58 protein-coding genes (1 of these 58 cut by a window edge) are annotated in these 55,444 nt (G+C 67.2%); 22 read left to right on the top strand and 36 right to left on the bottom strand.

What is annotated here, in order from left to right; all coding sequences use genetic code 11:
• Nucleotides 1–497: 497 nt before the first annotated feature.
• Complete coding sequence (locus ACFWCK_RS11760) at nt 498–1,298, bottom strand: DUF4184 family protein (protein WP_378805983.1); 801 nt, start codon at nt 1,296–1,298, stop codon at nt 498–500.
• A gap of 122 nt (nt 1,299–1,420) precedes the next feature.
• The gene (gene tyrS / locus ACFWCK_RS11765) at nt 1,421–2,722 is read right to left on the bottom strand and encodes a tyrosine--tRNA ligase (protein ID WP_378805984.1); all 1,302 of its coding nucleotides are present in this window, start codon (nt 2,720–2,722) and stop codon (nt 1,421–1,423) included.
• 58 nt (nt 2,723–2,780) lie between these two features.
• Here tyrS and ACFWCK_RS11770 point away from each other — a divergent pair, with 58 nt between their 5' ends.
• The 3 genes from ACFWCK_RS11770 to ACFWCK_RS11780 all read left to right on the top strand — a co-directional run bounded on the left by ACFWCK_RS11770 (nt 2,781) and on the right by ACFWCK_RS11780 (nt 4,757).
• Entirely contained in the window at nt 2,781–3,386 is a 606-nt protein-coding gene (locus tag ACFWCK_RS11770) for a hypothetical protein (RefSeq protein ID WP_378805985.1), read from the top strand.
• Nucleotides 3,387–3,468: 82 nt separating this feature from the next.
• Entirely contained in the window at nt 3,469–4,191 is a 723-nt protein-coding gene (locus ACFWCK_RS11775; protein WP_378805986.1) for a YcnI family protein, read from the top strand.
• Nucleotides 4,188–4,757: a copper resistance CopC family protein gene (locus ACFWCK_RS11780; RefSeq protein WP_233311054.1), complete on the top strand. Its 570-nt coding sequence runs from the start codon at nt 4,188–4,190 to the stop codon at nt 4,755–4,757. Before ACFWCK_RS11775 ends, ACFWCK_RS11780 begins: the two co-directional genes overlap by 4 nt.
• 258 nt (nt 4,758–5,015) lie before the next feature.
• On the opposite strand, the gene ACFWCK_RS11785 is transcribed toward ACFWCK_RS11780, so the two are convergent.
• Nucleotides 5,016–6,083, bottom strand: a complete 1,068-nt coding sequence (locus ACFWCK_RS11785; protein ID WP_378805987.1) for a hypothetical protein — start codon at nt 6,081–6,083, stop codon at nt 5,016–5,018.
• A 46-nt stretch (nt 6,084–6,129) separates the two neighbouring features.
• Nucleotides 6,130–6,351: a hypothetical protein gene (locus ACFWCK_RS11790; RefSeq protein ID WP_233311056.1), complete on the bottom strand. Its 222-nt coding sequence runs from the start codon at nt 6,349–6,351 to the stop codon at nt 6,130–6,132.
• Between the two features lie 174 nt (nt 6,352–6,525).
• Here ACFWCK_RS11790 and ACFWCK_RS11795 point away from each other — a divergent pair, with 174 nt between their 5' ends.
• Nucleotides 6,526–7,623, top strand: a complete 1,098-nt coding sequence (locus ACFWCK_RS11795; RefSeq protein WP_233311057.1) for an ATP-binding protein — start codon at nt 6,526–6,528, stop codon at nt 7,621–7,623.
• Nucleotides 7,624–7,737: 114 nt separating this feature from the next.
• On the opposite strand, the gene ACFWCK_RS11800 is transcribed toward ACFWCK_RS11795, so the two are convergent.
• Nucleotides 7,738–9,204: an APC family permease gene (locus tag ACFWCK_RS11800; protein WP_233311058.1), complete on the bottom strand. Its 1,467-nt coding sequence runs from the start codon at nt 9,202–9,204 to the stop codon at nt 7,738–7,740.
• A gap of 275 nt (nt 9,205–9,479) precedes the next feature.
• On the opposite strand from ACFWCK_RS11800, the gene ACFWCK_RS11805 reads away from it, so the two are divergent.
• Entirely contained in the window at nt 9,480–10,322 is an 843-nt protein-coding gene (locus tag ACFWCK_RS11805) for a nuclease-related domain-containing protein (protein WP_378805988.1), read from the top strand.
• Nucleotides 10,323–10,397: 75 nt separating this feature from the next.
• On the opposite strand, the gene mmsB is transcribed toward ACFWCK_RS11805, so the two are convergent.
• The 4 genes from mmsB to ACFWCK_RS11825 form a co-directional block, all read right to left on the bottom strand.
• Complete coding sequence (gene mmsB, locus ACFWCK_RS11810) at nt 10,398–11,603, bottom strand: multiple monosaccharide ABC transporter permease (protein WP_233311060.1); 1,206 nt, start codon at nt 11,601–11,603, stop codon at nt 10,398–10,400.
• Nucleotides 11,600–13,141 (bottom strand): multiple monosaccharide ABC transporter ATP-binding protein, encoded by a 1,542-nt coding sequence (gene mmsA / locus ACFWCK_RS11815; RefSeq protein ID WP_378805989.1) that lies wholly within the window; start codon nt 13,139–13,141, stop codon nt 11,600–11,602. Before mmsA ends, mmsB begins: the two co-directional genes overlap by 4 nt.
• Before the next feature lie 68 nt (nt 13,142–13,209).
• Nucleotides 13,210–14,334, bottom strand: coding sequence for a multiple monosaccharide ABC transporter substrate-binding protein (gene chvE, locus ACFWCK_RS11820; RefSeq protein ID WP_233311062.1), 1,125 nt, complete (start codon nt 14,332–14,334; stop codon nt 13,210–13,212).
• Between the two features lie 364 nt (nt 14,335–14,698).
• Entirely contained in the window at nt 14,699–15,712 is a 1,014-nt protein-coding gene (locus ACFWCK_RS11825) for a LacI family DNA-binding transcriptional regulator (protein WP_233311063.1), read from the bottom strand.
• A gap of 157 nt (nt 15,713–15,869) precedes the next feature.
• Between ACFWCK_RS11825 and ACFWCK_RS11830 the strand changes: the two genes are divergently transcribed.
• A complete protein-coding gene (locus tag ACFWCK_RS11830; RefSeq protein WP_378805990.1) occupies nt 15,870–17,504 on the top strand; it encodes a beta-N-acetylhexosaminidase in 1,635 nt (544 codons plus the stop codon).
• A gap of 70 nt (nt 17,505–17,574) precedes the next feature.
• On the opposite strand, the gene ACFWCK_RS11835 is transcribed toward ACFWCK_RS11830, so the two are convergent.
• Genes ACFWCK_RS11835 through ACFWCK_RS11845 form a run of 3 tightly spaced genes read right to left on the bottom strand, consistent with a single transcriptional unit; the run spans nt 17,575 to nt 21,157 of the window.
• Nucleotides 17,575–18,231, bottom strand: coding sequence for a bifunctional 4-hydroxy-2-oxoglutarate aldolase/2-dehydro-3-deoxy-phosphogluconate aldolase (locus ACFWCK_RS11835; protein WP_378805991.1), 657 nt, complete (start codon nt 18,229–18,231; stop codon nt 17,575–17,577).
• A complete protein-coding gene (locus tag ACFWCK_RS11840; protein ID WP_378805992.1) occupies nt 18,228–19,850 on the bottom strand; it encodes an amidohydrolase family protein in 1,623 nt (540 codons plus the stop codon). The genes ACFWCK_RS11835 and ACFWCK_RS11840 overlap by 4 nt, the downstream gene beginning before the upstream one ends.
• Nucleotides 19,851–19,852: 2 nt before the next feature.
• Entirely contained in the window at nt 19,853–21,157 is a 1,305-nt protein-coding gene (locus ACFWCK_RS11845) for an amino acid deaminase (protein ID WP_378805993.1), read from the bottom strand.
• 76 nt (nt 21,158–21,233) lie between these two features.
• Here ACFWCK_RS11845 and ACFWCK_RS11850 point away from each other — a divergent pair, with 76 nt between their 5' ends.
• The 3 genes from ACFWCK_RS11850 to ACFWCK_RS11860 are packed head-to-tail and all read left to right on the top strand — an operon-like array spanning nt 21,234 to nt 23,460.
• Nucleotides 21,234–22,292: a sugar kinase gene (locus ACFWCK_RS11850; protein WP_378805994.1), complete on the top strand. Its 1,059-nt coding sequence runs from the start codon at nt 21,234–21,236 to the stop codon at nt 22,290–22,292.
• Nucleotides 22,289–23,062, top strand: coding sequence for an IclR family transcriptional regulator (locus tag ACFWCK_RS11855; protein ID WP_233311069.1), 774 nt, complete (start codon nt 22,289–22,291; stop codon nt 23,060–23,062). The genes ACFWCK_RS11850 and ACFWCK_RS11855 overlap by 4 nt, the downstream gene beginning before the upstream one ends.
• Nucleotides 23,059–23,460, top strand: coding sequence for a RidA family protein (locus tag ACFWCK_RS11860; protein ID WP_233311070.1), 402 nt, complete (start codon nt 23,059–23,061; stop codon nt 23,458–23,460). The genes ACFWCK_RS11855 and ACFWCK_RS11860 overlap by 4 nt, the downstream gene beginning before the upstream one ends.
• A gap of 197 nt (nt 23,461–23,657) precedes the next feature.
• On the opposite strand, the gene ACFWCK_RS11865 is transcribed toward ACFWCK_RS11860, so the two are convergent.
• The 5 genes from ACFWCK_RS11865 to ACFWCK_RS11885 form a co-directional block, all read right to left on the bottom strand.
• The gene (locus tag ACFWCK_RS11865; protein ID WP_378805995.1) at nt 23,658–25,598 is read right to left on the bottom strand and encodes a potassium transporter Kup; all 1,941 of its coding nucleotides are present in this window, start codon (nt 25,596–25,598) and stop codon (nt 23,658–23,660) included.
• Between the two features lie 246 nt (nt 25,599–25,844).
• Nucleotides 25,845–28,700 (bottom strand): immune inhibitor A domain-containing protein, encoded by a 2,856-nt coding sequence (locus tag ACFWCK_RS11870; protein WP_378805996.1) that lies wholly within the window; start codon nt 28,698–28,700, stop codon nt 25,845–25,847.
• Nucleotides 28,701–29,010: 310 nt separating this feature from the next.
• Nucleotides 29,011–29,511, bottom strand: coding sequence for a hypothetical protein (locus tag ACFWCK_RS11875; protein WP_378805997.1), 501 nt, complete (start codon nt 29,509–29,511; stop codon nt 29,011–29,013).
• Between the two features lie 195 nt (nt 29,512–29,706).
• Nucleotides 29,707–30,405: an alpha/beta hydrolase gene (locus tag ACFWCK_RS11880; protein WP_378805998.1), complete on the bottom strand. Its 699-nt coding sequence runs from the start codon at nt 30,403–30,405 to the stop codon at nt 29,707–29,709.
• Nucleotides 30,406–30,432: 27 nt separating this feature from the next.
• Entirely contained in the window at nt 30,433–30,792 is a 360-nt protein-coding gene (locus ACFWCK_RS11885) for an Lsr2 family protein (RefSeq protein ID WP_378805999.1), read from the bottom strand.
• Nucleotides 30,793–30,878: 86 nt separating this feature from the next.
• Here ACFWCK_RS11885 and ACFWCK_RS11890 point away from each other — a divergent pair, with 86 nt between their 5' ends.
• From ACFWCK_RS11890 to ACFWCK_RS11910, 5 genes are all read left to right on the top strand, one after another.
• Nucleotides 30,879–31,289, top strand: coding sequence for a hypothetical protein (locus tag ACFWCK_RS11890; RefSeq protein WP_378806000.1), 411 nt, complete (start codon nt 30,879–30,881; stop codon nt 31,287–31,289).
• A gap of 122 nt (nt 31,290–31,411) precedes the next feature.
• Entirely contained in the window at nt 31,412–32,020 is a 609-nt protein-coding gene (locus ACFWCK_RS11895) for a GIY-YIG nuclease family protein (protein WP_378806001.1), read from the top strand.
• Complete coding sequence (locus tag ACFWCK_RS11900) at nt 32,002–33,102, top strand: hypothetical protein (RefSeq protein ID WP_378806002.1); 1,101 nt, start codon at nt 32,002–32,004, stop codon at nt 33,100–33,102. The genes ACFWCK_RS11895 and ACFWCK_RS11900 overlap by 19 nt, the downstream gene beginning before the upstream one ends.
• A complete protein-coding gene (locus ACFWCK_RS11905; protein WP_378806003.1) occupies nt 33,099–33,356 on the top strand; it encodes a hypothetical protein in 258 nt (85 codons plus the stop codon). Before ACFWCK_RS11900 ends, ACFWCK_RS11905 begins: the two co-directional genes overlap by 4 nt.
• A 22-nt stretch (nt 33,357–33,378) precedes the next feature.
• Nucleotides 33,379–34,068 carry an HNH endonuclease gene (locus tag ACFWCK_RS11910; protein WP_378806004.1) on the top strand — a complete coding sequence of 230 codons (690 nt, stop codon included), beginning with the start codon at nt 33,379–33,381 and terminating at the stop codon, nt 34,066–34,068.
• A gap of 22 nt (nt 34,069–34,090) precedes the next feature.
• On the opposite strand, the gene ACFWCK_RS11915 is transcribed toward ACFWCK_RS11910, so the two are convergent.
• On the bottom strand, nt 34,091–34,315 hold the full coding sequence (locus ACFWCK_RS11915) for a DUF2283 domain-containing protein (RefSeq protein ID WP_378806005.1): 225 nt from the start codon (nt 34,313–34,315) through the stop codon (nt 34,091–34,093).
• Nucleotides 34,316–34,324: 9 nt separating this feature from the next.
• Nucleotides 34,325–35,521: a sensor histidine kinase gene (locus tag ACFWCK_RS11920; protein ID WP_378806006.1), complete on the bottom strand. Its 1,197-nt coding sequence runs from the start codon at nt 35,519–35,521 to the stop codon at nt 34,325–34,327.
• Nucleotides 35,522–35,829: 308 nt separating this feature from the next.
• On the opposite strand from ACFWCK_RS11920, the gene ACFWCK_RS11925 reads away from it, so the two are divergent.
• The 3 genes from ACFWCK_RS11925 (at nt 35,830) to ACFWCK_RS11935 (ending at nt 37,746) form a co-directional block, all read left to right on the top strand.
• Nucleotides 35,830–36,480 carry a response regulator gene (locus ACFWCK_RS11925; RefSeq protein WP_378806008.1) on the top strand — a complete coding sequence of 217 codons (651 nt, stop codon included), beginning with the start codon at nt 35,830–35,832 and terminating at the stop codon, nt 36,478–36,480.
• A gap of 218 nt (nt 36,481–36,698) precedes the next feature.
• Nucleotides 36,699–37,382 carry a hypothetical protein gene (locus ACFWCK_RS11930; RefSeq protein ID WP_378806009.1) on the top strand — a complete coding sequence of 228 codons (684 nt, stop codon included), beginning with the start codon at nt 36,699–36,701 and terminating at the stop codon, nt 37,380–37,382.
• Between the two features lie 109 nt (nt 37,383–37,491).
• Nucleotides 37,492–37,746 (top strand): hypothetical protein, encoded by a 255-nt coding sequence (locus ACFWCK_RS11935; protein ID WP_378806010.1) that lies wholly within the window; start codon nt 37,492–37,494, stop codon nt 37,744–37,746.
• A 1,226-nt stretch (nt 37,747–38,972) separates the two neighbouring features.
• On the opposite strand, the gene ACFWCK_RS11940 is transcribed toward ACFWCK_RS11935, so the two are convergent.
• Nucleotides 38,973–39,830: a GIY-YIG nuclease family protein gene (locus ACFWCK_RS11940; RefSeq protein WP_378806011.1), complete on the bottom strand. Its 858-nt coding sequence runs from the start codon at nt 39,828–39,830 to the stop codon at nt 38,973–38,975.
• 44 nt (nt 39,831–39,874) lie between these two features.
• On the bottom strand, nt 39,875–40,582 hold the full coding sequence (locus ACFWCK_RS11945; RefSeq protein WP_378806012.1) for a hypothetical protein: 708 nt from the start codon (nt 40,580–40,582) through the stop codon (nt 39,875–39,877).
• A gap of 128 nt (nt 40,583–40,710) precedes the next feature.
• Here ACFWCK_RS11945 and ACFWCK_RS11950 point away from each other — a divergent pair, with 128 nt between their 5' ends.
• Entirely contained in the window at nt 40,711–41,061 is a 351-nt protein-coding gene (locus ACFWCK_RS11950) for a VapC toxin family PIN domain ribonuclease (protein WP_378806013.1), read from the top strand.
• A 54-nt stretch (nt 41,062–41,115) separates the two neighbouring features.
• Here ACFWCK_RS11950 and ACFWCK_RS11955 read toward each other — a convergent pair whose 3' ends face one another.
• A complete protein-coding gene (locus ACFWCK_RS11955) occupies nt 41,116–41,724 on the bottom strand; it encodes a hypothetical protein (RefSeq protein WP_378806014.1) in 609 nt (202 codons plus the stop codon).
• Nucleotides 41,725–42,206: 482 nt separating this feature from the next.
• On the opposite strand from ACFWCK_RS11955, the gene ACFWCK_RS11960 reads away from it, so the two are divergent.
• The gene (locus ACFWCK_RS11960) at nt 42,207–42,536 is read left to right on the top strand and encodes a hypothetical protein (RefSeq protein WP_378806015.1); all 330 of its coding nucleotides are present in this window, start codon (nt 42,207–42,209) and stop codon (nt 42,534–42,536) included.
• Nucleotides 42,537–42,853: 317 nt separating this feature from the next.
• Here ACFWCK_RS11960 and ACFWCK_RS11965 read toward each other — a convergent pair whose 3' ends face one another.
• The 4 genes from ACFWCK_RS11965 to ACFWCK_RS11980 form a co-directional block, all read right to left on the bottom strand.
• The gene (locus tag ACFWCK_RS11965; protein WP_378806016.1) at nt 42,854–43,144 is read right to left on the bottom strand and encodes a helix-turn-helix domain-containing protein; all 291 of its coding nucleotides are present in this window, start codon (nt 43,142–43,144) and stop codon (nt 42,854–42,856) included.
• A 25-nt stretch (nt 43,145–43,169) separates the two neighbouring features.
• Complete coding sequence (locus ACFWCK_RS11970) at nt 43,170–43,748, bottom strand: hypothetical protein (protein WP_378806018.1); 579 nt, start codon at nt 43,746–43,748, stop codon at nt 43,170–43,172.
• On the bottom strand, nt 43,745–46,372 hold the full coding sequence (locus tag ACFWCK_RS11975; RefSeq protein ID WP_378806019.1) for a phage tail tape measure protein: 2,628 nt from the start codon (nt 46,370–46,372) through the stop codon (nt 43,745–43,747). The genes ACFWCK_RS11970 and ACFWCK_RS11975 overlap by 4 nt, the downstream gene beginning before the upstream one ends.
• Before the next feature lie 320 nt (nt 46,373–46,692).
• Complete coding sequence (locus ACFWCK_RS11980; protein WP_378806020.1) at nt 46,693–47,013, bottom strand: hypothetical protein; 321 nt, start codon at nt 47,011–47,013, stop codon at nt 46,693–46,695.
• 268 nt (nt 47,014–47,281) lie between these two features.
• On the opposite strand from ACFWCK_RS11980, the gene ACFWCK_RS11985 reads away from it, so the two are divergent.
• Entirely contained in the window at nt 47,282–47,812 is a 531-nt protein-coding gene (locus ACFWCK_RS11985; protein WP_378806022.1) for a hypothetical protein, read from the top strand.
• A 19-nt stretch (nt 47,813–47,831) separates the two neighbouring features.
• On the opposite strand, the gene ACFWCK_RS11990 is transcribed toward ACFWCK_RS11985, so the two are convergent.
• The 10 genes from ACFWCK_RS11990 to ACFWCK_RS12035 all read right to left on the bottom strand — a co-directional run bounded on the left by ACFWCK_RS11990 (nt 47,832) and on the right by ACFWCK_RS12035 (nt 53,814).
• Nucleotides 47,832–48,386 (bottom strand): hypothetical protein, encoded by a 555-nt coding sequence (locus ACFWCK_RS11990; protein WP_378806023.1) that lies wholly within the window; start codon nt 48,384–48,386, stop codon nt 47,832–47,834.
• Between the two features lie 225 nt (nt 48,387–48,611).
• The gene (locus ACFWCK_RS11995; RefSeq protein WP_378806024.1) at nt 48,612–49,496 is read right to left on the bottom strand and encodes a DNA-processing protein DprA; all 885 of its coding nucleotides are present in this window, start codon (nt 49,494–49,496) and stop codon (nt 48,612–48,614) included.
• A gap of 213 nt (nt 49,497–49,709) precedes the next feature.
• The gene (locus ACFWCK_RS12000; RefSeq protein WP_378806025.1) at nt 49,710–50,546 is read right to left on the bottom strand and encodes a hypothetical protein; all 837 of its coding nucleotides are present in this window, start codon (nt 50,544–50,546) and stop codon (nt 49,710–49,712) included.
• Between the two features lie 396 nt (nt 50,547–50,942).
• Complete coding sequence (locus ACFWCK_RS12005; RefSeq protein ID WP_378806026.1) at nt 50,943–51,302, bottom strand: helix-turn-helix domain-containing protein; 360 nt, start codon at nt 51,300–51,302, stop codon at nt 50,943–50,945.
• 193 nt (nt 51,303–51,495) lie between these two features.
• A complete protein-coding gene (locus ACFWCK_RS12010; RefSeq protein ID WP_378806027.1) occupies nt 51,496–51,633 on the bottom strand; it encodes a hypothetical protein in 138 nt (45 codons plus the stop codon).
• Nucleotides 51,634–52,090: 457 nt separating this feature from the next.
• Nucleotides 52,091–52,762: a hypothetical protein gene (locus ACFWCK_RS12015; RefSeq protein ID WP_378806028.1), complete on the bottom strand. Its 672-nt coding sequence runs from the start codon at nt 52,760–52,762 to the stop codon at nt 52,091–52,093.
• Nucleotides 52,759–52,953, bottom strand: coding sequence for a hypothetical protein (locus ACFWCK_RS12020; RefSeq protein WP_378806029.1), 195 nt, complete (start codon nt 52,951–52,953; stop codon nt 52,759–52,761). Before ACFWCK_RS12020 ends, ACFWCK_RS12015 begins: the two co-directional genes overlap by 4 nt.
• The gene (locus ACFWCK_RS12025; protein WP_378806030.1) at nt 52,944–53,417 is read right to left on the bottom strand and encodes an ImmA/IrrE family metallo-endopeptidase; all 474 of its coding nucleotides are present in this window, start codon (nt 53,415–53,417) and stop codon (nt 52,944–52,946) included. The genes ACFWCK_RS12020 and ACFWCK_RS12025 overlap by 10 nt, the downstream gene beginning before the upstream one ends.
• Nucleotides 53,414–53,602, bottom strand: coding sequence for a hypothetical protein (locus ACFWCK_RS12030; protein WP_378806031.1), 189 nt, complete (start codon nt 53,600–53,602; stop codon nt 53,414–53,416). Before ACFWCK_RS12030 ends, ACFWCK_RS12025 begins: the two co-directional genes overlap by 4 nt.
• On the bottom strand, nt 53,599–53,814 hold the full coding sequence (locus ACFWCK_RS12035) for a helix-turn-helix transcriptional regulator (RefSeq protein WP_378806032.1): 216 nt from the start codon (nt 53,812–53,814) through the stop codon (nt 53,599–53,601). The genes ACFWCK_RS12030 and ACFWCK_RS12035 overlap by 4 nt, the downstream gene beginning before the upstream one ends.
• 277 nt (nt 53,815–54,091) lie before the next feature.
• On the opposite strand from ACFWCK_RS12035, the gene ACFWCK_RS12040 reads away from it, so the two are divergent.
• Nucleotides 54,092–54,718 carry a helix-turn-helix domain-containing protein gene (locus ACFWCK_RS12040; RefSeq protein ID WP_378806033.1) on the top strand — a complete coding sequence of 209 codons (627 nt, stop codon included), beginning with the start codon at nt 54,092–54,094 and terminating at the stop codon, nt 54,716–54,718.
• Nucleotides 54,711–55,444, top strand: partial view of a tyrosine-type recombinase/integrase gene (locus ACFWCK_RS12045; RefSeq protein ID WP_378806034.1) — the 5' portion only. The gene runs 439 nt beyond the window's last position; only the first 734 of its 1,173 coding nucleotides appear in the window; its start codon is at nt 54,711–54,713; the stop codon falls past the right edge of the window. The genes ACFWCK_RS12040 and ACFWCK_RS12045 overlap by 8 nt, the downstream gene beginning before the upstream one ends.

Here is a 55,444-nt window from a genome sequence, read left to right on the forward strand (position 1 = left end):
AAGGAATTTCTCAAACCAGCCCAAAGACTGGAACGAGGAATAAATTGGCATTTGACAAGTGCACGCTGTTGAGTTCTCAAGGATCGGATGCTCCTGCGTTCCGGCCTCTCGGCCTTCCCTTCAGGGCAACTTCTCTATCTTATCCGTGTCGCTCAGGCTGTCAAATCGACACGCCGTGAGGTTCAGAACCGGATCCGTTATCTCGTTTCCGAGGCAACTTCTCTAGCCTAGCCCTCCCGGCCAGCTTGTCAAATCGACGATCCTGGCGGACGGTCACCCTCCCGAACGCACGCGCTCGAGCCCCGCCACAGGGAGAACCTGCGAAGAGGAACCGACTTCCGAAGAAGAAGGTGGGTGGTGTTCGTCGCTTGGGGAGTCAGGCCTTCCGGCCCTTCGCTCTACCGCTTGGGGCGAACAAGTAATAAGTTACGCGGATCCCGGGGTTCCGGCAAATCGAGGCGCCTTCTCGGGCGTGTCGCGCGCCGTTCCCCGCCTGTTCACCGGGATTCCACGCCGTCGACAGCCTCCGTGTCCCGTGCGCGCACCAGCCTCATCAGCAGGATGAGCGCGAGAGTGAGCGCGCCCCAGATTCCGCAGGCGAGCGGAAGGGTGCGGTAGGCGAGATGCTGCACGGTGAACTCCTCCGTGAGAGGCCCGTACACCGCGAGTCCGAGGACGACGGCGACGGCCAGCATGGCGGGGAGCGACATCCACCAGCCCAGCCGGATGGCGAAGGGTGCCGGATCCACCGGTCCCGGCGTGCGGCCTCGCAGCCAGAGCGCTCCGGCGATCGCGAGCACGATCACACCCCCGACGCCGGATCCGTACTGCAGCCACTTGTACCCGAGGAGCGGGCCCCACTGCTCGTCGAGCACCGGAAGCAGTCCGACGCCTGCCCTCCCCTCATGCGTGAACGCGTCCCAGAGGATGTGCGTCACCACGCCCAGCGCGAGCGCGAGCACCAGCAGGGTCACCCGTGCGAAGGATCCGAAGGTCTCGCCGAGCGCGGCGCGGGCTCCCCTGTCCCACTCCCCCGGGAGGCGTGCTCCGAGGAACCGCGGCGCGAGCAGACGGCAGGCCGGCCGCAGCACCAGTCGCCACACGAGGAGCAGCACCAGCGACAGCAGCACGGTGACCGGCAGCCAGCGCAGGTCGTGCGTCACCGCGTAGTCGACGACCAGTCCGCGGGTGAACAGCGGCAGGTCCGGCGCCATCGCGCCGATCGCGATCGCCGCGGGGACGAGCGGCGTGCGGACGAACGGCAGCGCCGCGATCGCGTGACTCGGCGTGAACGGCATGCCGCCACGCTATCGGGCGAGGGATCGAGACCGATGGTGCTGGTGGGAGGAGCGGATCCGCCCTCACGACGAAGCCCCTCGCACCGCGGGGGTGCGAGGGGCTTCGTCGTGAGGGTCGATGGTCAGGCCGGGAGCAGACCCGCGAGCGTCTTCTTGCCGCGGCGCAGCACCGAGACTGCGCCGGGCAGCCCGAGCGGAACGGTCGCGTCGTCGGACTCCACCCGCTCACCGTCGATGGAGACGCCGCCCTGCGCGATGGCGCGCCGCGCCTCGGAGGCGCTGGAGACCAGTCCGGTCGCGACGAGCGCGTCGACGACGGATGATCCGGCGGCCACCCGTGCGTTGGGGAGCTCCTCGAGCGCCGTGCGCAGCGTCGCCGCGTCGAGCGCGGACAGGTCTCCCTGTCCGAACAGTGCCTCCGACGCGGCGATGACCGCAGCGGTCGCATCGATGCCGTGCACGGTGGCGACGACTTCGAGGGCGAGGCGCTTCTGCGCGGCGCGGCGGAACGGCTCCGCCTCCACCAGCGCCGCGTACTCCTCGATCTCCGCCCGGGAGAGGAACGTGAAGACCTTGAGCCGGTCGATCACGTCCGCGTCCGCGGTGCTGAGCCAGAACTGGTACATCCGGTAAGGGCTGCACATCTCGGCGTCGAGCCAGATCGCATTGCCCTCGCTCTTGCCGAACTTGGTGCCGTCGCTGTTCGTGATCAGCGGGGTGCCGATCGCGTGCACCGAAGCGCCTTCGACGCGGTGGATGAGATCCGTGCCGCTGGTGAGGTTGCCCCACTGGTCGGATCCGCCCGTCTGCAGCACGCAGTCGTACTGGCGGTGCAGCTCGAGGTAGTCCAGGCCCTGCAGGATCTGGTAGCTGAACTCCGTGTAGCTGATGCCGGCGTCCGAGTTCAGGCGCGCGGCGACCGCGTCCTTCTTCAGCATGGTGCCGACGCGGTAGTGCTTGCCGATCTCGCGCAGGAAGTCGATCGCGCTCAACGGCGCGGTCCAGTCCAGGTTGTTCACGATGCGGGCTGCGCTGTCGCCCTCGAAGCTGAGGAAGCGCTCGACCTGCGCGCGCAGACGGCCCACCCACTCCTCGACGGTCTCCCGGGTGTTGAGCGTGCGCTCGGCCGTGGGGCGCGGGTCGCCGACGAGGCCGGTGGATCCGCCGACGAGCCCGAGCGGCTTGTGGCCGGCCAGCTGCAGCCGGCGCATGGTGAGCAGCTGCACGAGGTTCCCGAGGTGCAGACTCGGCGCGGTCGGGTCGAAGCCGCAGTAATACGTGATCGCGGGTCCTGCGAGGAGGGCGCGCAGCGCCTCGGGATCCGTGGACACGTGGACGAGGCCGCGCCAGACCAGCTCATCCCACACGTTCTCGAACGTGGGGTCGATGGCCGGTGCCGCGGTCGTCAGGGATGGGTTCGACACCGGATCAGGGTATCAGCGCGGATCGAGGGCGCCTTCCGCGCCCCATTAGGGTGGAGGGGTGTTGGGAACGCGCGCGGGTCGCACGGTCCGGGGCCTCATCGCCGCCCTGGTCGCGACGTTCGTGGCTTCCGTCTCCCACTCCACGGCCGACGGCATGCCCGCCCCGATGATCGGGATCGTGCTCGCGCTGCTGTTCGCGGCTCCCGTCTGCATCGCGCTGGCCGGGCGCACCCTGAGCTGGATCCGCCTGTCCGTCGCCGTCGGGGTGAGCCAGATCGCGTTCCACGGGCTGCTGCTGATCGGCGTCGGATCCGGCTCGGGATCGATCGCGGCCGGATCCGTCGGCCATCTGCACGGCTCCGCGATGGCCGATGCCCTGGGCGCCACGGCCGTCGACGCCGGACACGCCCTGCACCTGCAGCCCGCGATGTGGGTCGCGCACGCGATCGCCGCCGTGCTCACCGTGCTGGCGCTGGGCCGCGGAGAGCAGGCGCTGCGGGCGCTGCTCGAGCTCACCGGCTGGAACCTCGTCGCGCGGCTGCTCACGGCACCGCCCGCCCCGGCGCACCGTGTCCGGATCGCACCGCGCTCCGTCACGCGTGCGCTCCGCTCTGGATTCGTCCTGACCGTCGTGTCGAGGAGGGGTCCGCCGCTCGCGGCCTGACCTCCCTTCATCGCACCTCTGCCCGGGCCGCTCTCCTGGTGCGCCCGGGGTGCACTCACACGACCCCAGAAAGAACGAATCCATGCGAAACACCACTGCTTCCCGCGTCCTCGTCGGCCTCGCCGCCGGCGCTGCACTCGCCCTGGCCGCCCCGCTTGCCGCCTCGGCGCATGTGACCGCCGCCCCGAACCAGGCCGAGGCCGGATCCTGGACCTACGTCACGTTCCGGGTTCCGAACGAGTCCGCGACGGCCAGCACGGTCAAGCTCCAGATCCACCTGCCCGCCGAAACCCCGTTCACGAGCGTCAGCTACCAGCCCACCGCAGGGTGGACCGGCGCCACAGCCAAGACCACGCTGCCCAAGCCGGTCAAGGTCGAGGGCAACACCATCAGCGAGGCCACCACCGAGGTCACGTTCACGGCCGACGCCGGCGGGATCGCGCCCGGGCAGTTCCAGACGTTCACACTGTCGCTCGGTCCTGTGCCCGACACCGGCCACATCGTGATCCCCGCGACCCAGACCTATTCCGACGGCAAGGTCGTGGAGTGGTCGGCCACACCAGAACAGGTCAAGAAGGACGACACCCTCGAGCCCGCCCCCGTGGTGTGGGTCAACGACGCGCCCCCGGCCGACCACCACGGCGGCGCGACCGCGACGACCGCGCCGGCGGCATCGGCCGAGACGCCTGCGGACGGCCAGGGCGGTCTCGCCCTCGGCCTCAGCATCGCCGCGCTCGTGGTCGCCGCGGGCGGCGCGCTGCTCGGCGGCTTCGCCGTGGGCCGACGGAAGAAGGCCGACGCGTGAGTCTGCGGCACCGGCTCACCGCGCTCGCGGCCTCGATCGGCGTGGGCCTGGCCCTCGCCACCGCCGGCGCCACGGCGGCGAGTGCGCATGACACGCTCGAGAACACGGATCCGGCCCAGGGGGCGACCGTGAAGAGCCTGTCGTCCGTCGCCCTCACCTTCAGCGCGGATCCGCTCGGCACCGAGGGGGCCACGATCATCCAGGTGATCGGGCCCGACAAGAAGTACTACGAGACGGCGTGCCCGGACCTCAACGGCCCCGTGGTGTCGTCGCCCGTCGCGCTCGGCGCCGCCGGCACCTACGAGGTGCTGTGGCGGGTGGTGTCCTCCGACGGCCATCCGATCTCGGGCAGCTACACGTTCGCGTACGCGCCGGACGGCACGGCCTCGCCCGCGGCGGCGGGATCCGTCACGCCGGTCTGCGGTCCCGCCGCGTCGACGACCGAGGCTCCCGCAGCCGGGGCGACAACCGACACGGGTCTGTGGATCGGGCTCGGCATCGGCGCGGTCGTGCTGGTCGGCGTCGGTGTCGGCGCCTGGGCTCTGGCCCGCGGCCGCAAGAGCTGAGCCGGTCGCAGAGACCGAAACGGAGCGCGGCGTCCCCCAAAGGGCGCCGCGTTTCGTCTTTCCGCCCGGTCAGCGGCCGAAGCGAGGCGAGGTGCGATGCGTCACGTCGAGAGAGGGCACCGCGTTTCGTCTCGGTCGCCTTCGGCGTCCTCGCTCAACGACCCCGAGCGGAGGACCTCGACGACGGGAGGACCTCGGCCTCAGGGCGTCCTCGCTCGACGACTCCGTGGAAGCCGGGTCGACCATCGGGGGCGACGGTCAGCGCCCCTGCACCACCGCACCCGGCGCGCGCTCGAAGATCAGCGCCCGCCCTCCGCGCAACGTGCGCGACGTGAGGCCAGCCTCCTCCATGAGTCGTACGGCGCGGCGCGACAGGCCGGGCAGCACGGCGGACGTCCCGCCGGGTCTGCGGGCGATCCCGGCGATGAGCGTCAGGTCGACGCCGGAACCACGGGCCTCGATCCGGGCGAAGTCCCCTTCCGTGCGCCAGACCAGCCGGTCGAGCTCGCGGTACCGGATCCCGTCCTCGGATCCGTCGACCTCGATGCGCAGACGATCCGCGTCGAAGCGGGCGGCGCAGTCCACCGCGCGACGGCGCAGGAGCCATGACGTGAACAGGTAGGCGGGGAGCCCGGGGATCGCCACGTACAGAAGGAGGAACAGCTTCGGCCCGACGTACGGCACCCTGCCCTCGGTCGCGATCAGCACCACCGCGAGTACGGCGATCGCGATGGCGGCGGCGAGGGAGCACCACCACACGAGCGCCCGTGTGGACAGAAGCACGGCGCGGAAGCGCACGAGCGATCCGCGGGCGGTGGGCTCCCACTGCGGAGCGGGGCGCGCTTTCGCCACGTCCCTGGCGCCGATCATCGCCGTGGTCCGGCTGATCAGCGCGAGCCATACCCAGCCGGCGGCCGGCACGGCGGCCATCTGCAGCACGGCGAGGAACGCGCGCGCAGGGTTCGGCTTGGGCGCCAGCAGCGAGGGGACGGCCTCGGCCAGGAGCCACAGCAGCAGCCCCGCGCCCACGGCGCCCGCGATGTGCATGATCAGACCTCGGCGGGCCGGCATCCGCAGAGTCGCATTCACGAAGGAGAGACCGCAGAGCCAGCCGCCGATCAGCGTGAACAGGAACGGCAGGAAGCCCGGGTCGCCGGCGAGGTAGCCCGGCAGTGCCAGCGCCCCGCAGACCAGCGCCCAGAGCAGCGGCATGCGAGGGATCCGTCCCCAGATCGAGCCCGGTTCGGGCCGTACCGGCTCGGGATCCGCCGGCGCCACGGCGTGCACCGTGTGGTGCGTCGAGCGCTGGACGTGGTGATCGGACATCCCGGTCAGTCTAGGGAGCGCGCGGTCTCGGCCGCCTCCCGGGCTCTCACTCCAGGGCGCGCAACCGCGCGTCGAGCTCGGCGAGACGCTCCGGCTCGATCGAGCCGAGACGCGCCGCACCATCGACCAAGGTGATCCCGCGGGCGAGGAACACCAGCGAATGCGTCGAGACGCCGGGCACGATCTCATCCAGCACGGCCCGCGCCTGGGGGTCGTCGAGGATCTCGCCGAGCGTGCTGTCCAGTGTGAACCGGGGCTTCTCGGTCATGGCTCCTCCTGAGCGAGCGTTCGTGCAGTTCGATGGAGGCTGCGAATGCGCCCTCAGGACAAGGATCGCGGTGCCGACCGCGCTCGGCAACCGCGGAAGGCTTGCGAACTCCCGGGAAGGCGGCGAAGATTAACCAAATTAACTGGATTAACCGAGATCTACCGAGGTGTCGAGATGCAGAACCCGTTCCGTCCCACCGCTGGCGCCACCCCGCCGATCATCGTCAGCCGCGAAGGTCTCCTCAAGGAATTCGAGTACGGCCTGCGTGTGGGATCGGGCGCGCCGGGGTTGCTGACCATCTTCACCGGTGCCCGCGGTGTCGGCAAGACAGTGATGCTCGGCGCCGCAGAGGATCTCGCGCGAACTCGCGGGTGGGTGGTGATCTCGGAGACGGCCACACCGGGATTCATGGCGCGCATCGGTGAGACCATGCGCACTGCCGAGGCCGAGTTGGGCGATGGACCGACCGGCCGGCGGATCACCGGTGTCACCGTCGCGGGCTTCGGAGTAACGACGCAGCTGGCTCCGCAGCAGCAGATCGGCTGGAGGGAACTCGGGCAACGGCTGCTGACGCTGCTCGCGCAGCAGCGCACCGGCCTGCTCATCACGGTCGATGAGATCCATGCCGCCGAGCGGACCGAAATCGCGACACTCGCCGCGAGCATCCAGCACTTCATCCGCGACGGACTTCCCATCGCCCTGATCTTCGCGGGTCTCCCGGCCGCGGTCTCCGACCTCCTCAACGAGGGCGTCGCGACGTTCCTGCGCCGCGCAGATCGGATCGATCTGCATTCGGCCTCGATCGAGGAGACCGCCCAGTCCTTTGCGGACCTCTTCGCCCAGGGCGGCCATCCGATCACCCCGGAGCTGGCGCGGACCGCCGCCGAGGGCACCGGCGGCTACCCGTTCCTCATCCAGCTCGTGGGCTACAGCCTGTGGCAGGAAGCGGAGTCGCGAGAGGCGCCGATCGATGCGGACGCCGTGCGAGAGGCCGTCGCCGCCGCTCGCCGTCGCAACGAACAGACGGTGATCGGCGCCGCGCTCTCCACCGTCTCCGCCCGGGACATGGATTTCCTTCTCGCCATGACCGTCGACGATGCGATCTCGGATGTCGGCGACATCGGCCGCCGGATGGCGGCCACTCCCAGCCTCGTCGGCAAGTACCGCGCGCGTCTCATCGACGCCGGTCTCATCGAATCCGTCGGCTACGGCCGCGTCGCGTTCGCGATCCCGGGACTTCGGGAGTATCTGCGCGCGCAGACCGGTCGGTGACGCGTGCCGGCCCGTGCAGGCCGGCGCAGGACCGGACGCGGAGACATGCGGAGAAGCAACACCACGAAGGGCGGGGCGAGCGCGAACGCCCGCCCCGTCCTTCGTGAGGACCCGCTACGCGTCGAAGTCCTCCGGAACCTCGAGCGGGCGCCGCGAGAAGTAGGCGTCCTTCGCCCTGCGGTAGAACAGCAGCATCGGTACGATGCCGATCACGATCAGACCGAGGCCCAGGTAGTTCACGACGGGCTCGTTGTTCGGGATCGCGGCGAAGAAGATGTACAGCATGAAGATCGCGCCGACCGCCGGCCACAGGCCGATCAACAGGAAGTTCTTCACCGATCGGAAAAGCACCTTGCGGAAGCCGATCACCACGGCGAAACCCGCCAGCGAGTAGTAGAACGCGATCTGCAGGCCGATCGACGAGATCGCCCAGCCCAGGATCTGGCCGACGCTGTCGCCGAAGACGTTCGCGAGCACGAAGAGCAGCAGCGAGACACCCACGACGACGAGCGTCGCGAACACCGGCGTCTTCCACTTGCGGTTGATCCGTCCGAACGCGAACGGGATCGTGCGGTCGCGCCCCATCGCGAACAGCGTGCGACTCACCTGCACGAGCGTGGTCTCCAGGGTCGCGATCGTGGAAAGCGCCACGGCGACGATCATGATCTTTCCGCCGATGCCGGGCATGATCGCGTCACCGAGGACGCCCAGCACGTTCGCCGCGTTGTCCTCGATGGTCTTGCCCGGCAGCATCACCAGGGTCGTGGTGGTGTAGATCTCGAAGAGGATGAACACGATGACGATGCCGAGGATGCCGGCCGCACCGGTGGTCTTGTGCGCGTCCTTCGTCTCTTCGCCGAGGTTGGCCGTGACATCCCAGCCCCAGTAGTAGAACGCCGCGATGAGAGCCGCCGCGACGAACACTCCGGCACCGGTCAGGTGCCCGAAGCCGAACCAGTCCCAGGAGAAGGTCTGTCCGTGGTGATACGTGGTGATCGCGCGCGGGATCGCGATGGCCGCGAACACCACCAGGATCCCCACCTCGATGATCGACATGATCCATTGCGCGCGCTCCGTCGTGTGCACGCCGAAGATCACCGCCGCGGCCATGACCAGGAACCAGACGGCACCGACCAGCGTCACCAGCAGAGTGTTGTTGGCCTGGTCCGGCGCGAACAGCGACACCGTCATCGCGCCGGCCGGCAGGGCACCGGCCACCATGAAGATCGTCGCCGAGATCACGACCGCCCACCCGGCGAAGAAGCCGAGGTAGGGCGTGAGCCCGCGGGCGACCCAGGAGAACGACGCGCCGGCGTGACTGTCGACACGGGCGAGATAGCTGAATGCGAACGCGATGCCGAGCATCGGGATGCCGCACCACAGCAGTGCGGCAGGCGCACCGACGCCGGCGGCGCCGATCAACAGCGCCGTGCTGGCCGCGATGGAGTAGGCAGGCGCACTGCCCGCCACGGCCATCAGCGTGGATCCGGCCTTGGTCACGCCGCCGGTCTGCAGCGAGTGCTCCTGATAGTCGATCGCGCGCTGCAGAGACGTGTCCGTCTCGAGTGGATTGCGGGTCACTCTGTTCCCCTGTCTCATCGTCGGGTATGGGGGATGACAGAGGGACGCTAGCACCGCGGATCCCCTCGCGCATAGAGCCTCGTTCCGATCCGTTCCGCGACGGTTTCCGAAGCGGAGGGAAAAGGTGCGGAATGACGCGGATTCGCGCGCGATCTATCGGCTGATGCATAGGTATTCGTTGCGGAAATCGGGCTGCGGGTTCGAGATGCGCAGGCCTGGGCGACAGCATCTCGGACGGGTTCCTCGGGGGCGCCCGCACTGATACCGTCGGCGCCATGACAGCGGATCCGGGGCCGCAGGACACGCGCATGCGTCTGCGTTACGCAGGCACCTGCCGTCTGTGCGGGCGGGCACTGCCCGTTTCGGTGGAGGCGGTGTACGAGCGCGACTGGAGGACGGTGCGATGCCTCGACTGCACGGCCGATGCAGGCCTGCCTTCCGCGCCTTCCGCGCCCTCCGCACCCTCCGCGGCACTCGAGCCCGGTACGGCGGGAGCCTCCGCGCGCCGGGAGTACGAGCGGCGCCACCGACGGCGAGAGGAGCGCATCCGCGCTGCGCACCCGAAGCTCGGCGGCGTGATCCTCGCCCTCTCCGAGGATCCGCAGAGCACTCAGGCGTGGGCGCGCGGCGCGGTCGGCGAGGAACTCCTCGCGAAGCGCCTGGAGGATCTTCCGCCGTCCGCGCACGCGCTCCATGACCGTCGGATCCCGCGCTCGCGGGCCAACATCGACCACATCGTCGTCTCCCCCGGTGGCGTCTGGGTGATCGATGCGAAGCGGTACAAGGGGAGTCGCCCTTCGCGGGAGGGCATCGGCGGGGTCTTCGGGCCGCGGGTGCACACGCTGCGGATCGGCGGACGTGACGGCACGAAGCTGGTCGACGGTGTGCGGAAGCAGGTGGCTCTGGTGGCGGACGCGCTCGACGCCGGCGTACCGGTCGCCGGCGTGCTGTGCTTCCTCGAGGCGGACTGGGGCCTGTTCGGCAGTCCGTTCGCGGTATCCGACGTCCTCGTCACGTGGCCCGTGCGGCTGGTGAAGCACATCGCCGAGACCGCGGATCGCGAGGTCGATGTCGGCGCCGTGACGGCTCGGCTCGCGGCCGCTTTCCCACCGGCGTGACCGCGCCCGGGGCGACGTCGAGCGCGGCGGGCTCCGGCCACGCGAGGGCGGCCGGAGCCCGGAGACGGATCCGTGTCAGCGCCCCGAGCGGCGCTTGTTGAACACGTCGAACGCGACGGCGGCGAGCAGCACGAGGCCCTTGATCAGCGCCTGGTATTCCGTCCCGACCCCGAGGATCGACATGCCGTTGTTCAGGATGCCGATGATCAGACCGCCGATGATCGCGCCCGTGATCTTGCCGATGCCGCCGGTGACCGCCGCCCCGCCGATGAAGACGGCCGCGATCGCGTCGAGCTCGAACCCGTCTCCGTTGCGGGGGCTGGCGAGGTTCAGCTGAGAAGTGAACACGAGCCCCGCGAGCGCCGACAGCACGCCCATGTTGATGAACAGGGTGAACGTGACCCGCGGCGTCTTCACGCCCGACAGACTGGCGGCGAGCGGGTTGCCGCCGATCGCGTAGATGTGCCGCCCCCAGACGCTGCGGGCCATGATCGCGGAGTAGACCACGGTCAGCACACCGAGGATCACCAGGGCGATCGGGGTGCCGTTGTAGCTCGCGAGCAGATAGGCGACGAGCGCGATCAGCAGGCTGGTGAAGGCGAGCTTGGCGATGAACCACCACAGCGGCTCGTCCTCGACCGCGAACTTGCGCCGCGTCATGCGGCCGCGGATCCCGAAGCCGATCATCCCGAGCACGACGAGCACCGCGAGGATGATCGTGAGCGGCTCGACGACGGTCTGGCCGCCGCCGAGGTCGGGCAGGAAGCCGGCCCCGATCGCGCGGAAGCCGTCCGGGAACGGCGAGATCGCCGTGTTCTGCAGGGTGATCTCGGTGAGGCCGCGGAACGTGAGCATGCCGGCCAGCGTCACGATGAATGCCGGGATCTTGAAGTACGCGATCCAGAAGCCCTGCCAGGCGCCGATCAGCGCACCCAGCACCAGGCACAGCACGACGGCGACCGGCCACGGCACGCCCATCTTGGTGATCAGCACACCGGCGGCGGCGCCGATGAAGGCGACGACGGATCCCACCGACAGGTCGATGTGCCCGGCGATGATCACCATCACCATCCCGATCGCGAGGATCAGGATGTAGCTGTTCTGGATGATCAGGTTCGACACGTTGATCGGCGCGAGCGTGATGCCGCCCGTGGTGATCTGGAAGAACAGCACGATCACGATCAGCGCGATGAACAGGCCGATCTGCCGCAGCTGGCCGGTGAGGAACTCGAACGCGCTGCGCAGCGAGCTCGTCTGGCCGGTGTTGGATGAGCCGCTCATGCGGAGCCCACCTCCTTCTCCTGGGTCATGAATCGCATGAGGTTCTCCGCCGTAGCCTCCGACCGCGGCACGTCCGCGGTGATGCGCCCCTCGGAGAGGGTGTAGATGCGGTCGCAGAGACCGATCAGCTCGGGCAGCTCGCTGGAGATGACGATGACGCCCTTGCCCTCGCTCGCGAGCTTGTTGATGATGCCGTAGATCTCGTACTTCGCTCCGACGTCGATGCCCCGGGTGGGCTCGTCGAGGATCAGCACGTCGGGCGACGTGTTCATCCATTTGGAGAGCACGACCTTCTGCTGGTTCCCGCCGGAGAGCTTGCCGACCACCGCCTCGACGGAGCTGGTCTTGATGTTCATGCTCTTGCGGTACGACTCCGCGACGATCCGCTCGCGGCTCTCGTTCACCCAGCCGATCTTCGCGATCCGGTCGAGGGCGGCGATCGTGATGTTCCGCTCGACGTCGTCGATGAGGTTCAGCCCGAACCGCTTCCGGTCCTCGGTCGCGTACGCGAGTCCGTGCCCGATCGCGTCCGACACCGTCCTGGTGGAGATCTCGGATCCGCGCTTGTAGACCCGGCCGGAGATGTTCACGCCGTAGCTGCGGCCGAACACGCTCATCGCGAGCTCGGTGCGGCCGGCGCCCATGATCCCGGCGATGCCGACGATCTCGCCCTCGCGCACGAACAGGTTCGCGCCGTCGACGACCTTGCGCTCGTGATCAAGGGGGTGATGCACCGTCCAGTCCTCGATCCGCAGCAACTCGTCGCCGATCTTCGGGATGCGATCGGGGAAGCGGCTCGCGAGATCCCGGCCGACCATGCCGCGGATGATCCGATCCTCGCTGACGTCGTCGGTGCGCATCTCGAGGGTCTCGATGTTGCGCCCGTCGCGGATGACGGTGACCTCGTCGGCGATCGCCCGGATCTCGTTGAGCTTGTGACTGATGATGATCGAGGTGATGCCCTCGTCGCGCAAGTGCGTGATGAGCTCGAGCATGTGCGCCGAGTCGTCGTCGTTGAGCGCGGCGGTGGGCTCGTCGAGGATCAGCAGTCGCACGCTCTTCGAGAGCGCCTTCGCGATCTCGACGAGCTGCTGCTTGCCGACGCCGATGTCGGCGATCTTCGTCGCCGGGTTCTCCTTCAGGCCCACGCTCGCCAGCAGCTTCGCCGCCTCCTGGTTCGTCGTGTTCCAGTCGATCCAGCCGCCGGCCTGGCGCTCGTTGCCGAGGAAGATGTTCTCCGCGATCGACAGGTACGGGCTCAGCGCCAGCTCCTGGTGGATGATCACGACGCCGGCGTGCTCGGACTCGTTGATGCTCTTGAACGCGACCGGCTCGCCGTCCAGGAGGATCTCACCGTCATAGGATCCGTGCGGATAGACGCCCGAGAGGACCTTCATCAGGGTGGACTTGCCGGCGCCGTTCTCGCCGCAGATCGCATGCACATGGCCGCGCTGCACGGTGATCGACACGTCCTGCAGAGCCTTCACGCCCGGGAACGTCTTCGTGATCCCGCGCATCTCGAGGATGTTGTCGCTCATCTCGCTCTCCTTTCGTCAGAGGAGGGTGGCTGCGGGAGCGTCCGCAGCCACCCTGCCGAGGGAGTGCCTTACTTGAGCTGGTCCTCGGTGTAGTACCCGGTGTCGATGACGGCTTCCTTGTAGTTGTCCTTCGTCACCACGATCGGCTCGAACAGGAACGTCGGCACGACCTTGGTCTTGTTGTCGTAGGACTTCGTGTCGTTGACCTCGGGGGTCTTGCCGTTCAGCACGTCGTCGGCCATCTTCACGGCCTCGCCCGCGAGCTTGCGGGTGTCCTTGTAGATCGTCGAGTACTGCTGCCCCGCGATGATCGACTTCACCGACGGGATCTCCGCATCCTGCCCGGTGATGATCGGGAGCTTGTCGGTCGCGTAACCGGCGCCGGTGAGGGCCGAGATGATGCCGATGGAGAGGCCGTCGTAGGGCGAGAGCACGCCGTTCACGGTCTGCCCGTTCGAGTAGGTCGAGGCGATGAGGTCCTGCATGCGCTTCTTCGCGACATCCGCCTGCCAGCCCTGCGTGGCGACCTGCGTGAAGCCGGTCTGCCCGCTGCCGACCTTGACGACGCCCTTGTCGAGGTACGGCTTGAGCGTGTCCATCGCGCCGTTGAAGAAGAAGGTCGCGTTGTTGTCGTCGGGGCTTCCGGCGAACAGCTCGATGTTGAACGGTCCGGCGGCGCCGGTGTCCTTGCCGCTCTTGTCGAGCACGCCGAGGCCTTCGAGGAGGCTGGTGGCCTGCTGGACGCCGACCTTGTAGTTGTCGAACGTCGTGTAGAAGTCGACGTTCTTGTTGCCGTTGATGAGGCGGTCGTAGGCGATGACCTTCACGCCCTTGGACGCGGCCTGGTCGAGCTGGCTGGAGAGCGCGGTGCCGTCGACCGATGCGATGATGAGCACCTTTGCGCCCTTGGTGAGCATGTTCGAGATCTGCTGCACCTGAGTGGGGATGTCGTCGTCCGCGTACTCGAGGTCGACCTTGTAGCCGAGCTTCTCCAGGCCGGCCTTGACGGCGTCGCCGTCGTGGATCCATCGGGTCGACGTCTTCGTCGGCATCGCGACGCCGACGAGCGCGCCCTTGTTGGCGCCGGGCTCCTCGGTCGAGGATCCGCCGCCGCGGGTTCCCGCGCACGCGGTCAGGCTGAGGGCGAGGGTCGCGGCGGCTGCGATGCCGACGACCAGTCTCTTGAACTTCATGTGATTCCTTTCGTCGAGCGGCCGCCGTGGCACGCTCAGGACAGCGGAGAGCGCGCCGATGGAGCGATCGGACCGCCAGGGTCGGGACCGGCGCCTCGAGGGCGAGGGCGTGGGTCGGGCTGACGACCGCATCACTGCGGGCGTCGGTTCGTGGTGCTGTTCGCACGGGGCCGGTGGCCGCCGACCTCATGCGCTCGGGACGGCGAGGAGGTTCGGAATCCGACCCCGTCGTCGCCGCGGCTGTGACCGATCACACCCGCACGAGTGATCTTCTGGCGAACCGGTCACATTTGTCAAGCACTTGATCGAAGTCGAGCGGCTCGCCGCGTGATCCCGAGGAGTGCGACCCGACCCTCGATCGCCCTCAGAAGGGGCGAGGAGCCGCCGTGGACGCCCGCACGATCAGCCCCGGGACCAGGGGTTCCTGCACCAGGTCGTCGCCACCCAGCTGCGCCAGCAGCATCCGTATCGTCCGCCGGCCGAGTTCGCCGAAGTCCTGTCGCACCGTGGTCAGCGGAGGGAAGAAGTGCGCCGCCTCGGGGATGTCGTCGAACCCGACGACGCTGACGTCCTCCGGCACCCTGACGCCGCGCTCGCGGCAGGCGTGCAGGAAGCCGAGCGCCATCGAGTCGTTCCCGGCGAAGACCGCGGTGAAGTCCGGCATGCGCAGCAGGCTCAGGCCCGCCTCGTAGCCGAACTGCGCGGTCCAATCCCCCAGCAGCGGGGCGCGCACGCGCAGATCGCGGTCGTCGAGCTCGCGCAGATAGCCCGCCATGCGCGCCTCCGCCTCCGTCCAGTTCTGCGGTCCGGCGAGGTGGACGATGTACTCGTGGCCGAGGTCCGCGAGATGCGCGACGGCGGCCCTGGCGCCGGCGATCTGGTCCATCGCCATCGAGTGGCGCTCTCCGCTCGGGCCGAGGGCCATGATCGGCACGTCCACACTCATCTCGCCGACCTCGCTCAGCACCTCCTGCTGCGGGGCGATGACGATGATCGCCTCGACGGCATGGCTGAGCAGATCGTCGATGCTGGCGCGCACCACCCCCGGCTCGCTGGAACGCAGATTCGCGATGGAGAGCCGGTAGCCGGCGTCGCGCGCCGCGAACTCGATCGCGGTGATCGCCGTGGCCGGCCCGTACAGCGCGCTGTGCGCCGTGAGCACGCCGATCGTGCGGGAGCGGTTCGTCGACAGCGCCCTCGCGACGGGGTTCGGCCGGTAGCCGAGTCGGTCGATCACCGACTGCACATGCTGGCGCGTCGTCTCGCGGATCCGGTCGCTGCCGTTCAGCACCCGCGACACGGTCTGGTACGAGACGCCGGCTTCGCGCGCCACGTCGCGGATGTTCAGGGCGCGAGGCGGGTCGCTCTCCACAGCCACGCGCACCTCCGTTCAGATCGGTCAGACTCATTATGCGCGAGGCGCGAGAGGCGCCGGCTCCGTCGCCCGCTTCCCCGTCGGCAGAGCATCGGGAATAGGCTGGTTCCACATCATGCAAGCCCCGTTGCGTCTTGTGCAATCGAATGGAGAAGCCCTCATGCCGAACCTTCTTCCCCAGCCGTCCCTCGTCGAGGTCGGATCCGGCGCGTTCCTGCTGGCCGAGACCGTCCGGATCCGCGTCGCGGAGCCGGTGCGCGCAGCTGCGGAGCGGCTTCAGGAGGCGCTGCGCGCAGGACTCGGCCTGCCCCTCGGCCTGGACGCCCCCACGGACGATCAGGGCTCCCCGAGCATCGATCTGGTCCTCGATCCGCTCCTCGCGGAGGAGGCCTACACGCTGGCCGTGGACGAGAGCGGGATCAGGATCGCCGCGGGAGGTGTCCGAGGCGCCCATCACGCGACGCAGTCGCTCCTGCAGCTGCTGCCCCCGCGCGTACACCGCCGCGCGCCCATCGTCCCCGGCGCGCCGGTCACCGTGCCCGCGGTGCGCATCGAGGACGCCCCGCGATACCGCTGGCGAGGGCTCATGCTCGACGTCGCACGGCACTTCGCGCCGACGGCCGAGGTGCTCCGCGTCATCGACCAGCTCGCGATGCACCGGCTCAACGTCCTGCACCTGCACCTCACCGATGACCAGGGGTGGCGCGCGGAGATCCGCAGGTATCCCCTGCTCACGGAGGTCGGCGGATGGCGCCCGTCGTCGCAGCGCGGATCCGGCCCCGGATCCACGCAGGACGGCATGCCGCACGGCGGCTTCTACACGCAGGACGACCTGCGCGAGATCGTCGCCTACGCGGCGGCGCGCGGGATCACCGTGGTGCCCGAGATCGAGCTGCCCGGCCATGTGCAGGCGGCGATCGCCGCGTACCCGCAGCTCGGTCTCGTCGCGGAGCCGCTCGCCCCCTGGACAGGATGGGGGATCAACCCGCACGCGCTGAACGTCGAGGAGTCGACCGTCGCGTTCTTCTGCGACGTGCTCGACGAGATCATCGAGATCTTCCCGTCCGAGGTGATCGGCATCGGCGGGGACGAGTGCCGCAAGGACGAATGGCGCGCCGATGCGCGCACCCAGGAGCTCATGCGCGAACGCGGGCTCGCCACGGAGGATGAGCTGCAGAGTTGGTTCATCGCCCGCATCGACGAGCACGTCCGTTCGCGAGGCCGGCGCCTGTACGGCTGGGATGAGATCCTCGAAGGCGGCCGGGTCGCCGGCGCGACGGTCGCCTCCTGGCGCGGAACGGCCGGAGCGATGATCGCGGCGCGGCGCGGATCCGACGTCGTCATGTGTCCGGAGGACACCGTGTACCTCGACTACCGGCAGTCCGACTCCCCGGACGAGCCGATCCCGACCGGCCTCGTGACCACGGTCGCGCATGTGCGCGCCTTCGATCCGATCCCCGCCGGACTCGAGCCCGAGCATCGAGACAGGATCCTCGGCGGGCAGGCGAACCTGTGGGCCGAGCACGTCGACTCGGCTCGCCGCCGCGACTATCAGCTGTTCCCGCGGCTGTGCGCTCTCGCGGAGGCGCTGTGGAGCGGTCAGGATCCGGCCGTCGTCGGGTCGTTCCCGGAGCGGCTCGAGGCGCATCTCGCACGTCTGGATGCAGCCGGTATCGAGTATCGCCCGGAGGACGGGCCCCGCCCGTGGCAGCGGGTCCCCGGAGTGCCGGGCAAGACCTTCGACCGCGCCGAGCGCGCGGCGGAGATCGCCCGGCTCACCGCGAACCTGGCTTAGCCGCGGGGCGCCGCGCGTGGTGCGCGGGCGCCGCGCGTGGTGCGCGGGCGCCGTGCGTCAGGCGCGGGCGTCAGGCGCGGGCGGCGGCGAGGAACGCCCGCGCCTTGGCGGTGACCGCGGCCCAGTTCCCCGCGGACGCGTCCGTCGCCGAGACCACGCTCGATCCGGCGGTCACGGCGATCGCGCCGGCACGCAGGTAGTCGGCGGCGTTGCCCTCGTGCAGTCCACCGGAGGCGACCAGAGGCAGCTGCGGGAAGGGCCCCGCGAGGTGGCGGAAGAAGCCGGGGCCCACGGTCTCCGCCGGGAAGATCTTCACCGCCGCGGCCCCGAGCCGTGCGGCCGTGAGCGCCTCGGTCGGGGTGAACGCGCCCATGATCACCGGCACGTCGTGCCCACGCGCGACCTCGGTCACCTCGGCGATGACCGCGGGGGTCACCAGGAACGCGGCACCGGCGGCGATGGCATCCCGCGCCTCGGCCGCGGTCGTGACGGTACCCGCGCCGACGCGCACGCCGGGGGCGCCGGCGCCGGCGGCGATGACGTCGGTGACACCGGGGGTGGTGAACGCGAACTCGACGACATGGATCCCGCCGGCGGCGAGCGCCGCCAGCAGCGGCAGCGGATCCGGGATGCGCGCCAGGCGCGGCAGCGCGAGCGCCGCGTCCCTGCGCAGCAGAGCCATCACATCGTGCGTCGTGGTGACGTCCTTCTCGGTATCGGCGCTCATCGCGTCCCCTCCTTCGTCGCGCGCAGGCTCCGGCCCGACACGCTCTCCGTCCGCTCGCCGTCCCGGACCGCGAGCTCGCCGTTCACCCACACGCCCGCGATGCCGGTCGCCGTCCGGCGCGGCTGCTCGAACGTGGCGCGGTCCTGGATCCGCTCCGGGTCGAACAGCACCAGATCCGCGGCGAACCCCTCGCGCACGAAGCCGCGGTCGGGCAGGCGCAGCCGCCGCGCCGGGGTCGCGCTGAGGTGGCGGATCGCCTCCTCGAGCGTCAGCACCCCGAGCTCGCGCACGTAGCGCGCGAGGTAGCGCGGGAAGGTCCCCCACGAGCGCGGGTGAGGGCGGTCGCCCACGAGGATCCCGTCGCTGCCGCCGGTGTGCCGCGGATGGCGCATGATCGCCTGCACGTTGTCCTCGTGCCCGATGTGCATGAGCACGCCGGTCGCGAACTCGTCGGCGAGGAGGATGCGGATGACCGCGTCCACCGGCTCCTCGCCGGCCTCCTCGGCGATCTCGGCGACGGTGCGACCGACCAGGTCCGCGAGCTCGGGATGCCCGACGCCGGAGACCTGGATTCGGGTCCAGTCGGCGCGCTCGCCGTGGAATCCGTCGCAGCCGTCCACGTCGAGGGCCTGGATCAGGGCATCCCTGTCAGCGCCGGACGCGAGCCGGACGCGCAGGGCGTCGAGGCCGCCCGCCGCGATCCAGCTGGGCAGGAGGGCCACGAGCGTGGTCGCGCCGGGCAGGTAGGGGTAGCTGTCCATCGTGATGTCGACCCCGTCGGCGAGAGCCTGGTCGATGAGCTCGAGGAATCGGGGCGCGGCGCCCGCGTTCGACGTGAAGTTGAGCGTCGCGTGCGCGAGGTGCAGTGCGCAGCCGGTCTCGCGGGCGATCCCGATGACCTCGGCGTAGGCGTCGATCGCTCCGGCGCCGTAGGAGCGGGTGTGCGGGGCGTAGAAGCCGCCGGCCTTCGCGACGACCTCGCAGAGCGCGGTGAGCTCGGCCGTATCGGCGTACATCCCCGGCACGTAGGTGAGACCGCTGGAGAGCCCGACGGCGCCGGCCGACAGCGAGTCCGCGAGGATCGCGCGCATGTCGGCGATCTCGGATCCGGTCGCCGCGCGACTGCCGGATCCGACGGTGAGCAGCCGCAGATTGCCCTGGGGCACGAGCACCGCCGTGTTGGTGGCGGTGCCCTGCGCGAGCCGGCCGAGGTAGCCCGCCATGTCGCGCCAGTCGATCGCGAGCCCGGAGTGCCCGTTCCAGCCGGCGATCTGGCGGCGCACGCCGCCGAGGATCTCGTCGTCGATGGGCGCGTAGCCGATCCCGTCCTGGCCGATGACCTCGGTGGTGATCCCCTGGCCGACCTTCGCGATGTGCGACGGATCCGCGAGCACGGCGAGGTCGGAGTGCGCGTGCATGTCGATGAACCCCGGGGTGAGCACGAGGCCTTCGGCATCCCAGACCTCGGTGCCCTCCCCTGCGGTGAGGGCACCGGACGGGGCGATGGAGTGTATGCGTCCGCCGCTCAGCAGCACGTCGGCGTTACGGCGCGCGGAACCGGTGCCGTCGACGACGGTCGCATGCCGGAACAGGGTCGGTGCGGGCGGAAAAGGGGTCATGCTCAGAACACGGTCTCCACGACGTCGACGACGACCGGGTCCGGTGCATCCGCATCGGCGACGACCGGGATCAGGCGCCACTTGTCGAGGACGGTGCACGGGTGCGACAGCCCGAGACGCACCACGTCGCCGACCCGCAGATGCGCCGCAGCACCGGAGGCGACGGCCGCCTCGCCGAGTCGCAGGAACAGGTGCTGGTCGTTGAGCGCGGACACCGTGCTGCCCGCGAGCACGCCGTCGTCCTCCGCCCGCCCGGCGATGCGCTGCGCGACCGGGAGCCCCTCGTCGAACGAGGCGTCGCGTCGTCCGCAGTCGAGCAGCGCGAGGCCCGGCTCGGGACGCGAGAGCACCCGCGCCCAGACGTGCATGGCCGAGCGGAACGGCACCTCGCCGATCGTGCGGCCCATCGGGCTGATCCCGGCGTAGAAGCCGTCGTCATGGATCTGGAACGCACCGGAGCGCACCACGACGTCGGCGTCGGGGCAGAGCGGCGGCAGCACGGCGCCGACGCGGTCGAAGTAGGCGCTGCCGCCTGCGGTGACCACGGCGCGCACGCCCGCCGGGTACAGCCCGGCAGCGGCGAGCTCGCAGTGCAGCCCCGCGAGTTCGGCGAGGTAGGCGTCGACCCGGGCGATCGCGGCATCACCGGCGTCGTGCGCGAGGGCGCCCTCATAGCCGCCGACCCCGGCCAGCTCGAGCACGGGCGAAGCGGTGATGGCCTCGGCGATCGCGCGTGCCGTGGCGCGGTCGCGGGCACCCGTGCGCCCGCCCGCGCCGCCGAGCTCGACGAGCACGCGGAGAGGCCGCCGCACTCCCCCGCTCAGGCCGGCCTCCATCGCGTGGACGACGTCCACGCCGTCGGCCCAGCTGAGGATCTCCACCTCGGGGTGCGCGGCCAGCTCGTCGGCGATCCACTGCAACCCGATCGGATCCACCGTCTCGTTCGCGATGATGATGCGGCGCACGCCGTGGGCGCGCCCGACCTGCGCCTGCCACGGAGTCGCGAGCGTGAGACCCCACGCGCCGGCGCCCTCGGGGCGGTCGTCGAGCAGCTGCCGCCACAGCGCCGGGGCCATCGTCGTCTTGCCATGCGGCGCCAGCAGCACCCCGGCCTCCTGCGCCCAGTCGGCCATGCGCGCGACGTTGTGCACCATCGCGCCGGCGTCGAGCGTGAGCAGCGGCGTGGCGAAGTCGGAGCGCATCGGCCCCGCCGCCAGGAACTGCTCCCGCGTCTGACCGTGCGCGGACGGCGGGAAGGACTTGTCCCTCACGGACAGCGGGCGGGCACCACTCGAAGACGTCTCCACCTCTCCATGATGCCGCCGTGTTGCGTTCGATGCAATTGGCGTTGCATCGAATTGCACGGCTGGATAGTCTCGATCCATGCCCGCGTCCGCCCACCCCGTCGCGACTCCCTCCGCCGTCACGTTCGGCGAGGCGCTGGTCGTGCTGGTGCAGAACGAGCCCGGCCCGCTCGAGCACGCCAGCGGCTTCACCCGTTCGCTCGGCGGCGCCGAGGCGAACGTCGCGATCGGCCTGGCCAGCTGCGGCGTGCCGACCTCCGTCATCACCCGGGTCGGCGACGACGGATTCGGCCGTTACCTCCGCGACGAGCTGCACCGCCTGGGCGTCGACACGAGCGCGATCGGCGTGGATCCGCTCCACAGCACCGGCGTCTACTTCAAGGAGGTCGGCGGCAGCTCCGCCGCGGTCACCGACCTGGGTGCCGGCCGCAGCCGCATGCACTACTACCGCTCCGGGTCCGCCGGAGCGCACCTCAGCCCGCAGCTGCTGGACGAACCCGCCGTCGCCGCAGCGCTCTCCGGAGCCGCGCTGGTGCACACCACGGGGATCACGCCGGCGCTGTCCGACTCCGCGGCCGACGCGCAGCGGGCGCTCGTCTCTGCGCTGCACGGCCGCGCGCTCGTCTCCTTCGACCTGAACTGGCGCGCCCGGCTCTGGAGCGGACGCGAGGCGGAGGGTCGCGCGCAGATGGCCGGTTTCCTGCGCTCGAGCGACATCGCGCTCGCCGGACTCGACGAGGCGGAGCAGGTGTTCGACGTCTCGTCGCCGGAGGAGCTGCGGCGGGCGTTCCCCGAGCCGCGGATGCTGGTCGTGAAGAACGACGACGGCGCGGTCGTGGCGTTCGACGGCGAGGAGCGGATCGAGGTGCCCGTTCCGGCGCGGGTCGAGGTGGTCGAGGCGATCGGCGCCGGCGACGCGTTCGCCTCGGGGCTGCTCGCGGGTATCCTGCACGGCCTTCCGCTCACCGAGAGCGTGGCCCAGGGGCACCGCACGGCCGCCCGCGCGCTGACCTCGGTCGCCGATCACATCGCACCGGATCCGGCGCCGCGCTCCCGTGCAGCCGACGCGACGACGGACACCGGGCCGACTCCTGCCTTCGCCGCATCCGCATCCGCACCCGCCGAGGAGTCCCGATGAACCAGACCGTGACCCGCGCGCTGGACCTGCTCATCGCACTGCAGGACGGCGCGCGCAGCCTCGACGAGTGCGCCGATCGGCTCGGCGTGCACAAGTCGACCGTGCTGCGCCTGCTGCAGACCTTGGAGGCGCAGCGCTTCGTGACGCACGACGCGCAGCACCGCTACCGGCTGGGCAGCCGGTTGTTCGACCTCGCCGGTGCCGCGCTCGCCCAGCGCGATGTGCGCGAGGTCGCTCGTCCTCATCTCGAGCGGCTGAACGAGCGCACCGGGCAGACCGTGCATCTGGCCGCCTACGAGTCGGGCGACGTCGTCTACATCGACAAGCTCGAGGCGCGCACCGGCATCCGGATGTACTCGCGGGTCGGTCTGCGCGCCCCGCTGCACAGCACCGCCGTCGCGAAGGTGCTGCTCGCCGACCTTCCCGCGTCCGCACAGCGGGAGATCGCCGAGGGCATCGACTACGTGCCCTACACCGAGCGCACGATTGCGAACGCGACGGACTTCCTCGCCGAACTCGCACGCGTGCGCGCCGACGACTTCGCCCGCGACAGCGGCGAGCACGAGAGCTTCATCAACTGCATCGCCGCCCCGATCCGCGACGGCAGCGGGGCCGTCGTGGCCGCCGCGTCCGTGTCGGTGCCGACCATGTCGCTGCCCGCCCACGAGGTGCTGGCCCTGTTGCCGCAGCTCGTCGAGGCGACACAGGCGACGTCCGCAGACCTGGGCTGGGCACCGCGCCCGGCCGCCGACCGAGAGGAACGACCATGACCGACAAGACCCGCGTTCTCACCGCCGACGCCCCCGCCCCCGCGCACGTGTTCTCGCAGGGTGTTCGCAAGGGCCCGATCGTGCAGGTGTCGGGTCAGGGCCCGGTGGATCCCGCGACGAGCGAGTACCTCTTCCCCGGCGACGTCGCGGCGCAGACGGTCCGCACCCTCGAGAACGTGCGCGCGATCGTCGAGGCGTCGGGGGCGACCTTCGACGACGTGGTGATGCTGCGCGTGTACCTGACCAAACGCGAGGACTTCGCGATCATGAACGAGGCCTACGGCGAGTTCGTCACGAAGCACACCCCGAGCGGCGTGTTGCCGTCGCGCACCACCGTGTTCACGGGCCTGCCGCGCGAGGAGATGCTCGTCGAGATCGACGCGCTCGCCGTGGTCTGAGCCTGACGGCTCCCGCGCGGCCCGCCTCTCGGGCTCGGGCTCGGGCTCGGGCTCGGGCTCGGGAGGAGTTCTCGCGCTCGGGAGGAGGAATCTCGCACAGGGCTCCGCCCGAAAGCGAGTTCTCCTCCCGACGCGCGCGCTGGCCCATACGGCGTGCGCCGGTCCACCCGCGTGCGCCGGACCCCACGAGGACCCCGCTACAGCTCGATCTGCGACCCCATCACGATCACGCGGTCGCGCGGTAGGCCGAAGTGGTCGCTGGCGTCGGTCGTGATGTGCGAGGCCGCCAGGAACAGTCGCTTGCGCCACAGCGCCATGCCGCCGCGCCGCCCCTCGCGCAGTTCGATCTTCGACAGGAAGTACGTGGCGTTGTCGAGGTCCAGCCAGCCCTGCGTCTTGTGCGGCGGGATGCTGCGCAGCGCACGGGGCAGATCCGGCTTCTCCGCGTAGCCGAACTTCGCCGAGATGTACAGGATGCCGTCCGTCGGATCCCCCAGGTCGTCGACCGTGCAGCGTTTGGTCTGCGGCACGCGCGGGACGTTCTGGATGTCGACGGACAGGATGATCACACGCGCGTGGCGCACGTGGTTGTGCTCGACATTGGCGCGCAGCGCGAGCGGCGTCGTCGAACCTCCCGGGTTGAGGAAGATCGCCGTCCCCGGCACCCGGTCGATGAGCTTCGGATGCGTCCGGAGGTTGCGCACGAAGTCGGTCAGCGAGCCCTCCGCCTCCGTGCGGCGCGCCGTGATGAGCTCGCGTCCGCGCTGCCAGGTCGTCATGACGGTGAACGCCGCCAGGCCGATCGCGAGCGGCAGCCAGGCGCCGTGCACGAACTTGGTGGCGTTGGCCGCGAGGAACAGCAGGTCGACCGACAGCAGGATCACCGCGCCGATCCCGAGGATCCAGCCCGGGGTCTTCCAGCGTCGCCGAGCCAGGTAGAAGAACAGGAGCGTCGTGATCGTGATCGTGCCGATGACCGCCATCCCGTAGGCGAACGCGAGAGACGCGGAACTGCGGAAGACGAACACCAGGGTGATCACCGACACCATGAGCAGCCAGTTGATCCAGGGCACGTAGATCTGGCCGTGCGTCTCGGACGACGTGTGCGTGACGCGCAGCCGAGGCAGGTAGCCGAGCCCGGAGGCCTGAGCGGCCACCGAGAAGGCGCCGGAGATCACCGACTGCGAGGCGATCACCGTCGCCACGGTGGACAGCACCACGAGAGCGATCCGGCCCCACTCCGGCGCGAGGAGGAAGAACGGCGCCGACATGTTCGCCTTGTCCTCCAGCAGCAGGGCACCCTGCCCCAGGTACGTCAGTGCCAGCGCGGGGAAGACCAGGAACAGCCAGGCGAACGAGATCGGCTTGCGACCGAAGTGGCCCATGTCCGCGTAGAGCGCCTCGGCGCCCGTGACCGACAGGACCACGGCCGCGAGTGCGAAGAACGCGATGTCGAAGTGACCGACCATGAACTGGATCGCATAGGTCGGCAGCAGCGCCAGCAGGATCTGCGGGTCGTGCATGATCCCGCCGATACCGAGGACTCCGATCACGACGAACCAGACCGCCATGATCGGTCCGAACAGCCGGCCGACCACGGAGCTGCCGAGCTTCTGGATGAGGAACAGCACCAGCAGGATCGTCGCGGTGATGGGGACGATCCATTCCTCCAGACCGGGGTTGATGGTCTTCAGGCCCTCGACCGCGGAGAGCACCGAGATCGCCGGGGTGATCATGCTGTCGCCGAGGAACAGCGCGGCTCCCAGCACCGCCAGCCCGGACAGCACGGTCACCGTGCGGGTGCGCTTGCCTTTCGGCGCCCAGCGGCGCAGCAGGGTGAGCAGAGCCATGATGCCGCCCTCGCCGTCGTTGTCCATCCTCATCGCGAGCAGCACGTATGTGATCGTGACGATCAGGATCACCGACCACACGATGAGCGAGACGATCCCGTACAGGTTCTCCGTCGTCAGCGGGATCGGATGCGGGTCCTCCGGGTTGAACACCGTCTGCAGGGCGTAGATCGGGCTCGTGCCGATGTCGCCGAAGACGACGCCCAGCGCGCCGATGACGAGGGCGAGACGGAGCGGACTCCTGCCGGCGACGGGCGCCTTCTGGTCGATCACGGCCTGGCTGTTCACAGACGAAGCCTAAAGCCCCCTTTCCGCACCACCCGGCGCTCCTCACGGAATCCTCACGCGGCGTGGCGACCGGGTCCTCACGAGATCCTGACGGACCTGCGCGGATCCGCGCAGTTTCACTTCGACTCGCTTCGCTCGCTCAGTACGGCGCTCGGGCGGCTCCGTCGCCCTCGCCTGACGACCCCGGTCAGGCGGAACGACGAAGCGCCGGCCCCGAACAGTTCGGGACCGGCGCTCCGGTTCGGATCAGCCCTTGCGGGGTGCCGTCACATCGATCAGCGCGGCGGTGTTGTTCTGCATCGACTTCTTCACCGAGATCACGGTGCCGTAGCCCACGCCGGCATCGGCGGGGTTGCCGGTGCCGAGGGTGGTGAACCCGAGGTCCAGACCGTAGAGGTCGGTCGCGGGAGTGCCGTCGGGGTTGACGACGCGCGTGCTGTACGGCGCGTTGCCGACCGAGGGCACGACCACCGAGGCGTCGCGCATGCGGTTGAACAGCTGACCGTCGCGGACCTCCAGGCCGGCCACCCAGCCCTTGTCGTCGGTGAAGGTGCTCACCGCGGGCTGCGCCGGGATGTCGGTGCAGGCCTCGTTCTGGTAGTTCGCGTCGACCAGGCAGTCCTTGAACGGCAGGGTCGGCGTGAGCCCGAACGCCGCGTTCGACGACTGCGCACGGCTGGAGATGTTCTTCAGCACGGACGGATCCAGATCCGCCTCTGCACCCGTGCGGCGCAGCGGGTCGAAGTGGCTGTCCACGAGCAGCAGGCCGCCCTTGGCACCGTAGCTCGGCAGGCTCGTCAGGTTCGTGGTGACCTGGTTCGAGCTGCCGTACGTGGTGTCGCGGTACCAGACCAGCGCTCCCGGGGCGTTGTACGGGACCTTCTCGACCTTCCAGCCGTCGGCGCTGTACACGGTGGTGTAGCCGTACTTCAGGCCGTTGTCGAAGCCGTCGAAGTTGCGCCACTCGACCAGGTAGTACTGCGCCTTGATCTGCGTGCCGGTGTCACGCGCCCAGCCGGCGCCGGTGGTGTCGGTGAAGGTGCCGTCGACCGCGGTCCAGCCGTTGTCGCCGGATTCGACGTCGTCGGTCCAGACGTCCGCTCCGCCGGCGGTCAGGGCGAAGTCGTCCGAGAACCAGCCGCGCTCCTGGAACGCCGCGTCGGTCGCCTGACGCAGACGGATCTGGATGTTCTGCCCCGCGTACGCCGACAGGTCGACATGGTCGTGGCGCCAGCCGTCGGTCGACCCGGTCAGGCCGTACTTCTTGTTGCCGAAGTCCTTCATCCGGCCGTTCGGGTCGCCGTAGCCGTCATCCGTGGAGACCAGCGCGCCGGACTCGTCGTAGACCTTCTGCTCGGTCCAGGTGGATCCACCGTCGGTCGAGACCTCGACGAAGCCGTAGTCCCAGTCCTCCTCGATGACGTAGTTGTTCCACATCGAGAAGGTCGCTCCGGCGGGCACGTTGTCGATCGAGCGGGTCAGCGTCGCATCCGCCCAGCTCTGGTCGGAGTTGGAGTACCACATCTCGGATCCGCTGTGCGGTTCCGCCAGCACGATCGTCTTGTCGGGCAGGTTGACCTTGATGCCGTCCTCGGTGCCCTTCGCGGGACGCGAGGTCTGGCCGACCTTGATGGTCTTCTTCCCGTCACCGGGATTCACGACCGCCGGGTCCGCCCAGCCGAGCACCCACTTGTCCCAGATCCCCATGTGGGTCGGCTGCGACTGGAAGATCGGGCCGGAGTGCGAGCCGGAGCTCATCAGATCCCAGAAGTCGATGTCGGAGTTCCCGGCGTTCGACGTGTCGTACAGGTCGGGCAGGCCGAGGTCGTGGCCGTACTCGTGCGCGAACACGCCGACTCCCGAGTTCTCCGGCTGCACGATGTAGTTCTGGATCTTGAAGTCGGTACCCGGGATCGTGGCGCCACCCGCGACGTCGGACGAGTGCGCCCAGATCGCGTAGGTGCCCTCCTTGCCGCCGCCACCGGACTTGTCCTCACCGGCGTGCACGAGCACGACGTGGTCGATGATGCCGTCGGGCTCGTTCACGTTGCCGTCGCCGTCGCGATCGCCCTGGTCCTCGATGTCGTAGTCGGACCATGGGAAGGAGGGGTCGGCCTGCGCGAGCGCCGCCACAGCGTCGATGGGCAGCTGCCCCGCACCGAGCGGGTTGTCGGGGTGTCCCTGCATGTCCTGCATGGGGCCGGCCTCGTACTCGCCGGTCGCGGGGTTGAGGTGGCACACCGTCGCCCCGTAGTAGGCCTCGGAGTGCGGCACGGTGACCCACGCGGTCGCCTCACCGGTGAGGGTGTATGCGCCGCGGGACATCTCCTCGTACATGTTCTTCATGGTGTTGCCGGAGATGTCGAAGCCGGGCTTGCCGTCCAGACCCGTCAGGTCGGTGCGTACGCGCTCGGTGACGCCCTGCTTCGAGAACAGCATCTTGTTGTAGAAGTCGCTCGAGAAGTCGGGCATCCACATCGTGTTGTTGTCGGGCTGCGCGGCCGTGGCAGGGTCGGGGATGTTGTTGTGCAGGGTCGGCCCCTGCACGTCTCCCGGCTTGCAGTCGGTCGCGCCGAACGCCGTCGGGACCTGCAGGTTCGAGAAGTCCTCCGTGCCCCCGAACTCGACCAGGATCGTGAGGAGCTTCGCCTGCTGCGTGGTCTTGGACTTCTTCAGGTTCTTCGGGCTCTTGCCGGTCTTCACGGCCTTCGCCTCGGTGATCGCGAGCTGCTTGGCCGCGACGGGGTTGCCCTGGGCGTGCTTCTGGTCGTTCTCCTTGGCGCGCTCGAACGCCGCGGCGCCGATCGCCTGGCGCGCGCTCGTGCTGCCGTTCGTGTCGGCGACCGCTTCGTCGTCGGACGCGTCGGTGAACGCTTCGGCGCGGGGGGCCACGTAGTTGATGTAGTGGTCGCTGGTGCCGCTCTTCGCGTCGGCCCCCGCGGGACCGGCGCTCGTGGAGGTCACCGTGCTCGACGGCGGGGGGCTCGACGGCGCTGCGACGGCGGGAACGGCCCCGAGGGTCGCCACCCCGGCCGCCGCCAGTGCGAACGCGGACGTCGTCGCCACCACACGTCGTCGTGTGCGAGCGCTCTTCTCTGACATTGCTTCTCCCTCCAGGCATCGCCCCAGGGGTTCCCGCGGCGATGCGGATGTCGTGCACCGGTCAGGCGCACAAGAACCAGCATTACCGTGAAAGTCCTATGCAAGGGAAGAGAATCGCCTGAAAAAGGAAGATCCTCCGCCGATATACCGCGAGCCGTGGAAGAGCCGCGGCGGTCGGGGACCCGACAGTGCGGGATCGGTCCGGACAGCGGAGGAATTCCCGCGGGAGAACGAACGAAGGGCGCCGCCCGGGATGTCCCGTGCGGCGCCCTCGTCGAGCGCTCGCCGTTCAGCGCGCGCCGGGTAGGGGTCAGCCCTTGTTGCAGAGATCCTGCAGCTTCTTGCCCTGCTCGGTCAGCTTCGCGCTGGCGTCCTGAGCCTTGGTCGAGATCTCCTCGACCTTGGTCTGCGCCTCCTTGAGCTTGTCCATCGCGGCCGGGTCCGTGGCGTCGATGTTCTTCATGTCGGGCATCTCGAAGCCGTCGAAGACCTTGACGAAGCTCTTGAACTCGGTCGCGAACGCCGTCAGCGGCGCCTTCACCGTCTCGTTGGTGACCTTCTTGCCGGCCTCGTCGAGACCCTTCTGCACGGGCGCGAAGATCCCGGCGAAGTCGACCTTCTCGCCGGTGGTGGCCTTCTGCATGGCCGAGCTGAGGTCGCTCGAGACGCTCGAGGTGGCCTTGGTCATCTCGGTGTTGGCGATCTTGCACGCGTCGGCCACGCTCTGGCCGCCCGAGCAGGCGGTCATGGTGGCGGTGAGGGCGATCGCCGCGGCGAGGCCGCCGATGCGGGTCAGGGTTGCCTTGTTCATGTTGAGCTCTCCGGTCTCTCCATAGATGTGGCTGCCGGTCCGAAAGGGCGCGACAGCCATGGTTGCCTTCCACCCTATTCCGAGCCGATCCATAGACTCGGACCCGTGCGGCGGATCCGAGGGGATCGTGATCGCACCGAGATGTCGATGACACGGTGCGTTCACCGGCCCGCAGAGGTCAGGGCCCCGCCGAGATCAGGACGGCGCCGAAGCGGTCGCTGCGCAGCGCTCCAGCACATCGACGAGGGCCGCAGGTCGACTCAGCGCCACGCAATGGCTGCCGTCGATCTCGTCCGGCGCGATGCCCAGGCGCTCGCGGACCACCCCGCGGAGGAACTCGGCGGGCAGCACTCGATCCTGGCGGCACAGCACGAACCGGGTGGACACGTCGGGCCAGGCCGTCATCGGCCACGGCTCGACCATCGCCGTGCGCGACGGGTGCGCGCGTTCACGGCTGAGCGCCTGGGCAGCCAGCTCTCGGGGAACGTCGTGATAGAAGCCCACGAAGGGGTCGGCGCTCCCGGTCAGCCCGCCGTCCCGTTCCGCCTGCTCCGCGACAGCGGACTCGTAGCCCAGGTCTTCCCACCACCGCTCGGGCGGCTCCCCCGGCGCCGGGATCATGCCGGCGAGCAGCACCAGCACGTCGACGGGCACGCGCTCGGTGACCAGCGGCGCGGTGAAGGCGCCGAAGGAGTGGCCGACGACGATCAGATCCCGGCGATCGCCGACAGCCTCCGCCACGGCGTCGGCATAGTCGGAGAGCGTCAGCGACTCATCGTCGGCGGGCAGGTCGGGCGCGACGACATCGTGCCCCCTGGCGCGGAGCTCCGCCGCGACCAGATGGAAATGCCACCCGACATCGCCGGCACCATGGATCAGCACGAACGTCGCCATCAGGGCGCCACCTCCTGCCCCTCCCGCTCAGTGAGCAGCGTCGTACGCCTGCAGCAGGCTCTCCGGGACCCGGCCGCGGTCAGAGACCTTGCGCCCGTTGGCGCCGGCCCAGGCGCGGATCGCGGTCAGATCACGCCCGGAGGCGCTCCGGCCCCGCCAGCGGGTGCTTCCTGATCGACGCGAGGTCCCTGCACCAGTGCCTGCAACACGACGGCCGGCCGCAATCCACGGCTGCAGAGCATCGCGAAGTGCAGCTGCATTCTTCTCTGACAGATCGATCTCGTAGAACGTGCCATCGAGCGAGAACGTCACGGCCTCGCCGGCGCCGATCTCGAGTACTTCTCCGTCTAGGTCGTCGACGAGCTGGTGAACGACCTTGCGTGCCATATCGATGACCGTATCAGCGCGCGATGGCCCTGCAAATACCGCGTCCTTCAGCAGGGCAGCCAGAACTAAGCGAGAGCATGTTGTTCATGATCGAGCATGTGGGTCCCGGCTTCGAACGAGAGTGGCGATTTCGATCGAGCGACAATTGGGGATGGCCGCTGGCAATCTTCATCGGCGTCGCATTGGTTTGCGGTCAGCTCACCATCATGGATGCTCTCTCCGTTGATGGTTGCACCCAGGGACAGTGCGACTACGCCTTGGCCTGGGTCACCACCGTGGTGTTCAACCAGTACTTGTTCTGGTTCGCCGTAGCTGTCGTGATCATCACACTCCTCCTCGCCCTGCTGCGATTGCCCGCGCGCATGGTGTCGTGTGTCTCGATCAGTCTCGTGATGTTGCGACGATCGCGAGCAACGCGGTATTCAATTGGTCGCTGCATGCAGGCGGTTAGCCACCATCGGACCATTCCATTTGTACGCACGCGCTGGCGCTGTTAGCGCTCGACTAACACGCTTGGAGGCGATCTATCCGCCGAAGCGCGTCTGCGATGCCTTCACCTAAGCGCCTATCGTCGGTCACCGGCCAGTTCCCCGTCCCTGCTTCTCAGTAGAGTCGCCACATGACTATCCGGACGCCTTTGGCTGACCTCGCCGCGGACGCCGTCGATGCCCTCACCGGAGCCCGCTGGGCGATCGCAGCCGCGGCGGACCACGTGCCGGCATGTCCGGGCCTGTACGCGATCTACGGCGACGAGCCGGCCTGGCGCGACATCGAGCTCGAGGCGGCTACCGACGGACCCCTCTACGTCGGTAAAGCAGAAGAGAGCCTCATCTCGCGCGACCTGCACGGCCATTTCGCGACGAATCCCAAATCGAAGCCCCGCACTGGCGGATCCACCGTGCGCAGGTCTTTCGCGGCTCTCCTTCGGGACACGCTCGACCTGCACGCCGTGCCGCGCAATCTCGCCAAGCCGGAGCGATTCGCCAACTTCTCCCTCGCGGAGGGCGGCGACGAGCGCCTGAACGAGTGGATGCACGCTCGGCTCACGCTTGCCCTCTGGCCGGCGCCCGAGGACCTCGCTGTCCCGCTCGGAGACATCGAGACCGTGGTCATCCACCACTTCGCCCCGCCGATCAACCTCGACAAGAACCCCGCCAAGCTCGCCCGACTCAGCCAGGCGCGCGCGGCGATGGCCGCCGAGGCTTCGAGGTGGACGCAGGACGCGTGATGCGGCTCGAGATCACCACGACACCGCGCGAGACCCTCGTCTGGGCGCCCACGGCCCAGGACGCTGCGCGGCTGCGCGAGTTCCTCACGGCCGCCGGCCGCCTCGTGCTGGACGCAACGCCTGATGAGCTCGCCCACTTCGGCTACATCCCCGACGACGAGCGAGACCTGTTCGACCCGGCGCGGATCTTCGACATCGAGATCGGTGCCGAGGCGCATGACTCCTTCGAGGCCCTGGTCGGCGCCGGGCACGCGCTCGTCTGGCACCGCTGGCAGTCCCGCCGCGGCGGGAACGTCTGGGGTGAGACGGTGTACTCCGCGTCGGCCAAGCCCAAGCGCGCCCCGATGGACAGCGCGGTGCACTTCGGCATCAAGGTCCGCGCCAGCCAGAAGTACGGGCTGCGGCTCGTGCGCGACGAATACGCCCGGATCAACAAGCGGTCCTCGATGCCCCGACGAACCCGTGAGATGGACCCGGAGTTCTGGGACTACGTCGACGAGCGGTACGAGGACGCAGAGCACCGGATCTACACCGACGAGTGGTGCGAGGCGGAGCGAGTCCGGGCGCTGGAGAACTACGACCTGAACATGGCCCACTTCGCGTCGCTCGATCCCGACGAGTTCGAAAGGGTGCTCCAGCACACCGTGAAGAGCTGGCGCGGAATGGTCGAGGTCACCGATCTCACGAAGTGGGATCGCGTCCCCGGGCTGTACGTCATGGTGCTCGACGATTACCGCCAGGTCTACGTCGGCGTCACGAGCTACACGGTCGGCATCATGACGCGGATCCGACAGCACTGGAATGGGACCAAGCAGTTCGACCGACTGCTCTGGCCTGACGTGGAGACGTCGATCATGTCGATCGACAGCTTCCGTCCCCTCGACACGACCAGGATCTTCGCGTTCGAGAGCTACGACCCGCACGGCAGGGAGAACGAACTTCTGGAGAAGATGCCCTCCAAGTTCGCGCTGAACAGGATCATGGGCGGCCCCGACGCTCTGCGGTTTGCTGCTCTCCTGGGCGTCGAGAAGGTCATCAAGACACGGGATCCATTGACCGCGATCCCTGAGGAGAGCGCGTGATCGATCAGATCTTGTCGGCGAAGAGCATCATCCCCGCGACCGTACTCATCATCGTCGGCCCGCTGAGCATCATTTTCGCGCCCTGGATCTTCCGCTTCTTACACGCGAGTGCTCGCAGGATGTTCCGCGACGAAGCCGACTTCTTCTTCCCTCCTGACAAGGGGCCCCTGGGGATTCGTATTGTCGGCGCCCTGATGATCGTGATGGCCGTCGGGGTCGTCCTGCTCGACGTCTATCACCCCTACCAACAGTGAGACCCGAGCTGGAGCCCCAGGCATGACCACCGAGATCCACGAACTGCCCGACGACGCCGCCGCGCGTTACAGCGCCATCCTCTCCGCTGTCGCGGAGGCTCTTCCCTCATCGTTCGACCAGGCCGAGCAGCTGCTGGCCCCGATCGCCGGCGAAGTCTGGATGGGCAGCCTGACCCTCCACGGCAAGACGGCACCCGGTGCCGCCGAGCGCTCGTCCCGCGCCGTCTCGGACCGCGTACGCGCCGAGGTGTTCCTGCGCGATGGGTTTGTATGTTCATACTGCGGTGGCCGGACTATCCCGCGCTGCGTGCTGGTCGCGATCAGCGATGTCTTCCCAGAGGCGTTCCCGTACTACGCGCACTACCGGCGCGGCACGGTCCACCCGGCGTACTGGGCGCTCGCTCCCGAAGCCGACCACACACTCGCGCACGCCAACGGCGGGTCCGATGAAGCCGCGAACCTCACGACCATGCACGCGACGTGCAACACCCGGAAGTCGAGTCTGGACGCGACCGTGCTACCAGCTGCTCCCGCGGTGACCGACTCAGGCCACTGGGACGGCCTGCTCTCGCACTACGCGGGCATCGTCGTCGCGGGCAACCAGCACGGCCGCCGGCACGCGGCCGCGAGCTATCACCCGAACTGGCTTCGACACTTCGGTCGGACCGAGGACGCTGCGCTCGTGCGCGCAGCTTCACCGATAGCCGACTGACACGAGACCGCGTCCCCCGTCGCTACAGGTCGATCCGCTCGGCGCCGGCGACCAGCATCGGATCCAGTAGCTGCCTGGCTCCCACGATCTCGACGCCGAGCAGGATCCCCTCGACGTCGAAGTCCAGCACGACCACCCCGCCCTCGACGCCGGGAGCTTCGATCGTGCGCACCGAGCGGCCGGGCTCCATCTCCGGCACGAGGTAGATGTACGCGGCATCGGCTTCTGCATCGAACGTGGTTCGCATGACGGGAGCCTACGTGGTCGGCCCGGGACCGATGGGAATGGTGGCGCGCAGGACCCAACCGTCTGCCGTCGTGCCCGACTCCAGCTGGCCGCGACATAGCTCGAGACGCTGTCTGGCACGGTGCAGACCCCGCCCACCTTCGCGGACACTGTTCCCTGTTGCCACCTGTGAGGCAGTGTTCTTCACGACGAGTTCGACGAGGTCAGATTGGCGATGGATGTCGATGCTCGCGGACTGGGAGCTGGGAGCGTGCTTGAGGATGTTCGTGACAGCCTCGATGGCGGCCTCTACGAGGACCCGCTCCGCAGCGGGGCTCGCGCCCAGACTCGCAGGAGGTGACGACACGTGCGTCGGGATCCCCGCGTCCTTCAGCAGCATTCCCAATGCGGAGACCACTTCCACGGGGCCGCCTTCATATCGTGCCGGGTAGGACTGCACGCCCTCGGGCCTCGTCCCGCGCATCAGGGTCAGCAGTGACCGGATGCTCTGCAGCGCCTTCTCTGCGGAGTCCTCGATCGTCGTGAGCGACACCTGACGTGCCGCCTCGTCTGGCTGCCGGGGCAGGGCACGTGCATGGAATAGCACGAGGGTGAGATCGTGCGCGATCCCGTCGTGCAACTCGTCTGCGATCCGCTCCTGCTCCTCGCGCGCGAGTGCTTCGAGGTCTTTCACCACGCGGGCCCGCTCGGCGACGAGGATCGCCTCTCTCGCGGTGATCAGACGGAACGTGAGACCTGCGAGGAAAGCGATCGCCGCGATGCCCGCGATCCCGTACACACCCCCGTTGGTGAGCGATGACCCGTTCAGGGCGATGTCCGCGGTAAGGACGGCCAGGACCAGCGCGTGAAGACCGATGACCCATGGTGCGCACGTGGCGGCCACCAGGCCGAGCGCGATCGCGAGTTCGAGAAGGTCGCCACCGCTGCCGGTGAGCGCTGCCCCGAGGCTGCAGATCACCATGACCATGAACGCCGCCGTGAGCGGATGCCAGGCGAACGCGGCGATCGCCGCGTACAGCATGAGCGCGAGCAGGTCAGCGCGCGCGAAGCGGCCCTCCGCGATGATGAAGCCGATCGCGATGATCACCAGCACGCTCACCACGGCAACGAGCAGGATCCGGGCGATGGGATGCAGAGCACGCTGCTGCCAGAACGCCTTGGAGCCCAGCAGGCGCCGCAGAGACGTCCGCGCAGGATCCGAGAGCATCGTCAGCTCCCGGCCAGTGCTTGCACCGCTCCGGTCTTCAGGCACAGATTCCCAGCATCTTGCACAGCCAGTCGCCGAGGTCGGCGGTGGGGACGGTGATCGTCGGGACGTACGCGCTGAGTCCGTAGATGTTGTTCAGTACGGGCATGGTGACTCCTCACGGTCGGGGTGAAAGTCGACGCCTGCCCGGGATCGACATCGGACCACTGTGCTAATCCATCTCCACACTATGTCGCGCATCCGCTGGACCAGAGATCTGTAGCCCTGGGGCTAGGAATCGCCCTTCGCCCTCGCGATAGCGTGATGAGGTGACTGACGCCGTGCGAGTTCTCGTCGCCGACGATGAGGCCCTGGTTCGACATGCGTTGAGGGCGTTCATTGCCGATGACGACCGCGTCGTGCTCGTCGGGGAAGCGTCTGACGGATCCGAGGTCGTTGATGCTTGCGCGCAGACCCGCCCCGATGTGGTCCTCATGGACATCAAGATGCCCAAGGTCAGTGGCATCGAAGCGACACGCAGGATCCTTGCGTGGAATTCAAGCTGCCGCGTGGTCGCCCTGACGACGTTCACTACGGAGTGGCGTGCGCTCGAGGTGCTGCAGGCCGGAGCGTGCGGTTATTTGGTGAAGAACTCCACCCCGGAGCAGATCATCGACGCCATCGTGGCCGCCCACGCCGGCGACCGTGTCGTCTCCCCCGAAGTGCAGGATCGATTCGTACGCGCCGCGATCGAGGCCGGCGACCGGCGATCTGCCGACTCGCCGGCGCTGAGCGACCGAGAGCGGCAGATCATCGGGCTGATCGCCAAGGGGCTCTCGAACGCGGAGATCGCCGACGAGCTGCACTACGCCGAAGCGACCGTGAAGGCTGATATCAGGCACATCAACCACCTGTGGAGCGTCGAGAACCGCCTCCAGATCGTCCTTCGCGCCACCGAGCTCGGCATCATCAGCCTCTGATCTAACCGTCCGGCAGACCTTCTGTAGCCCTGGGGCTACGAGAAGAGCCTGAGCCTTGACCGCTGTTGGTCGCCGGTGGTCCTGTGTTGCTGGGTCGCCGTACGGCACCCACCCTTACGACGGAGACCGGAATGGCTTCCGAGCGGGTGGCTTCATCCCGTTCAGGAGGTTCGAGGAGGACCGGCACTCGTCGATCGCACCAACACGAAGGAGTACCGGTGTCCAAATCCATCCCCACTCTCAAGAAGCTGGCGACCCTCACGGTCGCCGCGACGATTGCCGCGGCAGCAATGCTCACAGTCGCCTCCCCTGCGACGGCCGCGACGACTTCGGAGGTCGCATCGGTATCCACCGCAGTGCGCCAGGCGTCCGATGAGGCGACTCCCAAGGCGTCGCAAGCCGACATCGACAACGGCAACCTCGCCGGCACCTTCGTGACTCAGCCCGATGGGCGCTCCAGCTTCGACTACGGCGCTGCCGTGGCGGCTGGTGTGCCTGCAGACTTCGCGACGGAGTTTGCCAGCGGCGTGGTCGCAAGCGGTGGTGAGATCGCCAACGCCCCGGTCGACGTTTCCACGGCCTCGACCGCCAAGGGCGCAGAGATGCTCTCTGTGGCCTCGTGCGGTGGACGCAACGGATGGGGCCTGTACTGGTGGGGCTACCAGGTCGCGACCGATTCGTGCGTAACGAGCGTGATCATCAATTCGATCTGGGCCGGCGCTGGCGCGGCCGCCCTCGCAGGCATCATCTCCGGGGCAACGGGTATTGGCGCAGCTGCAGGCGCCGCCGCGGCTGCCGTGCTCACCATCGGCGCCGGCGCACTGGGGGTGTGCGCCTCATTTGGTAACGGAATCTACTGGAACACGCTCTACACCGGCACCCCGTTCTGCTGGGGCCAGTAAAGAGCCACACTGGACAGCGAGGGACTCATCGGACCGCGCGCTGCGTGACCCGGGGAGTCCCTCGCAAACGTCCTCGTTTGGCACGACCGTCCAAGAAGGGAACCAGACCATGACCAACTCGCCTCGCCGGTTCAAGGCGCTGACTAATACCGCGTTGGCGCTCACTGCCGCTTTCTTGCTCGTTGGGGTTGCACTGACCGTGTACGCCCTCGTCGCAGTCGAGCGCGGCTCCAGCTCCTTCAACGCTGCCCTCATGTGGGGGCGGGCTTCACTCATCCTCGGGGTGGTCATCGGGGTCGCAGCCATCTTGGTGCGCCGAAGCCTGGCGCGGCGGCTTCCGCCGCCTGAGCAGGTGAAGGACTGAGTGCTACGGGCGTGAGCGATCGACGCACCCTGATCGCTCTGCGACGGATACGGCTGATCTGCGGATTGATAGCTGTGGGCGGTTACGTCCTACTTGGAGTGAGCCATCTCGTGGCGTTCCTCTCACGGACACCGGGGAACGGTTTCCTCGGCGCCGCAGAACCTTCCCTGTTCGTCATCGCAAGCGTGCTCTTCGCCGCCACCGTCATCTCGATCCCCTACCTTCGTGAGACCGTCCATCCCGGAAACCCGGAGCGAACCGGGACGAGGGAGCGTTGACGCACTGCGCTTCGCTCGAGCACGCGTTTCCGCTATGGGACGATGCCGGCCGCTAACGTGAATGGGGTCCTGTTGCCAACGCGACCGGGACCCAAGTGCAGAGCAGTTCTGGGATTGCAGAGTCAATTGAGTAGCACCGCATCGACGCGACGGTCGGTGTAGCTCATCATCGGATGGGCGGCACTGACCGTTAGCGTGCTCATCCGGCTTCTCGTCTCTGTTTTCGCGGCTCTGAAGCTCAGAGACCTTCGCTGCGCGGACGGGTTCGCATACACGTTCGCGCCGTTGCTGGTTACCTGCGGAGAGCGTCAGCCAGCGGTCCTTGTGACCGGGTGGGCGCTCACAACCGCTACTCTCGCGGGCCTGATCGTTGCAGCGATCGCAGCGCTAACGGGACTCGTCTCCTCGCGATCGCGCGCGTGGCCCCTTGCCACGGCCGTTGTTGTAACCCTCATCGTCCTGGCCAGCAATCCGGACGCCACCTGGGGTACCAACTCCTGGATCTTCTTCAACGCATCCGGCTCGACTATCGTGGTCGCGCTAGTGGCAATAGGTAGTCGGATCGCGCGCACAGCCAAGAGCAAGAACACGTCGGCCCGGTAAGCCTCACCATGCCCAGAGCGTGTTGTTAACCTGGGTGTGCAGTGCGTCGAAGAGTCTTGATCGGTGCCACCTCAGGACTACGCCTTCGAGATCACGCACAGCTGACCCTTTACCAACACGACCTCGCGCGGCCTTCGTGATCCCCGACTCACCGTCTCCAGGTGCGCGGGATGCCGCGGCCAGACGCCGAGGCACAGGTACCGCAACACCCTGCGTGAGGCCCCCAGAGCCTCGTCCCCAGAACCGGCAGGTCCCGTTCGGGGGCACGAACCCGTCTGGTCGCACCAGCATCCACTATCGGTATGCAGGCGCGCAAGAGAATGCCTGCGTGCAGTGGGAATCGGCTCAGTTCCAGTTCATCCCGTGCGCGCGGCTGTCGAGCGCGTTCTTCCAGAACGACTCCCGAGCCAAGATGGCGTCGGACCGGGTCTTCGGGTCGAAGATCTCCAGGATTGAGTACTGGAAGTTCTCCACGATGTGCCGGTCGCCGAGGTCCGCGCGCAGCTGCTCGAGCTCGCGGTTGCCGCCGGTGAGGTTCTTCAGGTGCGCGTACCCGGACCAGCGCTGCCACAGGCCGTTGGCTTCGCCGGATGCGGATCCGATGTACAACCGGCCGTTGCTGAGATCGGCGATCACGTAGACGCCCTTCACGCTGGACAGAGCGTCCTTCCAGCTGGGCTCGTCGCCGGCGATGATCCGCTGCAGCTCGTGGTGGCGGAGCCGGACATTCTGGTAACCGGGGAAGGTGCCGAGCTTGATATCGGGTGCGAGCTCGTAGACCTCTGGGGCGAGCGAGCTCTCCTGCAATCCCGTGTAGTGACGGAGGTACGGGGTCCGACCAATTGGTCTGTCGAGCTTGATGATCAGACGCTTGATGTACTCGCTGTGCAGATCCAACGACGTCAGGTCATAGCCGTAGTCGTCGAAACGGTCGGGCTTGATCGTGTGGACCTCGAAGGCCCCACCGAAGATGAAGTACTGCGGACCGTACGGGTAGTACTGAGCGAACGACAACACGAACCGGGCATCGCCCATGTTGTTGTTCGTCTGCTTGGTGCGCCACCGACTCATGTTGAGCCAGGCATCGGGGTCGTCCATGAGGAAGTCCCATGCTTCGCCGCCCCCGCCGCCGTCCCTCATGTTGAATTTCACCTTGGTGAGCCCAGGCTCCGGGACGGGCATGAAATCTGTGAAACGGATCACGCGGGGCTCCTCGTTGAGGCCAGAAAGCTCGTCTGCCGCGGATGTCAGCCGCAGGTCACGTCGGCGCTGGCCGGGCGGGCGACGTTGTAGTCGAGCCCGTTGACCGTCACGACGATCATTGAGAGATCCGGGTAGTCGCAGCCGATGAAGTTGAACCAGTGCCGGCCTGCACTGTCGGCCACCTTGCGTAGGGCTGTGTTGGTCCACCCGCCATCGGTGCTGAGATTAATCCGGAGAAAGCCGGAGCCGCTCTCGACGCCGTCGTAGAAGCATGCCCAGTGCGTGTATGCGGCGTCGCACATGTCGTGGATGCTCTCGATGAAGTTGTTGTGCAGGTGCTCGTTGAACTTGGCTTCGATCGCCGCGGCGTCGATCCCCTGCGGCGCCGGCGTGCTCTCAGTCTGAGAAGGCGCTGTCGCAGCAGGCGACTCGGCAGACGGCGTCGGGCTCGGCTCTGCAGGTTCGGTGCCGCAACTTCGGGCGACCTTGAGGGTGGGTTTGTCGGTGACCTTCTCACCCGACGCAGGTCTCTGCTCGCAGACTGTCCAGTTCCGATCCTTCAGAATCCCGAACGTGCCGCCTCCGAGCACCTCGAGATCTTCGCCGATCCCTGCGTGCTTGATGTCGCTCTTGGCGACGTCGAGCGTCTTCCCCGCCACGTCCGGCATCACTGCCGGCGGCCCTGCTGAGCATCCAGCGAGCCCCAGAAGCACCACGAGCAACGCGGCCAGCCGCAACGTCTTCAACCCCACGTCGTTCCCCACTCTTGGTTCTGTGATTGAGCCACCCCACGGCGGTCCCCTGATGCTATCGGTTTGCTGTGACACAGCATGCCTGGAATCGACGGTCATCGAGCACTTGGACATCACCCCTTCGCACCGTGATCGCCAACAGGCTCAGGGCGCTGTCGCCGAACCATCTGATCATCACCTGCCCACCACAGGTGCTTGAGTATTGCCATTCGACGCGTGACCCTCATGAGTACGCCGAGCTACGCGAAGACACAGACTGGCTGCTCCCCGCGTGGGAACGCCCGGACGAGCACGCCGCGCTTGACATCCAGCAGACGCTCTCGGAGAAGGGTCTCACGCGCGCCGCAGCGGCCTTCGACTGCGTCATCGCGGCCTATGCGGTCGCCAACGACGCCGTGATCCTGAACTCCGACCATGACTTCGGGTACATCGAACTCGCCACCAACGGCCGGGTCCGGCAGGAGTACGTCGCCGCATGACCGCCGTTGGACGTGACCAGGTCCAACGACTTGCTCATCGTCCGACCGCCTGTCTCAGTTGTCGTCGAAACGGTAGCCGGCCTGTTCCATCACGGACGTCACCTTCTTCATGCCGAACCAGGTGTTGATCGTCGCGCTGCATCTGGTGCCGGCGTCGTCCCAGATCACCCGGAACCCGCCCGGTAGCCGATGTACTCCGACGATGCGTTGGCGACCCACCCACGTGCGGCCGAACAGAGTGCGCATGTCCAATCCGTCGGGATAGATCCTGAGCCGCTGCGCCCCCGGGATGCTGGAGCTTGTCGGGATGGAGCCTCGCGAGACGCCGATCGCCATCGGACGAAACTCTGCCACGAGCGAAGACACGTCTACCGTGTGCTCTTCACGCGAAGCGGCGCCGGCAACTGCGGCATCGCCGGATGATTCCGGGCGTGCGTGCACCGCCAGCTGTCGAGACCGCAGCACGGCACTCAAGATGCCGGCGGCCACGCTACCGGCGACGAACGAACCAGCCGCGACCGACAAGAGGAGCGGAGGCGTCGTCAGCGCCGGGTTGCCGGCGGGATACATGACCCCCAAGGTCACGATCCCGGTTGCGACCCCGAGAATCCCGACCGCCATCACGCTGAGCGATGCAAGGAACGCGATCCGGAGCAGCCGCACTCCGCCAATGTAGCCCCTCTTGGGACCCGAGCAGGGAAGAACGCTGCAGAGGTCGCAACGCGGCCCACGGGTCAGTTCACTCCCTCGCCTGAATGACTCGGAGATGATCACGAACTGTCTGCCGAGCGCAGCACGGCAGCGTTACGGTGAACGCATGCGGCTTCGCGTATCCCTCCTTCTGGCCTCCGCCGTAACGCTTGCGTTGACAGGCTGCGGCGCTTCCTCGACCGGCGTAGTCGCGGCATCGACAGCGGCCCGACCGTCGACCGTTCCGTCGCCGGTGCCGAGCGAGACAGCGTCGAATGTCGTTGACTCGGGGAGCACGGATGCCCAAGCCCAGGCACAAGCGCGCATGGCTCGACCAGGTCACGCTACCGCCGGAAGCGGTTCCCCTACCCATCGGCGCGACGTCGTTCAGCTCGTTCACGGGGTGGCCGTGCGCTCCCATCGCAACGTTGAACGGATATTGGAAGATCCCGGACATGAGTCTCCCCGAAGTCGCGAACTGGCTCCAAGAGCACCCGCCCGGCAACCTCATCTCGACGAGGCACGCGCCGGTATCCGAGGACCCCGACAGCACGTCGACGACGATCGGCTACATCCCCGCCCAGGGAGCCCAGCAAGGGATCGTCTACACCGTCGAGAAGATGCCGGATGGCGTCGCCGTCCGCGCCGAGATCGCCGCACAGGCCTCCACGGCGACATGCCCGCCGCTGCCCAGTACGGCGCGCCCGGCCAGGGGTGAGGTTCCCGCAGCCCAGTCCGCATATCGCTTATGGTCGCGGCTTGTGACCGCCAGCTCGCATAGATAGATGCTTCCCGCTCACCAATAGCTGATCTCGCGAGTACCGGTTCACGGCACTTCGGGCCCGGTATCGCCCCCGTGCTCACCTAGCTCCAGAAGTGCACCACAGAAGCACCACGCACGATCCGGATATGCGAAAACCCCCGATCTCTCGGGGGTTCTCATGGCGGTGACGGTGGGATTTGAACCCGCATGACAGCCCCGCGTTCGCGCGCGACCACCGTGGATCAGCATTTTTCCGGGGATCCACGATTTCTGAGCGGATCTCAAACCACGCATACTTTCCCGAGCTGTTAGCACCCGTGTTAGCACCGCCCATAGCGTTCATGGCCGCTCGAACAAATCGAGCTGCTCGCGGTCATAGAGAATCACTCGACCGACTCGACGAAAGGGAGGCCCAGCGCCAAGCGCGCGCCAGTTAGCGAGGGTCTTCGCGCTCACCCGAAGCCGTGCCGCTGCCTCAGATGGTCTAAGCCAGCGCTCGAACTCCTCGCCGTCTACGGGCCGTGCGGGCTGCTCCTCAAGTGTGCGCAGCCAGGGCGCCAGCTCAGCCCGGATCGCGGCGCGCACCTCGCTACGGATGATCTCTCGCAGACGCTCGTCGATCGTGCCCATGCTCAGGACGATAGGGCACAGTCGATCAGTCGGGCGGGAACACATGCACGCGGTCAGCCCGGATTCGGCCATCCTCGAGAATGAACATCATCAGGTCGCCGCCGATCGGTACTTCCCTCTCTTCACGGAGCCGTGTGGCGAGTTCGATCGTCTCTTCCAGCGTGGTCGGCTGGTATGCGGTGAAGGTCTGTGCGGGCGGGTTGATGAAGTACGCAGGGCCTTCGTGTCGCTTGCCTTCGAACTGGTCGCCGACACTGTAGCTGTAGCGAGCGAGCTTCCCGCTCTGGAACCCGAACAGGTGAACCGTGCATCGCCCAATATCTGAGCCGTGGTGGGCCGTCACGCTGCCGTAGAGCTCCTGCAGCTTGGCAGTCGCGCCATCGTTGATCTGCTCGAGCGTGAGCCCCGCACCATGCTCCTGAAGGTGCCGGAACCACTCTGCGCCTACATCCGCCGCTCCCGTCACAGTCATCCCGATATTGAGTTCCGGGAGATACCAAACCTTCAATTGGGCGCGCCGTGGTGCGTTCTCGTCGTCGACAACGAGCGTGTCGCTGAAGATGATCGCGAAATCCTCGCGCTGATCCACCATGAGCAAGGTCATGCTTCGTCCTTTCGTGGGATGAATGCGCCGTCAAACGCTTCGGCGATCCGGCTGTTGTACAGGTTGGCCATCGGGCTCGAGTACGACCCGGACGTGATCGCGTTCCGCCATTCGTCGATCCTGTCGGCGCCGCCCGCATTCGCGACATCCTCGGCGGTTAGCACGTACTCGCCGTTTGACAGTCGAGCCATGATCGAGTCGGAAGTGCTACTGCCCGGGCCGACGACGCGCCCGCCTGTCGCGTAGGTCCCCATGTGACCGTTGCCGGAGGCGTCCCCGTTGAGGTCTGGCATCACGGCGCGGTACTCGATCGTGCCGTTCAGGGTGCCGTACTGCGATAGGAAGTCGTCGATTGTCCAGCGTGCCCGAGAGGCATCGGCGAGGATGTCGACCTTCTTCTCCTCGGGAATGCTGAGGATCGTGTCACGCAAGTGCGCTGCCTGTTCATCGCTGGCGCCCATCGCCTTCGCGGCGTCGTACAGCTTCTGCCGGGACTCCTCGAGTCGGGCCGTGAATCCGGCGGTGTCGCCGTCGAGCTGCAGTTGAGCTGCCGCGGCATCCCACGCATCCTTGGCGAGATCCTTCAACATGCCCATATTGTCGCGGCCGGCCTCGGTCGTCAGGTCGAGAGTCGCTGAGTACCCGTCTTGGCCCTCGCTGATCTTCGCCACCTGCTCGGCGACGCTCGCCAACGTGTCCTGATATGCGATGTTCGCGCCGATCGCATCCTGATTTGCGCCGTTTGCTTCGTTGACCTGGTCGATGAGCTGCCGCAGCTTCGAGTTCAGGTCGTCGACACGCTTCGCTTCGTCCATGTAGGAATCGGCGGCGCTCTTCGTCGCCTCGGTCGCTCCGGCGTTGGCTTCTTGTTCCTGGCCCTTGATCTCGATGCCACGCTTGATCGCCTCGTTCTGCGACCCGATGCCGTTCGTCATTGCTTCGAGTGCGAGGCGCGTCTCGGCCGCGCTCATACCCGTCTTCGACGCGATGTCGTAGAACTTCGCTGTGTCGCCGCCGAGTGCGTCGTAGTACGGCTTGAGCTTCGCCATGGCGGCCTGATTGCCCATCGCCGCATCGGTGACCGTGTCGAGCGATACCCCGAGCTTGCCTGCCGCGTCGTATGCCGACTGCCAGTTGAAAGACAGCCAGTCGCCGCCCTTCTTCAACTCGTCAACGGCGATCTTGCGAGCAGAGTCGCCGATCTTGGCGGCACCGTCAGCGATCGTGTCTGCGTACGACTGCGCGAGTGCTGTCGCCTGCTGATGCTTCGCCGCGAGTTCGCCGACCACCAGGAAAAGCCCGCCCAACGCGAGGCCGGCAGCACCCGCGGTGAGGCCGATGCTCTTCATGGAGAAGCCCGCGCCCTGGATCGCCGACTTGTACTCCAACCACTTCGGGATGGTGCTGAACGCTGTCCCGCCTGCGAGCAGTACGGCGCCAGTCGCACCTCCGACGACGGAGATAACCTCCTGCACTGGGGCCGGCAGGTCGTTGTACATGTCGATCAGCCCCGTGAGCGCCTGCGCCATCGTCCGCAGCGTGTCGTTGGCAACGCTTCCGGTCTGGATAAGCGCCGAGTCAAACGCGCCGCCGAGCGCTTCGATATCGCCCTTCAAGTTGTCGAGCCGACGCCGTGCGGTATCGGCTGCGTATCCCTGATCGTTGACGGCGTCCGTCCACTCGCTGATGCCCTGTGCACCTTCGGAGTAGAGCACTGTGGCGGCACGCACGGCGTCGGACCCGAACATGACACTCATGGCCGCGTTGCGTTGCTCTGGTGTGAGTTCCTTCATCGCCGACTGCAAGCTGCCCGCGTATGTCGCAAGTCCAACGAACTGCCCGGAGGCGTCGTACGCCGAAATGCCGAGCTGATCCATCATCTTCTGCGCTTCGGCGGACTGCGGCGTGAGCCGCTGCAGCATCGTCTTGAAGCTCGTGCCCGCATCGGAGCCGAGCAGGCCTTGCGAAGCGAACGCGGCAAGTCCCGCGGTCGTCTCCTCGATGCTCAGTCCCGTGGACGACGCGACCAGACCAGTCTGGTTCAGCGCCGCAGACAGGTCAGTGACGTCGCCCATCGCTTTGCCGGCGCCGGCTGCGAGCAAGTCGGCAACGTGAGACATGTCCTGACCCTTGAGGCCGAACTGAGTAAGCGCGGTTGACGCGATGCCTGCGGCTTCCGCAACTCCGAGTCCGCCGGCAGAGGCGAGATCGAGCGCACCTCGCAAGCCACCATTGAGAATGTCGGCCGTCGAGACACCGGCTTTGGCCAGCTCCTCGATCGCGTTGGCCGACTCCTCAGCGCTGAATACCGTGCTCGCCCCTGCATCGATCGCTGCCTGCCGCAGCAGATCCATGTTCTCTGACGACTCGTGCGTGGCCGAGGATACCGCCGACATGGCCTCGTCGAAGTCCGCGAACTTCTTCACGGCGAGCCCGAATCCTGCGGTGATCATCCCTCCGGCCGCGATTCCCGCCATGCCGAGCGCGTTGAACGCCTCGCGCTTCTGCGCCAGCTTCTCCGCCTCTGAGCCAACCTCACGGGTCGACTTCGCCGCATCAAGCATTCCCCGCTGGTACTCCGCAACCTGCGCGGACACTCGCACCTTGACTACGCGTTCAGACATTCACACGATCCTTTTCGTCCTTCCGCGCCGTGCCGCCTTCTTCAGCAGCATCGGGAGGATAGAACTGGTCATCGGGGATAGAACTGTGGTCGCGCTGTTCTATCCCCACGGTTGAAAGCACACCGCGCTGCTCTTTGCCTGGCGGCCTGCAGCGCAAGCAGTAGGACACTCCGATGTGTCCCGTCAGGTCGGCACCACACCCGCCCCGGCACACGCGCGGCAGCGGCCCGTATCGGGTCACCTGCTTGTACGCGGCCACACAGCCGGCGCACCGCAGCCGCGGACGACCGCGAGTCTGCATCGGCAGAGCCATGTCGCAATCAACGCACCTTCGCACTCATCCGCCCCTTCCCTGCTGTCGGGTTTCCGTTGCCGGAACTGGTCTTCTGGACGCGATGCGCGCCCATGTCGACCATGCCGGCCGGGAGCTGCGCCTTCATCCGCGCCACCACGTCCAGGCCAGGGCCCGCCGCGCTCGGATCCGCGCCAACAAGCTTCGACATCAGATCCCGCAGCTGCGCGACCGCTGAGGCAGTGCCGCGATCGTCGATCGTCACAGCCAGGCGGATCGCCGCGGCGCGCTCCCACCCGGCAACGCACTGGCGATCAAGCTCCGCAGTGACCTCGTCTTCAACGCTCATACGACCTCCGCGTTTTCATGTGGAGAGAGAAAAGTCGACTCCCCGGCGGTACCCGGCCCGGAGGGCAAGGGGGTGTCCCCCACCCCCTCTGCGACGGCTTGCCAGCACCGCTCCCGGTGCGAATCCGCGCGGCCACGCTTGGCCGACAGAGCGTGTCTCGTACTGTCGCTCGCGACGACGTTCCTCGAAGCCGTGCGACCGTTGAGCCGAAGCGCTGGGAGGTGGAGCGCGATGATCGCGTGTCTGTTGTTCTCGGTACGCTCAGCGCATGGAATGGACTTGGGGCTGGGGCGCGGTGATCGTGGCAGCCATAGCCGCAGCGATCGCCGTGTGGCAGGCGCTGGAAGCAAGACGGTCGCGGCTGGATGCTCAGCAGGCTCAGGGCTCTGCCGAGTCCGCGGCACAGGCCGCTGCAGGCGCACAGCAGCAGACCGCTGATGCTCTCGCTGCTATTGCCGAGCTAGTGCGACAGCAGCATGAAGATGCCAGGGCTGCCGCCTCCAAGAAGCCTGACCCATGGCGGGTTGAGCCGGTCCACAAGCCGACCGGCGACGCCGTGATGCTTCGGCTCGATGGTGATGATCCGGTGCACGACGTGAGCATGACGTTCGAGCGAGCCCCCGGGGTGCTGATGCTAGATCCGAATCCGGTGCCCAGCACGATGCACCCAGGTGACGCGGTCGAGATCTATTGGCTCAGAACGTACGATGATCGCGGCAGCGGCACGTTCGTGCTCGAGGTGCGCTGGCGCCGAGAAGGAGACGCGGAACTCGCCGTTTCGCGCACAACGCTGAGCTAGTGACCCGCATCTCGGGCACTTAGGAGGGGCATGCGCCTCCGGTGACCGGGCACACGTCGCCACGCCATGGAATCTTTGGATACTGCTCCAACAGACGCGCGGTTGGCCCCCATCCGACATTTAGGATCCGCGCAGCCACAACAATCGAGACGAGATCGGCGCCTGCCTGACGCACGCGAAGTGCAGCGCTCTGGGCTTTTGCTCCGGTCGTCCAGGTGTCGTCGAACACAACGACGTGCCTGCCTGACAGATTGATATCTGGGACAGACAGGCTGAGTGGATCTAGGGTCCTGGTCGTCGAGTCTGCAGTGCGCGTGAGGTCAAAGCGTTCCCAGTGGGGCGGCGCGAATCTCAGCAGACCTTCGATCGGATGCGGCCCGCTTCGTCGCGAGACTGCGCCAGACGGTACGTGCGTCACGTGCGTGACAGGCGTGCCAAGCGAATCGAGGCAAGCACCGTGTACTTCGAAGAAGTGCCACACCAGCGCCGACAGCCTCGCCAGCGCAACAGCCCGCACATCCTCGTTGTAGCCGTCTTTGTAGTTTCGGATATCACGTCGCAGCTGCTCGTTCATCTCCCCGGCGTAGCTCAGCGGCACGACCAGCGAGGCGAGCTGCTCAGCGCCGCTCACACCACGGAGGTCGCGGCAACTGTTGCAAAACGCAACGCCTATCGCATCGAGCGAACCCAGGCAGTCCCTGCAGACCCGCTCATCACGGAGGGGATTGAACGCAAGCTGAGGGAGGATCTTGTTCGCGCGCTCGAATCGTCGCGCCGAGAGACTACCTGTCACTTCACATCACGCGCTAGCTAGCCACTTAAGTGCGTGCTCATCTCGGTCGAGAATCTCTCGAACCGCAGTTCGCGCTTCTTCAGCGTCCCGGACCACCGTTACGTCGAATCCACCAGCTGCATACTCGCGACCCCATGAAGTACCAGCCGCGACCTGGGTTGTAATGACCAGTGGCCTAGCGTGCTTTACCGCTGCGCCGGCCTGAATGCGCGTGCCCGACTTCTCCGACGCTTCAGCAATCACTGTCAGTGAGCTATAAGCGCTCATGGTGATGTTCCGCTGTGGGAACGTCTGCCTTGTGGGCCGCATCTCCGGACGGAACTGCGAGATAAGCAGACCGCTCTCCGAGATCTGCTGCTGCAGTTCTCGATGCTCAGCCGGATAGACGTTGCGGAGCCCGTTGCCCAGCACCGCCACCGTGCGACCGCCCGCTCGAAGAGCAGCCCGATGCGCCGTCCCATCGACACCCCGCGCCAGCCCTGAGACGACGGTGATGCCGTCTTCAGCCAGATATCCCGCCAGCTGATCAGCAAACGCAATACCGTTCGGAGTGACCTCTCGGCTGCCAACGATCGCGGCCGAAAGCCTGTCGTTCTGAATCACGCCTCGCGAGAACAGCACAAGGGGGTAGTCATACACCGACCGAAGCTGACTGGGGTACCGATCTGAGAACGGCGTGAGGAGGGTAATTCCTTCGGCCTCCCACGCCGAGCGCGTCTCACTCGCCGCGGCCAGCAGACCTGATGCATCGATATCGAACAGCTGTCCACTTGCGTTCGTCAGAACATCGCTCGGTGCCTCTCCGTCATCAAAACGACGGCGGAGAACGGCGGCCGTCAGCGGCTTCTCAGCGTGAAAGAGAAGAGCGAGCAGAGCATCTTCTTCACTCATGTGTGCAGTCCTCTCTTTCACTCGCACCTGTGCGCATCGTTCCTGGATCAGAGTCTCGCACCGGCCACGGACATCGTCGCGCTGACCTCAGCCCTAGCCTACGCGACCCCTGTCACAGGGGCTCGTGCCCCACCGCTGTCTTACGTTTCGGTGCTCCTCTGCGGGGCGGGAGCCGTCGCGGATCGCTCGCCCCAGCAGCGGGAGCAGGAGGAGTCACACGCTGACGCGCCGTGCCCAGTGTTCGACCCTGCGTAGCTTGCTTGATGCGGCATCGCCGAGCGCCTTCTGCTTCTCGTCGCGCTCCTGACGGGGCGTCTTGTCGATGCCATAGTCGCGGCGGATGTACGCCACCGTGACGGCTGTACCCATGGCGTCGTTCGCTCGGCCCTGGAAGCGCCGCTCGAGGTGATTTGCCCACTCCCAGGCAACCTCGACGAATCCGTTCGCGCGGTGCGCCTTGGCCATGATTTCGGCAGCGGCACCGTCTGCAAGTTCGATGATCCGCGCTCGCGTCTTCAGGTCGACGGATCGCTTGATGTCGGCGATATCGACGCCCGGGTTTCCGAGCGTGCTGCGGCGCGATTCTGCGAAGAGGTAGTCGGGGGCGAATGCCTCGATGGCAAGGACTCCGGCCATGTCGGCGACTTCGAGTGCGGTTTCGATCGATCGGCCGGATTCGATGATGGCCTTCGCTGCCTCCCAGCGCTCTTGCGACAGCATGATCGCGGTTGTCGTGGAGGTGTCGCGTTTCGGTCGCACTTCCTCGAAGGTTCGCGAAAGCTCCGCCTCCGCGCTCGGGAGCTGCTGCACGAGAGCGAAGGCCTGTCGCTCGAGTGCAGATTCGCTCTCCTTCTGGACTCGCGCGACCTCAGCATTCAGCATCCGATTGGTCTGCGGAGTTATCCGCGAGGTGTCGATCATGTGAGACATGCGGCGCTCTGCATCGCGGCGGGCGCCGGCCGCGTCGAATGACTGCCGCGCGATGTTGTGCAGGTCGTCTGCGATCTTCTCGACGAGGTCCGCGGCGCGGTTGAATTCGTACATGCCCATGTGGGCTCCTTCCATCCGGTTGCCGGGGATTCCCCGGCGGTAGCTTCGGTGAAGCGTTCTGGGTACAAGAAAGACCCCCACGAGCGGCACTCCTGGCGCGAAGAGTCGGGGTTCTTCGCCGGGTGCTGCTCGTGGGGGTCGTTGCCCCTCCGTGCCTGTGAACACGGGTAGGGGTGCGGTGGGGGCGTTCGCCGCGCCTCGGTCCCATCGCAAGGATGTGGGCTGAGCTGCGGTCGTTCACAGGCCTGAGCATCCGCGGCCCGGCGAAGGCCCGCGGTCTGCACGGTGGAATCAGTCGATCCCACGACGGCGTTCAGATGCGCAAAAAAGCGTGTTCCGGATCTCATCCAGTTCACGCCTACGGCAGAAGCCTACCGAGCGGATCGGCCAAGCCGGTCAAGGCCGGTCTAGTCGGACGCTGGCCTTGAATCCTCCACTCGGTCCGCCAGTGATCCGCAGCGTCGACCAATCGGCATCGGGCGCATCGTCCACCAGTGCTTCGAGCATGCGCCCCACAGTGAACGTGACGCTCGACGATCCCTGCCAGATCGTCTTCGTCACCCAGTCATCTGTCTCTTGCCGAGTCATGCGCTGTTGGTTCTCGTCGCGAACACGCTCAAGGTCGTCGAGATGGACCATTCCGCTTCGATGCACCGGGATCTCACCCGAGTTGATCCATCGGCGAACCGTGCGCGTGCTGCGGCCTATGAAGTTGGCGCCGGCCGCGACCGGAACGAGGTAGTCGAGATCTGTCATCTGCGCACCTTGCGCTCACCGGGCCAGGCACCGATGCCGACCGCTTGTCGGCAAGCGGTGCACCATTGGCGGGCTCGGGCGTTCGCATGATCGAGCGCTGCCTGTAGGCGTGCGATCCGACGCCACCGTTCTACCTCACGGTGCAACGCCCTGTTCTCCCGCGCGCGTTCTTCCACGATCGCTTCCCCGGTTGTCATCGGCGCACCTGGCGGCGCTGCAGGACATCGATCGCGACGTCCGCGGCCCGCGCCGCCCGTTCACGCTCGGTGAGCCTGCGGCAGCGCGGACACTGGTCGATTGCCTTCCGGGCCGTCGCCTCGAGGTCGGTCACGCCACTAGCCCCCGTCGAATGATCTTGTCCAGCCATTGCTTGTCCCCTTTCCGGGATTCGTACTCCTCCACCGTCACACCGTGCTCGCGGCACCACTTGTCGCGCTGTTCGGTAGCCGTGAGCGGGCGCACGCTGGTAGTCGTGCGCAGCCGGCGCGGCTTAGACGGATCCGCCCGCCTCCGACGACATGTCGGGGCGGGCGGATTGACCGGCGGAGCTTCAGGCCTCCAAGGTTCGGCGCGAAGCCACTCGACCGCCCACCGTCTCTCAGACGCCGGTCGTCCGGCGACGCTCGCCGCGTACGCTCGCGCCGCCTCGAGGATCTGCGCTGCGGTCGCAACTCGTCGAGCGCGGCCGTACGCGACCGATGCTCGAGCACGGTCCTTGTGCCGGGGATAGACCGCCCAGAACTCTGCGAACTCGTCGACCTCAAGCGCGCCCAGATCGAGCGCGTCGCTCACGTGATCGCCGCCCCTTCGGGGAGCATCGACGTGTCCGCCCAGAGCTTGCCCTTAGCGCTTAGCTCCTCGAACGCGGCCGATCCAGCAGGCGGCCCTTGGTAGTCGTCGTACCGCGGCATCTCGCTGAGCATGTCGCGCGTCGTCTGCCATGCATCGGCGGCGCTCACATCGGCGAGCCATGCTTCGTCCTCGGCGCTCGGAGTCTCCCCCGTGCTGTGGATGATCAGATCTCTCAGGTACTCCTTCTGAGGCTCTGAAGCGAAGCGGCTCGAGTGTGTCGGTCGCTGCGCGAGCGACCTAATCTCTTCTCTACTGGTGGTCTTCTTCCCAATAGTCTTCTTAGGGGGCGGAGCATCCGGTGTCGGATTTTCCGACGACGGATCGCTCAGGGCGTAGTCGACACTCTGGAACCGCCCATCCGCTCCTGTCTGCTGGATCCGCTCCAGATATCCGGCCTCCTCCAGCTCTCGGATGGCCGACCGTACTGCATCACGCCCTTCGGTTCCAGCGCCTACCAGTGTGGCGACTGACACGGCCCAGCCCGGCTGATGCGACAACAGCTCAACCAGCAGCCCACGGGCTTTCCGACTGAGCCGGCGATCGCGTGCCCAGACATTCGGCATGATCGTGAAGTCGCGATCAAAACGCAGCGCTGTGCGGTGAATCACGACGCGGCTCGCTGCTGGTTGCGGCGCTCGGCGTAGGCTGCGTGCTCGATGAGAGCTACCGCCACCGTGCGAGCGCTGTCTGCGCTCAGCGCGGCACCTTCTGGCACGGCCAGACGCACGGTGCGCTGTCCCTCGAACCGGCTCGATACACCCACCTCGATGCGGTTACCACCGCTGTAGATCACGCGCATAGCGCTACCTCAATCCGCTGTTTGTGGATCTCCCAGCGAAGCTGTATCACGGACTCGTCAACGCCGAAGCAATCAGCGAGGAATGCCACCTGGCAGCCTCCGTGCGCTTCTAGGTACGCGTGCCATTCGTCATCTTCGATCAGGAACAAAGCTGCCCATTGGTCTGCTTCTGCTTCCTGCTCGGGCACGCTGTCGACATGCCCGTAGATCGCGTGTGCGACTTCGTGCGCGAAGGTGCTGAGCAGCTCGCTCGGCGCAAGATCAACGTCGATCCAGACCTCTCTTGTCTGGTGACGGTAGAACCCTAGTTTTCCTACGGGTAGAGCGGCGACGTGCACACGTACTCCGAGATCTCGGGCTATCCCGAGAAGTTTTCTGAACCGATGGTCAGACTCTCGGAGTCGCCTGAATCGCTTCTTGAAGCACGCGTACCGAGGCTCAAACCAAGGCCTTGCTTCCGTCATTGCACTACCTCGACTCGGCACCCGCGGATGTACCGATCGACCTCGCCGCGCTCATAGAGGACGGTCTTCAGCGTCGGCTTGTAGAACGGGATCCCTCGGCGCTCGTAGCGCATCTTCTTGAGGTTCCCGACGCTGATCCCCGTCAGTTCCATGACCGCAAGAGGCGTCATCCAGTCATCACTCATCGGGCGTTCTCCGCCGTTCCAGTGCGCTCGGATCCTTCGAGCCACGCAAAGACATCGGATTCGCGGTACACAACTACTCGGGGGGTCGGCTTCAGGTATTTCGGGCCGCGCCCCCTGAATCGGAGCAGGCCCAGGTTGTTCTTCGTCATCCCGGGCACGATCTCGCACACCTGCTCCGGCGTCAGGTACTTCACATCGATTGCTGTAGCCACATCGGCTCCCTTCTTGACTTGGTCTATGACGTTCGCGTGGACGCCTCCTGGCCGCTACCCACGCGGGAGCGTTACCTGCTCCCATCGGCTCCTGCATGCGGACTCTCGTCACGACGCCGGCCGATCCCTGTTGAGTTGTCAAGATGCTGTCGGTATCCGGCGCCACCGTGTCCGCTGGCCGCCGCTCCTGATCTGCTGTTTCAGCAGCTCTATTGCATTTCTAACAGGTTTCTGAGATTTCTGCAACCTATCTGAGATTTCAGCTAGTCTGTGTCGCATGGCACGAAACCGAGCAAACCCAATCGACGCCACCTTTGGACCGTCATTCAAGGCGGCGCGACAAGCGGCCAAGCTGAGCCAGGATGCCGTCGTTGAGGCGATCGCAGCGGATGGGATCACGCTGCACCCGACGGCTATCGGGCGGATCGAGAGCGGAGAGCGAAAGGTGACCGTGGGTGAGGCTGTTGCTCTCGCGAACGCGGTTGGCCAGACAGTCGACCGCATGACGGGTTCTGGCGCTGGCGCGCTAGATGCGCCCCGAACGTTGCTCGAGCGCGCCCGCGCAGACTTGATGCGAAGCGCGGGGGCGTATTACGAGGCGCTAAGCATCTTCGCAACAACAGCCGACGCCGTGACACCCGACTACCCCGCTCGCGACGAGGACGACGTGTTGGACACGGAAATGACGCTTGCGCCACCTCTTCGAGTGATCGCGCTCTACATGCTTGGTCATCTACGGAGCGAGCTAGAGCGACGCGCAGGCGACGAAGCCGAGTTGGGATATAGCGGCACGGTGCTTAGCGCTGATCAATGGGACCGGGACGCCATTATCCAGGTGATCGGCGGACCCGAAGCTGTCGCGAGGCTGATCCAAGCGGCCAACGCGGAGAACGGCAATGGGTAGCATCCACAAGTACGCGGTGAAGTCGGATACCCGGACGCGATACATGGTGATGTACCGGGATCCGAACAACAAGCAGGTGATGAAGCGCGGATTCACTCGCAAGACCGATGCTGAGTCGTACTTGCGCAGCATTGAGGTGTCCAAAGATCGCGGCGAATACGTGGACCCCGCCGATGCGAAGGCCACGATTGGCTCGCTAGGCAACACCTGGTTGGCGAGTCAGAAGACGGTCATGAAACCGTCGAGCTACCGATCTGTCGATTCCGCCTGGCGAACGCACGTTGAGCCGAAGTGGGGCAAGGTCGAGATCGGCCGCATTCGCCACAGCGACGTGCAGGCCTGGGTGTCAGGAATGGCGAGTGGATCGAGCGCTACAACGGTTCTGCGGGCCTACGGCGTGCTCGCTGCCCTCCTGGACGTCGCGGCGCGCGATCGGCGTGTAGCGCGCAACGTGGCGCGGCAGGTGACACTTCCACGCAAAGGGCGGAAGGCGAAGATCTATCTCACGCATGAGATGGTCGACCGGCTGGCCGTCGAATCGTCCCATCCGGATCTTGTGCTGTTTCTCGCATACACGGGCCTGCGCTGGGGCGAGGCGACCGGGCTGCGGGTACAGCACGTCGACATGAAGCGGCGCCGGGTGAAGGTCGAAGAGAACGCTGTCATGGTCGGAACCGTGATTGAAGTCGGCACGCCGAAGACTCACGAGTCGCGCTCGGTGCCGTT

The organism is Microbacterium sp. NPDC060117 (assembly GCF_042729315.1).
GTDB lineage: Bacteria > Actinomycetota > Actinomycetes > Actinomycetales > Microbacteriaceae > Microbacterium.

Bases quoted from the DNA above. Each gene is read 5' to 3' on its own strand.
- ACFWCK_RS11890 (WP_378806000.1), top strand. From the start codon at position 30,879: ATGATCGAGCATGTGGGTCCCGGCTTCGAACGAGAGTGGCGATTTCGA.
- ACFWCK_RS12040 (WP_378806033.1), top strand. From the start codon at position 54,092: ATGGCACGAAACCGAGCAAACCCAATCGACGCCACCTTTGGACCGTCA.
- ACFWCK_RS11805 (WP_378805988.1), top strand. From the start codon at position 9,480: ATGACAGCGGATCCGGGGCCGCAGGACACGCGCATGCGTCTGCGTTAC.
- ACFWCK_RS11975 (WP_378806019.1), bottom strand. From the start codon at position 46,372: ATGTCTGAACGCGTAGTCAAGGTGCGAGTGTCCGCGCAGGTTGCGGAG.
- ACFWCK_RS12005 (WP_378806026.1), bottom strand. From the start codon at position 51,302: ATGACAGATCTCGACTACCTCGTTCCGGTCGCGGCCGGCGCCAACTTC.
- mmsA (WP_378805989.1), bottom strand. From the start codon at position 13,141: ATGAGCGACAACATCCTCGAGATGCGCGGGATCACGAAGACGTTCCCG.
- ACFWCK_RS11960 (WP_378806015.1), top strand. From the start codon at position 42,207: ATGAGTCTCCCCGAAGTCGCGAACTGGCTCCAAGAGCACCCGCCCGGC.
- ACFWCK_RS11985 (WP_378806022.1), top strand. From the start codon at position 47,282: ATGGAATGGACTTGGGGCTGGGGCGCGGTGATCGTGGCAGCCATAGCC.
- ACFWCK_RS12020 (WP_378806029.1), bottom strand. From the start codon at position 52,953: ATGCGCGTGATCTACAGCGGTGGTAACCGCATCGAGGTGGGTGTATCG.
- ACFWCK_RS11790 (WP_233311056.1), bottom strand. From the start codon at position 6,351: ATGACCGAGAAGCCCCGGTTCACACTGGACAGCACGCTCGGCGAGATC.
- ACFWCK_RS11870 (WP_378805996.1), bottom strand. From the start codon at position 28,700: ATGTCAGAGAAGAGCGCTCGCACACGACGACGTGTGGTGGCGACGACG.
- ACFWCK_RS11785 (WP_378805987.1), bottom strand. From the start codon at position 6,083: ATGTCCGATCACCACGTCCAGCGCTCGACGCACCACACGGTGCACGCC.
- ACFWCK_RS11830 (WP_378805990.1), top strand. From the start codon at position 15,870: ATGCCGAACCTTCTTCCCCAGCCGTCCCTCGTCGAGGTCGGATCCGGC.
- ACFWCK_RS11895 (WP_378806001.1), top strand. From the start codon at position 31,412: ATGACTATCCGGACGCCTTTGGCTGACCTCGCCGCGGACGCCGTCGAT.
- ACFWCK_RS11915 (WP_378806005.1), bottom strand. From the start codon at position 34,315: ATGCGAACCACGTTCGATGCAGAAGCCGATGCCGCGTACATCTACCTC.
- ACFWCK_RS11840 (WP_378805992.1), bottom strand. From the start codon at position 19,850: ATGACCCCTTTTCCGCCCGCACCGACCCTGTTCCGGCATGCGACCGTC.
- ACFWCK_RS11910 (WP_378806004.1), top strand. From the start codon at position 33,379: ATGACCACCGAGATCCACGAACTGCCCGACGACGCCGCCGCGCGTTAC.
- ACFWCK_RS11885 (WP_378805999.1), bottom strand. From the start codon at position 30,792: ATGGCACGCAAGGTCGTTCACCAGCTCGTCGACGACCTAGACGGAGAA.
- ACFWCK_RS11970 (WP_378806018.1), bottom strand. From the start codon at position 43,748: ATGACCTTGCTCATGGTGGATCAGCGCGAGGATTTCGCGATCATCTTC.
- ACFWCK_RS11935 (WP_378806010.1), top strand. From the start codon at position 37,492: ATGACCAACTCGCCTCGCCGGTTCAAGGCGCTGACTAATACCGCGTTG.
- ACFWCK_RS11855 (WP_233311069.1), top strand. From the start codon at position 22,289: ATGAACCAGACCGTGACCCGCGCGCTGGACCTGCTCATCGCACTGCAG.
- ACFWCK_RS12000 (WP_378806025.1), bottom strand. From the start codon at position 50,546: ATGGGCATGTACGAATTCAACCGCGCCGCGGACCTCGTCGAGAAGATC.
- ACFWCK_RS11965 (WP_378806016.1), bottom strand. From the start codon at position 43,144: ATGGGCACGATCGACGAGCGTCTGCGAGAGATCATCCGTAGCGAGGTG.
- ACFWCK_RS11835 (WP_378805991.1), bottom strand. From the start codon at position 18,231: ATGAGCGCCGATACCGAGAAGGACGTCACCACGACGCACGATGTGATG.
- ACFWCK_RS11990 (WP_378806023.1), bottom strand. From the start codon at position 48,386: ATGAACGAGCAGCTGCGACGTGATATCCGAAACTACAAAGACGGCTAC.
- ACFWCK_RS11980 (WP_378806020.1), bottom strand. From the start codon at position 47,013: ATGAGCGTTGAAGACGAGGTCACTGCGGAGCTTGATCGCCAGTGCGTT.
- ACFWCK_RS11920 (WP_378806006.1), bottom strand. From the start codon at position 35,521: ATGCTCTCGGATCCTGCGCGGACGTCTCTGCGGCGCCTGCTGGGCTCC.
- mmsB (WP_233311060.1), bottom strand. From the start codon at position 11,603: ATGAGCGGCTCATCCAACACCGGCCAGACGAGCTCGCTGCGCAGCGCG.
- ACFWCK_RS12025 (WP_378806030.1), bottom strand. From the start codon at position 53,417: ATGACGGAAGCAAGGCCTTGGTTTGAGCCTCGGTACGCGTGCTTCAAG.
- ACFWCK_RS11775 (WP_378805986.1), top strand. From the start codon at position 3,469: ATGCGAAACACCACTGCTTCCCGCGTCCTCGTCGGCCTCGCCGCCGGC.
- ACFWCK_RS11880 (WP_378805998.1), bottom strand. From the start codon at position 30,405: ATGGCGACGTTCGTGCTGATCCATGGTGCCGGCGATGTCGGGTGGCAT.
- ACFWCK_RS11860 (WP_233311070.1), top strand. From the start codon at position 23,059: ATGACCGACAAGACCCGCGTTCTCACCGCCGACGCCCCCGCCCCCGCG.
- ACFWCK_RS12030 (WP_378806031.1), bottom strand. From the start codon at position 53,602: ATGAGTGATGACTGGATGACGCCTCTTGCGGTCATGGAACTGACGGGG.
- ACFWCK_RS11875 (WP_378805997.1), bottom strand. From the start codon at position 29,511: ATGAACAAGGCAACCCTGACCCGCATCGGCGGCCTCGCCGCGGCGATC.
- ACFWCK_RS11850 (WP_378805994.1), top strand. From the start codon at position 21,234: ATGCCCGCGTCCGCCCACCCCGTCGCGACTCCCTCCGCCGTCACGTTC.
- ACFWCK_RS11795 (WP_233311057.1), top strand. From the start codon at position 6,526: ATGCAGAACCCGTTCCGTCCCACCGCTGGCGCCACCCCGCCGATCATC.
- ACFWCK_RS11995 (WP_378806024.1), bottom strand. From the start codon at position 49,496: ATGAGTGAAGAAGATGCTCTGCTCGCTCTTCTCTTTCACGCTGAGAAG.
- ACFWCK_RS11760 (WP_378805983.1), bottom strand. From the start codon at position 1,298: ATGCCGTTCACGCCGAGTCACGCGATCGCGGCGCTGCCGTTCGTCCGC.
- chvE (WP_233311062.1), bottom strand. From the start codon at position 14,334: ATGAAGTTCAAGAGACTGGTCGTCGGCATCGCAGCCGCCGCGACCCTC.